56 protein-coding genes (1 of these 56 only partly in view) are annotated in these 56379 nt (G+C 64.4%); 46 read left to right on the top strand and 10 right to left on the bottom strand.

The genetic code is table 11. The features are described from left to right. From AC1DIX_RS18060 to AC1DIX_RS18070, 3 genes are all read left to right on the top strand, one after another. A partial coding sequence (locus AC1DIX_RS18060) for a glutamate synthase-related protein (RefSeq protein WP_477326231.1) occupies window positions 1–2000 on the top strand: 2000 nt, incomplete at its 5' end. 124 nt (window positions 2001–2124) lie between these two features. Then, a complete protein-coding gene (locus AC1DIX_RS18065) occupies window positions 2125–3588 on the top strand; it encodes a glutamate synthase subunit beta (RefSeq protein WP_477326233.1) in 1464 nt (487 codons plus the stop codon). Between the two features lie 130 nt (window positions 3589–3718). Continuing rightward, window positions 3719–4576, top strand: coding sequence for an endonuclease/exonuclease/phosphatase family protein (locus AC1DIX_RS18070; RefSeq protein ID WP_477326235.1), 858 nt, complete (start codon window positions 3719–3721; stop codon window positions 4574–4576). Here the strand turns inward: AC1DIX_RS18070 and AC1DIX_RS18075 are convergent. After that, complete coding sequence (locus tag AC1DIX_RS18075; RefSeq protein WP_477326237.1) at window positions 4528–5562, bottom strand: CapA family protein; 1035 nt, start codon at window positions 5560–5562, stop codon at window positions 4528–4530. The two genes, AC1DIX_RS18070 and AC1DIX_RS18075, sit on opposite strands and share 49 nt — an antisense overlap. After that, window positions 5559–6209 carry a dienelactone hydrolase family protein gene (locus AC1DIX_RS18080; protein WP_442121290.1) on the bottom strand — a complete coding sequence of 217 codons (651 nt, stop codon included), beginning with the start codon at window positions 6207–6209 and terminating at the stop codon, window positions 5559–5561. Before AC1DIX_RS18080 ends, AC1DIX_RS18075 begins: the two co-directional genes overlap by 4 nt. 371 nt (window positions 6210–6580) lie before the next feature. On the opposite strand from AC1DIX_RS18080, the gene AC1DIX_RS18085 reads away from it, so the two are divergent. From AC1DIX_RS18085 to AC1DIX_RS18205, 25 genes are all read left to right on the top strand, one after another. Further along, window positions 6581–7384: an ABC transporter ATP-binding protein gene (locus AC1DIX_RS18085; RefSeq protein WP_441935247.1), complete on the top strand. Its 804-nt coding sequence runs from the start codon at window positions 6581–6583 to the stop codon at window positions 7382–7384. Beyond that, entirely contained in the window at window positions 7381–8163 is a 783-nt protein-coding gene (gene mlaE / locus AC1DIX_RS18090) for a lipid asymmetry maintenance ABC transporter permease subunit MlaE (RefSeq protein ID WP_477326239.1), read from the top strand. Before AC1DIX_RS18085 ends, mlaE begins: the two co-directional genes overlap by 4 nt. A gap of 46 nt (window positions 8164–8209) precedes the next feature. Further along, complete coding sequence (gene mlaD, locus AC1DIX_RS18095; RefSeq protein ID WP_441935249.1) at window positions 8210–8686, top strand: outer membrane lipid asymmetry maintenance protein MlaD; 477 nt, start codon at window positions 8210–8212, stop codon at window positions 8684–8686. After that, a complete protein-coding gene (locus tag AC1DIX_RS18100; RefSeq protein ID WP_441935250.1) occupies window positions 8683–9573 on the top strand; it encodes an MlaA family lipoprotein in 891 nt (296 codons plus the stop codon). Before mlaD ends, AC1DIX_RS18100 begins: the two co-directional genes overlap by 4 nt. Before the next feature lie 30 nt (window positions 9574–9603). Beyond that, complete coding sequence (locus tag AC1DIX_RS18105; protein ID WP_441935251.1) at window positions 9604–10254, top strand: MlaC/ttg2D family ABC transporter substrate-binding protein; 651 nt, start codon at window positions 9604–9606, stop codon at window positions 10252–10254. A gap of 2 nt (window positions 10255–10256) precedes the next feature. After that, entirely contained in the window at window positions 10257–10532 is a 276-nt protein-coding gene (locus AC1DIX_RS18110; protein ID WP_441935252.1) for an STAS domain-containing protein, read from the top strand. A 105-nt stretch (window positions 10533–10637) separates the two neighbouring features. After that, window positions 10638–11582 carry an ABC transporter ATP-binding protein gene (locus AC1DIX_RS18115; protein WP_441935253.1) on the top strand — a complete coding sequence of 315 codons (945 nt, stop codon included), beginning with the start codon at window positions 10638–10640 and terminating at the stop codon, window positions 11580–11582. Next, window positions 11579–12346: an ABC transporter permease gene (locus tag AC1DIX_RS18120; RefSeq protein WP_441935254.1), complete on the top strand. Its 768-nt coding sequence runs from the start codon at window positions 11579–11581 to the stop codon at window positions 12344–12346. Before AC1DIX_RS18115 ends, AC1DIX_RS18120 begins: the two co-directional genes overlap by 4 nt. A 26-nt stretch (window positions 12347–12372) precedes the next feature. Continuing rightward, window positions 12373–12612, top strand: a complete 240-nt coding sequence (locus tag AC1DIX_RS18125) for a BolA family protein (protein ID WP_441935255.1) — start codon at window positions 12373–12375, stop codon at window positions 12610–12612. 13 nt (window positions 12613–12625) lie between these two features. Continuing rightward, a complete protein-coding gene (gene murA, locus AC1DIX_RS18130; RefSeq protein WP_477326242.1) occupies window positions 12626–13888 on the top strand; it encodes a UDP-N-acetylglucosamine 1-carboxyvinyltransferase in 1263 nt (420 codons plus the stop codon). A gap of 80 nt (window positions 13889–13968) precedes the next feature. Then, on the top strand, window positions 13969–14643 hold the full coding sequence (hisG, locus tag AC1DIX_RS18135; protein ID WP_441935257.1) for an ATP phosphoribosyltransferase: 675 nt from the start codon (window positions 13969–13971) through the stop codon (window positions 14641–14643). A 1-nt stretch (window position 14644) separates the two neighbouring features. After that, the gene (gene hisD, locus AC1DIX_RS18140) at window positions 14645–15988 is read left to right on the top strand and encodes a histidinol dehydrogenase (RefSeq protein ID WP_477326244.1); all 1344 of its coding nucleotides are present in this window, start codon (window positions 14645–14647) and stop codon (window positions 15986–15988) included. Next, window positions 15985–16962, top strand: a complete 978-nt coding sequence (locus tag AC1DIX_RS18145; RefSeq protein WP_477326246.1) for a DNA-methyltransferase — start codon at window positions 15985–15987, stop codon at window positions 16960–16962. Before hisD ends, AC1DIX_RS18145 begins: the two co-directional genes overlap by 4 nt. Next, window positions 16959–18050: a histidinol-phosphate transaminase gene (gene hisC / locus AC1DIX_RS18150; protein WP_477326248.1), complete on the top strand. Its 1092-nt coding sequence runs from the start codon at window positions 16959–16961 to the stop codon at window positions 18048–18050. The genes AC1DIX_RS18145 and hisC overlap by 4 nt, the downstream gene beginning before the upstream one ends. Next, entirely contained in the window at window positions 18047–18637 is a 591-nt protein-coding gene (gene hisB / locus AC1DIX_RS18155; RefSeq protein ID WP_477326250.1) for an imidazoleglycerol-phosphate dehydratase HisB, read from the top strand. The genes hisC and hisB overlap by 4 nt, the downstream gene beginning before the upstream one ends. A 10-nt stretch (window positions 18638–18647) precedes the next feature. Next, entirely contained in the window at window positions 18648–19289 is a 642-nt protein-coding gene (gene hisH, locus AC1DIX_RS18160; RefSeq protein ID WP_477326252.1) for an imidazole glycerol phosphate synthase subunit HisH, read from the top strand. A gap of 40 nt (window positions 19290–19329) precedes the next feature. Beyond that, complete coding sequence (gene hisA, locus AC1DIX_RS18165) at window positions 19330–20106, top strand: 1-(5-phosphoribosyl)-5-[(5-phosphoribosylamino)methylideneamino]imidazole-4-carboxamide isomerase (protein WP_441935262.1); 777 nt, start codon at window positions 19330–19332, stop codon at window positions 20104–20106. Between the two features lie 66 nt (window positions 20107–20172). Beyond that, window positions 20173–20934, top strand: a complete 762-nt coding sequence (gene hisF, locus AC1DIX_RS18170) for an imidazole glycerol phosphate synthase subunit HisF (protein WP_441935263.1) — start codon at window positions 20173–20175, stop codon at window positions 20932–20934. Between the two features lie 15 nt (window positions 20935–20949). Continuing rightward, the gene (gene hisI, locus AC1DIX_RS18175) at window positions 20950–21399 is read left to right on the top strand and encodes a phosphoribosyl-AMP cyclohydrolase (protein WP_441935264.1); all 450 of its coding nucleotides are present in this window, start codon (window positions 20950–20952) and stop codon (window positions 21397–21399) included. Continuing rightward, complete coding sequence (locus tag AC1DIX_RS18180; protein WP_441935265.1) at window positions 21396–21734, top strand: phosphoribosyl-ATP diphosphatase; 339 nt, start codon at window positions 21396–21398, stop codon at window positions 21732–21734. The genes hisI and AC1DIX_RS18180 overlap by 4 nt, the downstream gene beginning before the upstream one ends. Before the next feature lie 72 nt (window positions 21735–21806). Continuing rightward, window positions 21807–22181 carry a histidine triad nucleotide-binding protein gene (locus AC1DIX_RS18185; RefSeq protein WP_441935266.1) on the top strand — a complete coding sequence of 125 codons (375 nt, stop codon included), beginning with the start codon at window positions 21807–21809 and terminating at the stop codon, window positions 22179–22181. Between the two features lie 114 nt (window positions 22182–22295). Continuing rightward, a complete protein-coding gene (gene tatA / locus AC1DIX_RS18190) occupies window positions 22296–22538 on the top strand; it encodes a Sec-independent protein translocase subunit TatA (RefSeq protein WP_441935267.1) in 243 nt (80 codons plus the stop codon). A gap of 9 nt (window positions 22539–22547) precedes the next feature. Then, a complete protein-coding gene (gene tatB, locus AC1DIX_RS18195; RefSeq protein ID WP_441935268.1) occupies window positions 22548–23057 on the top strand; it encodes a Sec-independent protein translocase protein TatB in 510 nt (169 codons plus the stop codon). After that, window positions 23058–23810, top strand: a complete 753-nt coding sequence (tatC, locus tag AC1DIX_RS18200) for a twin-arginine translocase subunit TatC (protein WP_441935269.1) — start codon at window positions 23058–23060, stop codon at window positions 23808–23810. Window positions 23811–23967: 157 nt separating this feature from the next. After that, entirely contained in the window at window positions 23968–25044 is a 1077-nt protein-coding gene (locus AC1DIX_RS18205) for a fumarylacetoacetate hydrolase family protein (RefSeq protein WP_441935270.1), read from the top strand. Between the two features lie 9 nt (window positions 25045–25053). Here the strand turns inward: AC1DIX_RS18205 and AC1DIX_RS18210 are convergent, their stop codons facing one another. The 4 genes from AC1DIX_RS18210 to AC1DIX_RS18225 form a co-directional block, all read right to left on the bottom strand. Next, entirely contained in the window at window positions 25054–25251 is a 198-nt protein-coding gene (locus tag AC1DIX_RS18210; RefSeq protein ID WP_441935271.1) for a hypothetical protein, read from the bottom strand. A gap of 261 nt (window positions 25252–25512) precedes the next feature. Then, entirely contained in the window at window positions 25513–27444 is a 1932-nt protein-coding gene (locus AC1DIX_RS18215) for a DUF885 domain-containing protein (RefSeq protein WP_477326255.1), read from the bottom strand. A gap of 53 nt (window positions 27445–27497) precedes the next feature. Next, window positions 27498–31664 (bottom strand): DEAD/DEAH box helicase, encoded by a 4167-nt coding sequence (locus AC1DIX_RS18220; RefSeq protein WP_477326257.1) that lies wholly within the window; start codon window positions 31662–31664, stop codon window positions 27498–27500. Next, entirely contained in the window at window positions 31661–33601 is a 1941-nt protein-coding gene (locus AC1DIX_RS18225) for a dipeptidyl-peptidase 5 (RefSeq protein ID WP_477326259.1), read from the bottom strand. Before AC1DIX_RS18225 ends, AC1DIX_RS18220 begins: the two co-directional genes overlap by 4 nt. Window positions 33602–33737: 136 nt before the next feature. Between AC1DIX_RS18225 and hemE the strand changes: the two genes are divergently transcribed. Then, window positions 33738–34820 (top strand): uroporphyrinogen decarboxylase, encoded by a 1083-nt coding sequence (hemE, locus tag AC1DIX_RS18230; protein WP_477252211.1) that lies wholly within the window; start codon window positions 33738–33740, stop codon window positions 34818–34820. A 282-nt stretch (window positions 34821–35102) separates the two neighbouring features. Here the strand turns inward: hemE and AC1DIX_RS18235 are convergent, their stop codons facing one another. Then, complete coding sequence (locus AC1DIX_RS18235; protein ID WP_477326261.1) at window positions 35103–35330, bottom strand: hypothetical protein; 228 nt, start codon at window positions 35328–35330, stop codon at window positions 35103–35105. Between the two features lie 52 nt (window positions 35331–35382). On the opposite strand from AC1DIX_RS18235, the gene AC1DIX_RS18240 reads away from it, so the two are divergent. From AC1DIX_RS18240 to AC1DIX_RS18250, 3 genes are read left to right on the top strand one after another with little or no spacing between them, the layout of a single operon-like run. Further along, entirely contained in the window at window positions 35383–37389 is a 2007-nt protein-coding gene (locus AC1DIX_RS18240; RefSeq protein ID WP_477326263.1) for a primosomal protein N', read from the top strand. 21 nt (window positions 37390–37410) lie between these two features. Further along, on the top strand, window positions 37411–38247 hold the full coding sequence (locus AC1DIX_RS18245) for an SEL1-like repeat protein (RefSeq protein WP_477326265.1): 837 nt from the start codon (window positions 37411–37413) through the stop codon (window positions 38245–38247). 60 nt (window positions 38248–38307) lie between these two features. After that, the gene (locus AC1DIX_RS18250) at window positions 38308–39744 is read left to right on the top strand and encodes a dihydrolipoyl dehydrogenase (RefSeq protein ID WP_477326267.1); all 1437 of its coding nucleotides are present in this window, start codon (window positions 38308–38310) and stop codon (window positions 39742–39744) included. Between the two features lie 34 nt (window positions 39745–39778). Here AC1DIX_RS18250 and AC1DIX_RS18255 read toward each other — a convergent pair whose 3' ends face one another. Next, the gene (locus AC1DIX_RS18255) at window positions 39779–40264 is read right to left on the bottom strand and encodes an SRPBCC family protein (RefSeq protein WP_441935280.1); all 486 of its coding nucleotides are present in this window, start codon (window positions 40262–40264) and stop codon (window positions 39779–39781) included. A 165-nt stretch (window positions 40265–40429) separates the two neighbouring features. On the opposite strand from AC1DIX_RS18255, the gene AC1DIX_RS18260 reads away from it, so the two are divergent. The 8 genes from AC1DIX_RS18260 to AC1DIX_RS18295 all read left to right on the top strand — a co-directional run bounded on the left by AC1DIX_RS18260 (window position 40430) and on the right by AC1DIX_RS18295 (window position 48659). After that, window positions 40430–42493, top strand: a complete 2064-nt coding sequence (locus AC1DIX_RS18260; protein WP_441935281.1) for a UvrD-helicase domain-containing protein — start codon at window positions 40430–40432, stop codon at window positions 42491–42493. Between the two features lie 184 nt (window positions 42494–42677). Further along, window positions 42678–44915, top strand: a complete 2238-nt coding sequence (locus tag AC1DIX_RS18265) for a DUF4214 domain-containing protein (protein ID WP_477326269.1) — start codon at window positions 42678–42680, stop codon at window positions 44913–44915. A gap of 89 nt (window positions 44916–45004) precedes the next feature. Then, window positions 45005–45208 (top strand): SlyX family protein, encoded by a 204-nt coding sequence (locus tag AC1DIX_RS18270; RefSeq protein WP_441935283.1) that lies wholly within the window; start codon window positions 45005–45007, stop codon window positions 45206–45208. Between the two features lie 238 nt (window positions 45209–45446). Then, a complete protein-coding gene (locus AC1DIX_RS18275; RefSeq protein ID WP_477326271.1) occupies window positions 45447–46634 on the top strand; it encodes a GNAT family N-acetyltransferase in 1188 nt (395 codons plus the stop codon). Between the two features lie 62 nt (window positions 46635–46696). Then, window positions 46697–47146, top strand: coding sequence for a hypothetical protein (locus AC1DIX_RS18280; protein WP_477326273.1), 450 nt, complete (start codon window positions 46697–46699; stop codon window positions 47144–47146). Next, window positions 47143–47751, top strand: coding sequence for a hypothetical protein (locus tag AC1DIX_RS18285; RefSeq protein ID WP_477326275.1), 609 nt, complete (start codon window positions 47143–47145; stop codon window positions 47749–47751). The genes AC1DIX_RS18280 and AC1DIX_RS18285 overlap by 4 nt, the downstream gene beginning before the upstream one ends. Beyond that, window positions 47741–48277: a hypothetical protein gene (locus AC1DIX_RS18290; protein ID WP_477326277.1), complete on the top strand. Its 537-nt coding sequence runs from the start codon at window positions 47741–47743 to the stop codon at window positions 48275–48277. The genes AC1DIX_RS18285 and AC1DIX_RS18290 overlap by 11 nt, the downstream gene beginning before the upstream one ends. An 82-nt stretch (window positions 48278–48359) precedes the next feature. Continuing rightward, window positions 48360–48659 (top strand): DUF3144 domain-containing protein, encoded by a 300-nt coding sequence (locus tag AC1DIX_RS18295; protein WP_477326279.1) that lies wholly within the window; start codon window positions 48360–48362, stop codon window positions 48657–48659. 23 nt (window positions 48660–48682) lie between these two features. On the opposite strand, the gene AC1DIX_RS18300 is transcribed toward AC1DIX_RS18295, so the two are convergent. After that, the gene (locus tag AC1DIX_RS18300) at window positions 48683–48871 is read right to left on the bottom strand and encodes a hypothetical protein (RefSeq protein WP_441935289.1); all 189 of its coding nucleotides are present in this window, start codon (window positions 48869–48871) and stop codon (window positions 48683–48685) included. A 416-nt stretch (window positions 48872–49287) separates the two neighbouring features. Beyond that, window positions 49288–50034, bottom strand: a complete 747-nt coding sequence (locus tag AC1DIX_RS18305; RefSeq protein WP_477326281.1) for a hypothetical protein — start codon at window positions 50032–50034, stop codon at window positions 49288–49290. A gap of 217 nt (window positions 50035–50251) precedes the next feature. Here AC1DIX_RS18305 and AC1DIX_RS18310 point away from each other — a divergent pair, with 217 nt between their 5' ends. The 6 genes from AC1DIX_RS18310 to AC1DIX_RS18335 form a co-directional block, all read left to right on the top strand. Further along, complete coding sequence (locus tag AC1DIX_RS18310) at window positions 50252–50668, top strand: lysozyme inhibitor LprI family protein (protein WP_477326283.1); 417 nt, start codon at window positions 50252–50254, stop codon at window positions 50666–50668. 24 nt (window positions 50669–50692) lie between these two features. Then, the gene (locus AC1DIX_RS18315) at window positions 50693–51313 is read left to right on the top strand and encodes a TMEM175 family protein (protein WP_477326285.1); all 621 of its coding nucleotides are present in this window, start codon (window positions 50693–50695) and stop codon (window positions 51311–51313) included. Between the two features lie 129 nt (window positions 51314–51442). Then, window positions 51443–53614, top strand: coding sequence for a M3 family metallopeptidase (locus tag AC1DIX_RS18320; RefSeq protein ID WP_477326287.1), 2172 nt, complete (start codon window positions 51443–51445; stop codon window positions 53612–53614). 84 nt (window positions 53615–53698) lie between these two features. After that, a complete protein-coding gene (locus tag AC1DIX_RS18325) occupies window positions 53699–55822 on the top strand; it encodes a M3 family metallopeptidase (protein WP_477326289.1) in 2124 nt (707 codons plus the stop codon). Window positions 55823–55968: 146 nt separating this feature from the next. Then, a complete protein-coding gene (locus AC1DIX_RS18330) occupies window positions 55969–56181 on the top strand; it encodes a VF530 family protein (RefSeq protein ID WP_258847285.1) in 213 nt (70 codons plus the stop codon). Continuing rightward, window positions 56178–56379, top strand: partial view of a DUF4404 family protein gene (locus AC1DIX_RS18335; RefSeq protein WP_442121204.1) — the 5' portion only. 95 nt of this gene lie beyond the right edge of the window; the window shows 202 of its 297 coding nt (coding positions 1–202); it begins with the start codon at window positions 56178–56180; its stop codon lies off the right edge, out of view. Before AC1DIX_RS18330 ends, AC1DIX_RS18335 begins: the two co-directional genes overlap by 4 nt.

Raw genomic sequence — 56379 nt, forward strand, 5'->3', positions numbered from 1 at the left:
GAGCAATACCGGCGAAGGCGGCGAAGATCCGCGCCGCTACGAGCAATACCGGCGAAGGCGGCGAAGATCCGCGCCGCTACAAGGGCGAGTTCAAGGGCATCAAGATCGCCAAGGGCGAGACCCTGGCCTCGATCCTGGGCTCGGACCGCGTGGTTGCCGACATCCCGCTGCAGGAAGGCGATTCGCTGCGCTCGAAGATCAAGCAGGTGGCATCGGGCCGCTTCGGCGTCAGCGCCGAGTACCTGGCCTCGGCCGACCAGATCCAGATCAAGATGGCGCAAGGCGCCAAGCCGGGCGAGGGCGGCCAGCTGCCGGGCCACAAGGTGTCCGAGTACATCGCGTCGCTGCGCGTGTCGGTGCCGGGTGTCGGCCTGATCTCGCCGCCGCCGCACCACGACATCTACTCGATCGAAGACCTGGCCCAGTTGATCCACGACCTGAAGAACGCCAACCCGAACGCGTCGATCTCGGTGAAGCTGGTGTCGGAAGTCGGCATCGGCACCGTCGCCGCCGGCGTCTCGAAGGCCAAGGCCGACCACGTGGTGGTCGCCGGCCATGACGGCGGCACCGGCGCCTCGCCGCTGTCGTCGGTGAAGCATGCCGGCACGCCGTGGGAACTGGGCCTCGCCGAGACCCAGCAGACCCTGGTGCTGAACGGCCTGCGCAGCCGCATCCGCGTGCAGGCCGACGGCCAGATGCGCACCGGCCGCGACGTCGTCATCGCCGCCCTGCTGGGCGCCGACGAAATCGGCTTCGCCACCGCGCCGCTGGTGGTCGAAGGCTGCATCATGATGCGCAAGTGTCACCTGAATACCTGCCCGGTGGGCGTGGCAACCCAGGATCCGGAGCTGCGCGCCAAGTTCCAGGGCAAGCCGGAACACGTGGTCAACTACTTCTTCTTCGTCGCCGAGGAAGCGCGCCAGATCATGGCCCAGCTGGGCATCCGCACCTACGACGAGCTGATCGGCCGCGCCGACCTGCTCGACCAGAACCGCGCCATCACGCACTGGAAGGCGCAGGGCCTGGACTTCAGCAACATCTTCTACCAGCCGAAGGCCGCCAGCCCGCAGGCCCTGCTGCACAGCGAAGGCCAGGACCACGGCCTGGACAAGGCACTGGACCACAAGCTGATCGCCCAGGCCAAGCCGGCGCTGGAGCGTGGCGAGCGCGTGTCCTTCATCTCGCCGGTGCGCAACGTCAACCGCACGGTCGGCACCATGCTGTCGGGTGAAGTCGCCAAGCGCTACGGCCATGCCGGCCTGCCGGACGACACCATCCACATCCAGCTGCAGGGCACGGCGGGCCAGTCGGCCGCGGCCTTCCTGGCGGCCGGCATCACGATCGACCTGGTGGGCGAGGGCAACGACTACGTGGGTAAAGGCCTGTCGGGCGGCCGCATCATCGTGCGTCCGAATACCGAGTTCCGCGGCTGGGCGGTGGACAACATCATCGTCGGCAACACGGTGCTGTACGGCGCCATCGCCGGCGAAGCCTTCTTCAACGGCGTGGCCGGCGAACGCTTCGCGGTGCGTAACTCGGGCGCGACGGCCATCGTCGAAGGCCTGGGCGACCACGGCTGCGAATACATGACCGGCGGTACCGTGGTCGTGCTGGGCGACACCGGCCRCAACTTCGCAGCCGGCATGTCGGGCGGCGTGGCTTATGTGTACGACCCGAAGGGCGAGTTCGAGCAGAAGTGCAATACGACGATGGTGAACCTGGAGCGCGTGCTGTCCACCAAGGAGCAGGGCGACAAGTCGTCCTGGCACGCCCAGACCCGCAACGGCGAGCGCGAGTCGGACGAAGCGATCCTGAAGCGCCTGATCGAACGCCACTTCAAGCACACCGGCTCCACCCGCGCCCGCAACCTGCTGGACGACTGGGCCGCCAGCCGCGGCAAGTTCGTGAAGGTCTTCCCGACCGAATACAAGCGCGCGCTGGAGGAGATGCACAACTCCAGCATGGAAGAGGCGAACGACAAGATCGAGTTGGCTGCCTGAATACCGTCGTTCCCGCGAAGGCGGGAATCCAAGTTCTGCGAGCGCTGACGATACGCGTGCAAACTTGGACCCCCGCCTGCGCGGGGGCGACGGCTGAATCGACGGAATTGATAAGGAAAATATTGTGGGTAAAATCACCGGCTTCATGGAATTTCAGCGCCAGGAAGAAGACCACCTGGAACCCGCCGCGCGCCTGAAGAACTACAAGGAATTCACGCTGACGCTCAGCAACGAGCAGGCCAAGGTGCAGGGCGCGCGCTGCATGGATTGCGGCATCCCCTTCTGTAACACGGGCTGCCCGGTCAACAACCTGATCCCCGACTGGAACGACCTGGTCTATCACGGTAACTACCGCAACGCCGTCGAGAACCTCCATTCGACCAACAACTTCCCGGAATTCACGGGCCGGATCTGCCCCGCACCCTGCGAGGCCGCCTGCACGCTGGGCATCAACAACGAGCCGGTCGGCATCAAGTCGATCGAGCGCAAGATCGCCGACGCCGGCTGGGAAAACGGCTGGATCGTGCCGCAGCCGGCCGCCCTCAAGACGGGCAAGAAGGTCGCGATCGTCGGCTCGGGTCCCGCCGGCCTGGCCGCGGCCCAGCAGCTGGCGCGCGTCGGCCACGATGTGACCGTGTTCGAGAAGAGCGACCGCATCGGCGGCCTGCTGCGCTACGGCATCCCCGACTTCAAGATGGAGAAGGGCCTGATCGACCGCCGGGTTGAGCAAATGCAGGCGGAAGGCGTGACCTTCCGCACCAGCACCCTGATCGGCAAGGACTTCCCGACCACGGTCAGCAATATGGCGCGCGAGACCATCTTCCCGGAAGACCTGGTCAAGGACTTCGACGCCGTCATCATGGCCGGCGGCGCCGAGCAGCCGCGCGACCTGCCGGTGCCGGGCCGCGAGCTGAAGGGCGTGCACTTCGCGATGGATTTCCTGCCGCAGCAGAACCGCGTGAACGCCGGCGACAAGGTGAAGGACCAGATCAAGGCCACCGGCAAGCACGTGGTCGTGATCGGCGGCGGCGACACCGGTTCCGACTGCGTCGGCACCTCGAACCGCCACGGCGCCGCCAGCGTCACCCAGTTCGAACTGATGCCGATGCCGCCCGAGATTGAAAACAAGCCGCTGGTCTGGCCCTACTGGCCGACCAAGCTGCGCACCTCGTCCTCGCACGAGGAAGGCTGCGAGCGCGACTTCGCGGTGGCCACCAAGCGCTTCGAAGGCAAGGGCGGCAAGGTCGAAAAGGTCATCGCCTGCCGCGTCGAGTGGAAAGACGGCAAGATGATCGAAGTGCCGAACACCGAATTCGAGCTGAAGGCCGACCTGGTGCTGCTGGCCATGGGCTTCGTCGCACCGGTGCAGCAGGTGCTGGATGCCTTCAGCGTGCAGAAGGATGCGCGCGGCAATGCCCGTGCGACGGTCGACGGCGAGACCTCGTACCAGACCACGGTACCGAAGGTGTTCGCGGCCGGCGACATGCGCCGCGGCCAGTCGCTGGTGGTGTGGGCGATCCGCGAAGGCCGCCAGTGCGCGCGCGCCGTGGACGAGTTCCTGATGGGTTCTTCCGAACTGCCGCGCTGAGCGGCGGTATCAAGCTCACGTGAGAAGCGGCCCTGCGGGGCCGCTTTGTCGTTTAGTGGAGGGCGATAAACTGCGCCCCTGCCCGGCCATTCCCGCGCCATCGGCAGCAGGATGTGCTTAACTCTCCCGTATGAAGACCATCCTTTTGCTGCTCGCCATGCTCTGCGGGCCCGCCGCGTGGGCGGCGTCCCAGGCCTCGGCGCCGCTGAATGTCGCCACCTACAATGTCGCCACCTACAACCTCCGCTACGACAACCCCGGCGACGGCCCCAATGCCTGGCCCGCCCGCAGGGAGATGGTCAAGGCGCTGATCCGCTACCACGAGTTCGACATCCTCGGCACCCAGGAAGGCTTGTCCGGCCAGATCGCCGACCTCGCGCAGATGGACGAATTCGAGCATGTCGGCGTCGGCCGCGACGACGGCAAGGACGCCGGCGAGCATTCGGCGATCTTCTTCCGCAAGAGCCGTTTCGCCTTGCTGGACAAGGGGGATTTCTGGCTCAGCGAAACGCCCGGCCGACCTTCTTTCGGCTGGGACGCCAGGTGCTGCCATCGCCTCGCCTCATGGGCGCGCCTGCGCGACCGCGCCAGCTCGCGCGTGCTGTATGTCTTCTCGGTGCATTTCGACCATGAGGGCGAGCAGGCCCGCCGCGCCTCGGCCGATCTGATGCTGAAGAAGATCGCCGAGATCGCCCACGGCGAGCCGGCCATCTGCGTCGGCGATTTCAACTCGACGCCGGACACGGTGCAGATCCGCACCATGTCGACCGCGCTGCGCGACGCCTACCAGGCCAGCAAGGCGCCGCCCTATGGTCCGGCCGGCACCTTCAACGATTTTCACATCGACAGGCTTGCCACCGACAGGATCGACTACATCTTCGTCGACCGCCACTTCGACGTCCTCAAGTACGCGGTGCTGGGCGACTCCTTCAACAGGCGCTATCCCTCCGACCACTTTCCGGTCGTCTCGCGGGTGGTGCTCAAGTAGATCGCCAGGCGGTCGCCCTCGACCTGGACCGTGGTGCCGAGGGCCGCGCACAGCTCACGCATGCGCTCGGCGATCCAGGTCCGCTGCGCGCTGTTCGCCGGGAACGCCCGGCAATGCCGGATGAACAGCGGGTGCATGACGATCCGCTCCAGCGCGTCGTCTCCGAACTCCAGCGCGAACAGCAGCTGGTGATCGTTGCGAAAGCCCGGATCGACGGCGTAATCGTCGACCAGGTCGCCGGCCGCATACAGGATCGGGCAGCCTTCGTACAGCTCGACGCCCTGGAATACGTGGGCGCTGTGGCCGAACACGATCTTCCAGCCGACCTCGATCGCGGCCCGGGCCAGACGGCGCTGGCGCTGGTCGGGCGCGCTCGCCATGTTCGGCCCCCAGTGCAGCGACAGGATGGGCCAGCGCACGCTTTCCGCACGCAGCGGCGCCAGCGCGCGGGCGAAGGCGTCGACGGCAGCGGCCTCGTCGTGCAGGCCGAGCCAGGCCATGCCGGGGTGGTCTTGGGTGGCGGCGAAATCGTCCTGGTGATCGCAGAAGGCGGCCATGCCGATCCGCACGCCCTTGCGCTCGACGATCACCGGCGCCGATGCGGCCGCCAGGTCGGCGCCGGCGCCCGTGTGGAGGATGCCGTTGGCGTCGAGGATGCGGACGGTCTCCAGCAAACCCTGCACGTCGTAGTCGAGGATGTGGTTGTTCGCCAGGCTCACCAGCCTGACACCGGCCTCGCGCAGCGCCTCGCCGGCGAGCGGCGGCGCGCGAAAATAAAAGGCTTTCGGTGCGCCGTGCCAGCGCTCTCCCGGCTCGCAGATCGCGCACTCGAGGTTGGCGACGGCGAGGTCGGCCTCGCGCAGCAGCGGCGCGACCGCGCCCAGCGGATGCTGCGCACCCTCGCGCAGCATGGCCTCGCCGGCCAGGCGCCCGAGCATCAGGTCGCCGCCGAACAGCAGGCGCAGCGGTATCGCAGCAGGACTCATGCCGTCTTGCGGGCAAAGTGCCCGACGAACCAGTTGGCCGCCAGCCGCGCCACTTCCTCCAGGGTGCCAGGCTCCTCGAACAGGTGGGTGGCGCCGGCCACGATGGCCAGTTCGCGCGGGCAGCGCAGCTGGGCGAAGGCTTGCCGGTTCAGGTCGATCACGGCGTCGTCGTTGCCGCCCACGATGAGCAGGGTCGGCGCCGTCACGCCGTGCAGGGCCGCGATGCCGGCCAGGTCGGGCCGGCCGCCGCGCGAGACCACGGCGGCAATCGACAGGTAGGGCGGGCCGGGATGCGGCTGGCCCAGGTAGGGATCGCCGAGGTGGGGCTCGCCCGCCAGCCGCAGCGCGGCGGCGGCGCCGGTGCTGGCGCCGAACAGTCCCAGCGGCAGCTTCGCCGTTGCCGGCTCGCGCGCCAGCCAGCGCGCCGCGCTGCGCAGGCGCAGGGTGAGCAGGGCGATGTCGAAGCGGTGATAGGAATCGGCTTCCTCGTCCTCGCTGAGCAGGTCGAGCAGCAGGGTGCCGATGCCGGCCTCGCGCAGGATACGGGCCACGTAGTTGTTGCGCGGACTGAGGCGGCTGCTGCCGCTGCCATGGGCGAACAGGACGACACCCAGCGCTTCGTGGGGAAGTTCCAGCATGCCTTCCATATCGATGGCGTCGTGCTGGATGTGGATCAGGGCCTTGGCGTTCACGTTGGCCTCCCGGGTAAGTTCAAGCCCATGATGCGCCCGAAAATCCGGGTAGTCCATGCCCTCGCGCGAAGGGGAATCGTCAGGCTTGCTTCGCATACAAAGTATTCGTTTCCATGGGGAATTTGTTAATAATCTTTAGCAAAACGCAACAATCTCAGGTATGCATATCTCATTTAAAACAAATACTTACGTGAGGAAAATATCTGACTCACTGTTCAGTAGTGTTGTAATATCACGTCGATAAGTACGCTGGAATTGGGCCGTCTCCAGCAGGGATTGACGTTTCTGCACTACAATACGAGATTCACCAAATACCAAATTCCACTGTGTCCAACCTTGTCGAAATCCGCGATCTGCATTTTTCGTATGGAGATCGCCCCATCCTGTCGAATCTGAGCATGGATTTCCCGCGCGGCAAGCTGATCGCCGTGATGGGCGGTTCCGGCTCCGGCAAGACGACGGTGCTGCGCCTGATCGGCGGCCAGATCCGTCCCCAGCGCGGCACGGTCGCGGTGGACGGCGAAGTCGTTCATCAGCTCGACACGGAAAACCTCTACCGCCTGCGCCGCAAGATGGGCATGCTGTTCCAGTTCGGCGCCCTGTTCACCGACCTGACCGTGTTCGAGAACGTGGCCTTCCCGCTGCGCGAACACACGGAGCTGCCGGAAGAAGTGCTGCGCGACCTGGTGCTGATGCGCCTGAACGCGGTCGGCCTGCGCAATGCGGCCCAGCTCAAGCCGAACGAGATCTCGGGCGGCATGGCGCGCCGCGTGGCGCTGGCGCGCGCGATCGCGCTGGACCCGGAACTGATCATGTACGACGAGCCCTTCGCCGGCCTCGACCCGATCTCGATGGGCGTGACCGCCAACCTGATCCGCAACCTGAACGACACCCTCGGCTCGACCTCGATCCTGGTGTCGCACGACGTCAACGAAACCTTCAGCATCGCCGACTACGTCTATTTCCTGTCCGGCGGAAAAATCGTCGCCCAGGGTACGCCGGAAGAAATGCGTGCTTCGTCCGATCCCTACGTGAAACAGTTCGTCAACGCCCAGCCGGACGGTCCGGTACCCTTCCACTATCCGGGCAAATCGCTGGCCGAAGACCTGGGCCTGGAGGCCAAGCGATGATCGCGCGCTTCCTCGGCTTCATCGGCGCCTTCGTGCTGGACACGATCGCCCGCACCGGTTTCGTCACCCGTTCCTTCGTCAAGCTGCTGGGCAGGCTGCCCGGCGCGCTGAAGCGCCCGGCGCTGATCTCGGAGCAGGTCCACTTCATCGGCAACTATTCGATGCTGATCATCGGCGTGTCCGGCCTGTTCGTCGGCATGGTGCTGGGCCTGCAGGGCTATTACACGCTGAGCCAGTTCGGCGCCGACGAGAAACTCGGCCAGCTGGTGGCGCTGTCGCTGCTGCGCGAGCTCGGTCCGGTGGTCACCGCGCTGCTGTTCGCGGGCCGTGCCGGCACCTCGCTGACCGCCGAGATCGGCCTCATGAAGGCCGGCGAGCAGCTGTCGGCAATGGAAATGATGGCCGTGAACCCGCTCCAGCGCGTGCTGGCGCCGCGTTTCTGGGGCGGCGTGATCGCCATGCCGGTGCTGGCCACGATTTTTTCCGCCATCGGCATCATCGGCGGCTACCTGGTCGGCGTGCAGCTGATCGGCGTGGACGAAGGCGCGTTCTGGTCCCAGATGCAGTGCAATATCGACGTGCGCCGCGACATCATGAACGGCGTCCTGAAGAGCTTCGTGTTCGGCATTGCGGTCACCTTCACCGCCCTGTTCCAGGGTTATGAAGCGCAGCCGACGCCGGAAGGCGTGTCGCGCGCGACCACGCGCACCGTCGTGATCGCGTCGCTGATGGTGTTGGGCCTCGACTTCGTCATGACCGCGCTGATGTTCAACAAATAATTTAGAAGACTGGCTGATTTAACGCCTACATATATTAGGAAATCTTATGCATCGCAAATCTATTGACGTCTGGGTCGGACTTTTCGTGCTGTTGGGTGCGGTATCGCTCCTTTTCCTGGCCCTCAAGGCAGGTAACATGAGCACTATCTCGTTCAGCAAGACGTATGCGATCGTCGGCAAGTTCGACAACATCGGTGGCCTCAAGCCCCAATCGCCCGTCAAGAGCGCAGGCGTGGTCGTGGGCCGCGTCGGCGATATCAGCTTCGACGACAAGAGCTTCCAGGCCCTGGTTCGCCTCGACTTGAACCCGGCCTATAAGTTCCCGAAAGATAGTTCGTTGAAGATCCTGACCTCCGGTCTGCTGGGCGAACAGTACATCGGCATCGAAGCGGGCGGCGACACCAACAACCTGGTGGATGGCGACCGTATCACCCGCACGCAGTCCGCCGCGGTGCTGGAAGACCTGATCAACCAATTTATTTATAGCAAAGCAGCCGAAGGAAAGGATGGCAACAGCAAATGAGCATTCGTAACGCATTGGCACTGGCGGCAGGCGCTGCCGTGCTGCTGAGCGGCTGCGCGACCGCCACCAATCCGAAGGACCCCTTCGAGAAGTTCAACCGGGCAATGTTCAGCTTCAACGACGCGGTCGACCGTACCGCCCTGAAGCCGACCGCGACTTTCTACCGGAACTACACCCCGGACTTCGTGCAGACCGGTGTCGGCAACTTCTTCGGCAACCTGTCGGACCTGTGGAGCTCGGTCAACAATTTTGCCCAGCTCAAGGGCCAGGACGGCCTGAACGACTTCACCCGTTTTGCCGTGAACTCGACCCTGGGCCTGGTCGGCGTGCTGGACATCGCGACCCCGGCCGGCCTGCGCAAGCACAACGAAGACCTGGGCCAGACCCTGGGTTACTGGGGCGTCCCAAGCGGCCCCTACTTGATGTTGCCGATTCTGGGCGCATCTACGGTGCGCGACACCATTGCCCTGCCGGGCGACTTCTGGGGCGATCCCTGGGATCACGTGAACGATATCCCGTGGCGTAACGGCGGCATCCTGCTGCGCGCCGTCGACCAGCGCGCCAGTGTGCTGGACGCCTCGAACCTGCTGGAAGACGCTGCCCTCGACCGCTACGAATTCATCCGCGACGGTTACCTGCAGCGCCGTAACAGCAAGGTGCTGGATACCGACAAGGCCCAGGAGCGTGCCGACAAGGTGCATGAAAAGCTCGAGAAGGTGCAGGAAAAAGTGCAGGAAAAGCTGGGCGTGAAGAAGACGCCGCGTCCGGACGACGCGGGCGACGACGCCGCGCCGGCCAGCCAGGACCAAACCCCGGCAAAACAGGATTCGGCGCCGAATAATCCGCCGGTGCCGGCCCCTGTGTCATCCGAACCGGTCCAGAAGTAGTTAACGGGATAACCAAGACAAAGGAAGCGTATGAAGCCTATCGCACAATTGATCGTGACTGCCGCCGTGGCGGCCTTTTCCACCAGCGTGATCGCTGCCCCGGCCCAGGCCGCCAGCGAAGCGCCGGACCTGCTGGTCAAGCGCGTCAGCACCGACGTGATCGACGCCGTCAAGGCCGACAAGGACATCCAGGCCGGCAACAGCCGCAAGATCATCGACCTGGTCAACACCAAGATCCTGCCGTACGTCGATTCCGACAAGATGACGTCGCAGGCGGCCGGCCGCTTCTGGCGCCAGGCGAGCCCGGAACAGCAGAAGCAACTGTCGGAAGAATTCCGCCAGCTGCTGATCTACACCTATTCCGGCGCGCTCTCGCAGATCAAGAACGAAACCATCGAGTTCAAGCCCTTCCGCGCCGACCCGGCCGACACCGAAGTCGAGGTGAAGTCGCAGGTCAACCTGACCCGCGGCGAGCCGATCACCCTGAACTACCGCCTGAGCAAGACCCCGCAGGGCTGGAAGATCTTCGACCTGAACGTGATGGGCGCCTGGCTGGTCGAGACCTACAAGTCGACCTTCGCTTCCGAGATCGGCAAGGGCGGCATCGACGGCCTGATCAAGAAGCTGCACGACCGTAACCAGCAGCTGGCCAACAAGCCGCTGAAGGCGCCGCAGAAGTAAGCATGGCGGAGTCCAATCCCATGCTGTCGCTGGATGCCCTGACCTTCCAGAACGCCCAGGCGGCGCTGGAGCAGGGCTGCGCGGCGCTGTCCGCCGGCGCGACCGTGTTCGACCTCGGTGGCGTGCGCGCCGCCGATTCCTCGGCCCTGGCCCTGATGCTGGCCTGGCAGCGCCGCGCCCAGGCGCAGGGGCGCAAGCTCAGTTTCGTCAACGTGCCGGCCAACGTCGATGCGCTGGCGCGCCTGTATGGTGTCGATGGCCTGATCGGCCGGGCGTGACCGCCGCTTCATGACGGATGGGCTCACGCCGACCCGTCATGACGATTTCTTCTATAATGGCTCGTTTCCCCTGCATGGTCCGCCGTCCGGCGCGGCCACTTTCGCATGACAGCCATCCAGATTGACAGCGTCGAGAAAAGCTACAAGGGCTTCAAGGCCCTCAAGGGCGTTTCCCTGACCATCGAACAAGGCGAATTCTTCGGCCTGCTTGGCCCGAACGGCGCCGGCAAGACCACTCTCATCTCCTGCATCGCGGGCCTGATCCGGCCCGATGTCGGGAGTGTGCGCATCCACGGCCACGACGTCGTCAAGGACTTCCGTTCGGCCCGCATGGCGCTCGGCGTGGTGCCGCAGGAGCTGGTGTTCGATCCCTTCTTCACGGTGCGCGAGACCCTGCGCCTGCAGTCCGGCTACTTCGGCCTGAAGAACAACGACAAGTGGATCGACGAGGTCATGGAAAACCTCGACCTGACCGCCAAGGCCGACGTCAATATGCGCGCCCTGTCCGGCGGCATGAAGCGGCGCGTGCTGGTGGCCCAGGCCCTGGTCCACAAACCGCCCGTGATCGTGCTGGACGAACCGACCGCCGGCGTCGACGTCGAACTGCGCCAGACCCTGTGGAAGTTCATCTCGCGCCTGAACCGCGAGGGCCACACCGTGGTCCTGACCACCCACTACCTCGAAGAAGCGCAGGCCATGTGCCAGCGCGTGGCCATGCTCAAGACCGGCAACGTGGTGGCGCTGGACACCATGTCGCAGCTGCTGCGCCGCGTGTCGGGCTCCTCGCTGATCGTGCACCTGAAGCAGGGCGGGCTGCCGGAAGGCCTGCGCCATCTGGTCGCGCACGATGAAGCAGATGCGCACGACGACGCCTCGAAGCCGAATGGGCAGGGCAACAAGTACACCCTGCGCGTGAACGAGTACGCCGACGTCGAAGGCATCCTGGCGAGCCTGCGCGAATCGGGCGCCGTGATCGACGAAATGCAGCTGCAGCAGGCCGACCTGGAAGACATCTTTATCCAGATCATGGAAGGGGCACCCATCCGATGAATGTATTCTCCGTGGGTTTCCGCACCCTGTTCTACAAAGAGATCCTGCGCTTCTGGAAGGTCGCCACCCAGACCATCGCCGCGCCGGTCGTCACCTCGATGCTCTACCTGCTGATCTTCGGCCACGTGCTGGAAGGCCGCGTGCAGATGCTCGCCGGTGTCGACTACACCGCCTTCCTGATCCCGGGCCTGGTGATGATGAGCGTGCTGCAGAACGCCTTCGCCAACTCCTCGTCCTCGCTGATCCAGTCCAAGATCACCGGCAACCTGGTGTTCATCCTGCTGCCGCCGCTGTCGCACTGGGAGATCCTGTCCGCCTACGTGACGGCATCGATCGTGCGCGGCCTGTGCGTGGGCGCCGGCGTGTTCATCATCACCGCCTGGTTCGCCCACCTGTCCTTCGTGTTCCCGCTGTGGATCGTCGTGTTCGCCCTGCTGGGCGCGGCCATCCTCGGCACGATGGGCGTGATCGCCGGCATCTGGGCCGAGAAGTTCGACCAGCTGGCCGCGTTCCAGAATTTTTTGATCATGCCTGCAACATTTTTGGCCGGTGTGTTCTATTCGATCCAGAAACTGCCCCCGTTCTGGCTCGCAGTCTCGCATTTCAACCCGTTCTTTTATATGATTGACGGGTTCCGTTACGGTTTCTTCGGCAAGTCTGATGTCTCGCCCTGGACCAGCCTGGCCATCGTCGCCGTGTTCTTCATCGTGCTGGCCGGCGTCGCCATCAACCTGCTCCGCCGCGGCTACAAGCTGCGTCATTAAGATTTATCCAAAATTCACTGCGCATCATGGCTACCACACCTGAACTCATCCACGGCTACATCAAGGCCGGCCTGGACACCACCCACCTCGAAGTCGAGGGCGACGGCCAGCATTTCAGCGCCGTCATCGTGTCCCCCAGCTTTGCCGGCAAGAGCCGCATCCAGCGCCACCAGATCGTCTACGCCGCCCTCGGCGACCGCATGCGCGAGGAGATCCACGCGCTGTCGATGAAGACCCTGACCCCCGAAGAATTTGCTGCCAACTAAGCAAGGATAATCCATGGACAAGCTCCAGATCACCGGCGGCAAGCGCCTGAACGGCGACATCGTCATCTCGGGCGCCAAGAACGCCGCGCTGCCCATCCTGTGCGCCGGCCTGCTGACCTCGGGCGACCTCGAACTGTCGAACGTGCCGCGCCTGCACGACGTGCGCACCATGCTCAAGCTGCTGGCGCAGACCGGCCTGAAGGTGACCCAGGGCGAAGGGGACGACAGCGAGAACGTCACCCTGAACGGCGCCAGCATCGACAAGCTCGAAGCGCCGTACGAGCTGGTGAAGACCATGCGCGCCTCGATCCTGGTGCTGGGACCGATGCTGGCGCGCTTCGGTGAAGCCAAGGTCTCGCTGCCGGGCGGCTGCGCGATCGGTTCGCGTCCGGTCGACCAGCACATCAAGGGCCTGCGCGCGATGGGCGCCGAGATCACGATCGAAGGCGGCTACATCCACGCCAAATGCGCGAAGCTGAAGGGCGCGCGCATCCTGACCGACATGATCACCGTGACCGGCACCGAGAACCTGCTGATGGCCGCAGTGCTGGCCGAAGGCGAGACCGTGCTGGAAAACGCCGCGCGCGAGCCGGAAGTGACCGACCTCGCCAACATGCTGGTGGCGATGGGCGCGAAGATCGAGGGCATCGGCACCGACCGCCTGGTGATCCAGGGCGTCGACGCCCTGCACGGCACCAGGCACGCCGTGATCTCGGACCGCATCGAAGCCGCTACTTTTCTTTGCGCGGTGGCGGCGACCGGCGGCGACATCCGCATCGTCAATACCCGCACCGACATCTTCGACGTCGCCATCGACAAGCTGCGCGAGATGGGCGTGCAACTGACGGTGGAAGGCCAGGCCATCCGTGCGCGCATGGACGGCCGTCCGCGCCCGGTGTCCTTCCGCACCACGGAGTATCCCGGCTTCCCGACCGACATGCAGGCCCAGTTCATGGCGGTGAACACCATCGCCGACGGCCCGAGCCGCGTGACCGAGACCATCTTCGAGAACCGCTTCATGCACGTGCAGGAACTGAACCGCCTGGGCGCGCAGATCTCGATCGAGGGCAACACCGCCTTCATGCGTGGCGTCGGCCGCCTGGTCGGCGCACCGGTGATGGCCACCGACCTGCGCGCCTCGGCCTCGCTGGTGATCGCCGGCCTGGCCGCCCAGGGCACCACCATCGTCGACCGGATCTACCATCTGGACCGCGGTTACGACCGCATGGAAGCCAAGCTGTCGGCGGTTGGTGCCGACATCGTTCGTATCAAATAAAGCTGCTATTAGCGTAGTACCAGCATTACCAACGTCGTTCCCGCCTGCGCGGGGACGACGGGCATCGGCTGACACTCAATATGACCAAATCACCCCAGGACAGCAAGCAGCTGATCCTCGCCCTCTCCAAGGGCCGCATCTTCGAAGACACGCTGCCGCTGCTGGCCGCGGCCGGCATCGAGGTGCTGGAAAATCCGGAAACCTCGCGCAAGCTGATCCTGGCGACCAACGACCCTGGCGTGCGCGTGCTGATCGTGCGCGCCACCGACGTCCCGACCTATGTCCAGTACGGCGCCGCCGACTTCGGCGTGGCCGGCAAGGACGTGCTGCTCGAGCATGGCGGCGAAGGCCTGTACCAGCCGGTCGACCTGCGCATCGCCTGCTGCCGCATGTCGGTGGCGGTGAACGCCGGCTTCGACTACGAGACCGCGGTGCGCCAGGGCGCGCGCCTGCGCGTGGCCACCAAGTTCGTGGAAACCGCGCGCGAGCACTTCGCCAAGAAGGGCGTGCACGTCGACCTGATCAAGCTGTACGGCTCGATGGAACTGGCGCCGCTGGTCGGCCTGTCGGATGCCATCGTCGACGTGGTCTCGACCGGCGGCACCCTGCGCGCCAACAACCTGGTCGAAGTCGAGAAGATCATGGAGATCTCTTCGCGCCTGGTGGTCAACCAGGCCGCGCTCAAGCTCAAGCGCGAGCGACTGCAACCCATCATCGAGGCCTTCGAACGCGCCTCCAAGCAGCAAGGTCAATAACATGGATGTCCGCAAGCTCGATTCCACCGCCCCCGATTTCAAGCAGCAGCTGACCAAGCTGCTGGCCTTCGAAGCCGAGACCGACGACGCGATCGAATCCGCCGTCGCCAAGATCCTCGCCGACGTCAGGGCGCGCGGCGATGCGGCCGTGCTGGAGTACACCAACAAGTTTGACCGCATCCCCGGTGGGGGTGCTACAGGCATGGCCGCCTTCGACCTGACGCAGCAGGAACTGCAGGATGCGCTGGCCTCGCTGCCGGAGGCCCAGCGCGCCGCGCTGCAGACCGCCGCCGATCGCATCCGGGTCTTCCACGAGCGCCAGAAGCAGGAACTGAACGGTTTCACCTACACCGAACCTGACGGCACCGTGCTGGGCCAGCGCGTGACGCCGCTGGACCGCGTCGGCATCTACGTCCCGGGCGGCAAGGCGGCGTATCCCTCGTCGGTGCTGATGAATGCGATCCCGGCCCAGGTCGCGGGCGTGAAAGAGATCGTGATGGTGGTGCCGACGCCGGACGGCATCAAGAACCGCATGGTGCTGGCCGCCGCCGCGATCGCCGGGGTGACGCGCGTGATCACCATCGGCGGCGCCCAGGCCGTCGGCGCCCTGGCCTACGGCACCGAGACGATTCCTGCCGTCGACAAGATCGTCGGCCCGGGCAATGCCTACGTGGCCGCCGCCAAGCGCCGCGTGTTCGGCACGGTCGGCATCGACATGATCGCCGGCCCGTCCGAAATCCTGGTGCTGTGCGACGGCAGCACCGACCCGGACTGGGTCGCCATGGACCTGTTCTCCCAGGCCGAGCACGACGAGCTGGCCCAGGCCATCCTGCTGTGCCCGGACGCCGGCTACATCGCCCAGGTCGAAGCCAGCATCCACAAGCTGCTGCCGGCCATGCCGCGCAAGGAGACGATCACGACCTCGCTGACGGACCGCGGCGCGTTGATCCTCGTGCGCGACATGGAAGAAGCCTGCGCGATCGCCAACGACATCGCCGCCGAGCACCTGGAAATCTCGGCCGCCGAGCCGCAGCAATGGGCGGACCGGATCCGCCATGCGGGCGCGATGTTCCTGGGCCGCTTCTCGTCCGAGTCGCTGGGCGACTATTGCTGCGGCCCGAACCACGTGCTGCCGACCTCGCGCACGGCGCGCTTCTCGTCGCCGCTGGGCGTGTACGACTTCCAGAAGCGCTCGTCGCTGCTGTTCGTGTCCGAAGCCGGCGCCCAGACCCTGGGCAAGGTCGCGGCCGAGCTGGCGTACGGCGAAGGCCTGCAGGCGCACGCCCGCAGCGCAGAGCTAAGGATCAGGCAGGACGGCGAGCCGACCGGGTCTGGTTCCGCATGATGGACTGGGTCGACCGGGTCTTCTGCGAGGACGCGCTGGCCGGCATGGCGCGCATCCCCGACGGGTCCATCGACCTGATCCTGACCGATCCGCCGTACAACCTCGGCAAGGACTACGGCAACGCTTCCGACCAGCAGAGCGTCGACGACTACCTGGCCTGGACCGAGCGCTGGATCGACGTCGCGTTGCCCAAGCTGAAAGCCAACGGCAGCCTGTACATCTTCCTCACCTGGCGCTTTGCGCCGGAAATCTTCGTCATGCTGAAGAAGCGCCTGACGATGATGAACGAGATCATCTGGGACCGCCGCGTGCCCTCGATGGGCGGCAGCACCCGCAGCTTCAGCTCGGTGCACGACACCATCGGCTTCTTCGTGAAGCGCAAGGACTATTATTTCGACCTGGACGCCGTGCGCATCCCCTACGACGCCGAGACCAAGAAGGCGCGTTCGCGTTCGATCTTCGTGGGCGCCAAGTGGCTCGAGGTCGGCTACAACCCGAAGGACCTGTGGAGCGTCTCGCGCCTGCACCGCGAACATGCGGAGCGGGTCGATCATCCTACCCAGAAGCCGCTCGAGATCATCGAACGCATGCTCAAGGCCTCCTGCCCGCCGGGCGGCGTGGTGCTCGACCCCTTCATGGGCAGCGGCACCACGGCGCTGGCGGCGCGTCGGCTGGGGCGGCATTTCGTCGGGTTCGAGCTGAACCAGGCTTATTGCGAGATCATTCAGCAAAGGCTGGCGATGCCGGAGGCGCCGGCCAGGAAAAAGACGGCAGGAAGTCGCAAGAAGGACAAAACCGTTATGACCGAAAGCGCTTGCACCGTCGTCCCCGCGCAGGCGCCCCGCTGTGCGACGCCCCAAGTTGCACGAGCAGTCAAAACGCACGCAAACCTGGACCCCCGCCTGCGCGGGGGCGACGGGGCAGTAGCCAACGAGCAAAATTTAGACAACGCTATTCAAGGAAGCACACCATGACCGACATCGACACCCTCATCGCCAACACGATCCGCGAAGACGTCCGTGCCGGCCATAGCTATAACGTGCCGGACGCCAGCGGCTACATCAAGCTCGACGCCATGGAAAACCCCTACGAGCTGCCGGAAAACCTGCGCCAGGCACTGGCCACGCGCCTGGCCGACGCCGTGCTGAACCGCTATCCGGTGGCCTCGTACGGCACCCTCAAGCAGAAGATCCGCGACAAGCTCGGCGTCCCGGCCGGCTACGACGTCATCCTCGGCAACGGTTCCGACGAGATCATCAGCATCATCGCCATGGCCACCGCACGCCAGGACAAGAGGGCAGTGCTGATGGCCCCGGTCCCGGCCTTCGTGATGTTCCAGCGCTCGGCCCAGTTTGCCGGCATGGATTATGTCGGCGTGCCGCTGAAAGCCGATTTCTCGCTCGACCGCCCGGCGATGCTGGCCGCCATCGAAAAACACAAGCCGTCGGTCGTGTTCCTGGCCTACCCGAACAATCCGACCGGCAACCTCTACGATGAAGACGACATGGTCGCCATCATCGAGGCGCTGGGCGACACCGGCATCGCCGTGGTCGACGAGGCCTACCAACCCTTCGCCCGCACCAGTTTCATGGGCCGCCTGCCGCAATACCCGAACCTGATGGTGATGCGCACGCTGTCCAAGCTGGGCCTGGCCGGCATCCGCCTCGGCTACCTGGCGGCTGCGCCCGCGCTGCTGGACCAGTTCGACAAGGTGCGCCCGCCGTATAACATCAACGTGCTGACCCAGGCGGCGGCCGAGTTCGCGCTCGACCATATCGACGTGCTGAACGAGCAGGCGGCCCGCCTGAACGAAGCGCGCGGCGAGCTGGCGGCGGCGCTGGCTGCGCTGCCGGGCGTGACGGTATTCCCGTCGAGCGCGAATTTCATTACCTTGCGTGTACCGGACGCCGACCGTACCTGCGCTAAACTGTTCGATGAACGGGTATTGATCAAGAATTTGAGTAAAATGCACGAATTGCTGGCCAACTGCATCCGCGTGACGGTCAGCACCCCGGAAGAGAATTCCGTATTCCTGAATGCCCTGAAGGCTTCCCTGCAATGACCCGCACCGCAGAAATCACCCGCAACACCAGCGAGACGCAGATCCGCGTCGCGCTCAATCTCGACGGTACCGGCCGCCAGAAACTCAACACTGGCGTGCCTTTCCTCGACCATATGCTGGACCAGATCGCCCGCCATGGCCTGATCGACCTCGAGGTCGAGGCCGTCGGCGACCTGCACATCGACGACCACCATACCGTCGAGGACACCGGGATCACCCTGGGCATGGCGGTCGCCAAGGCGATCGGCGACAAGAAAGGCATCCGCCGCTACGGCCACGCCTACGTCCCGCTCGACGAAGCGCTGTCGCGCGTGGTGATCGACTTTTCCGGCCGTCCGGGCCWGGAATGGCATGTGCCCTTCACCCGCGCCACCATCGGCCGCTTCGACGTCGACCTGACGATCGAGTTCTTCCGCGGCTTCGTGAACCACGCCGGCGTGACCCTGCACGTGGACAACCTGCGGGGCGTGAACGCCCACCACCAGTGCGAGACCGTGTTCAAGGCCTTCGGCCGTGCCCTGCGCATGGCGTCCGAGCTGGACGAGCGCGCGCTGGGCACGATTCCATCGACCAAGGGCAGCCTGTAAGCGATCGATCATGGCAAACAAGATTGTTGTGGTTGATGGCCTGGGCAACCTGCGTTCGGTAGCGCAGGCGCTGCGCGCCGCCGCTCCCGAAGCGGACGTGATCGTTTCGAGCGATGCCGCCGTGATCGACGCCGCCGACCGCGTCGTGCTGCCGGGGCAGGGCGCCATGCGCGACTGCATGCGCAGCCTGCGCGAATCCGGCGCCGAGGAAGCGGTGCTGCGCGCCATGAAGACGCGTCCGGTGATGGGCGTGTGCGTGGGCGAGCAGATGCTGTTCGACGCCAGCGAAGAAAACGAAGGCACGCCCGGCCTGGGCCTGTTCCCCGGCAAGGTGGTGCGTTTCCAGCTCGACGGCAAGCTTGCCGCCGATGGCTCGCGCTTCAAGGTGCCGCAGATGGGCTGGAACCGCGTGCGACAGGCACGCGCGCATGCATTGTGGGAAGGCGTCGAGGACGGCGCCTGGTTCTACTTCGTGCACAGCTATTACGCCCGGCCGGCCAATCCGGACGACACCATCGGCGAAGCCGATTACGGCGGTCCCTACTGCTGCGCGGTCGCGCGCGACAACATCGTCGCCACCCAGTTCCACCCTGAAAAAAGCGCGGCCGCCGGCCTGCGCCTGTATCGCAATTTCATCCACTGGAAACCCTGAACGCTCAGGTTCTTCACCCGTCAACCAACCGATTACGACCATGCTGCTGATTCCCGCCATCGACCTGAAAGACGGTCACTGCGTTCGCCTGAAACAGGGCGATATGGACCTCGCCACCGTGTTCTCCGAAGATCCCGCCGAGATGGCGCTGCACTGGCTCAAGAAGGGTGCGCGCCGTCTGCACCTGGTCGACCTGAACGGCGCTTTCGCCGGCAAGCCGAAGAACGAGGACGCCATCAAATCGATCCTGCAGGTGGTGCAGGAATACGCTACCGAGAATGACCTGGACGAGATCCCGGTCCAGCTCGGCGGCGGCATCCGCGACCTCGACACCATCGAGCGCTACCTGGACGACGGCATCACCTACATCATCGTCGGCACCGCCGCGGTGAAGAACCCGGGCTTCCTACACGACGCCTGCGGCGCCTTCCCGGGCTCGATCATCGTCGGCCTGGACGCCAAGGACGGCAAGGTCGCGACCGACGGCTGGAGCAAGATGTCGGGCCATGAAGTCATCGACCTGGCCAAGAAGTTCGAGGGTTATGGCGTCGAATCGATCGTCTACACCGACATCGGCCGCGACGGCATGATGGGCGGCGTGAACATCGAAGCCACCGTGCGCCTGGCCCAGGCCGTCAAGATCCCGATCATCGCCTCCGGCGGCCTGCACAACCTGGCCGACGTCGAAGCGCTGTGCGCGGTACAGGACGAAGGCATCGAAGGCGTGATCTGCGGCCGTTCGATCTATGAAGGCACGCTCGACCTGGCCAGCGCGCAGGAGCGTGCGGATGAGCTGACTGAAGGGGCGCAGGCTTAACTAGCCCGGAACCGAGAAACCGTCGTTCCCGCGAAAGCGGGATTGACGGGTTAACTAAAGATTTATATGCTCGCAAAACGCATCATCCCCTGCCTTGACGTCACCGGCGGCCGCGTGGTCAAGGGCGTCAATTTCACCGAGCTGCGCGATGCCGGCGACCCGGTCGAGATCGCACGCCGCTACGATGGCCAGGGCGCCGACGAGATCACCTTCCTCGACATCACCGCCTCGAGCGACGGCCGCGACCTGATCCTGCCGATCATCGAAGCCGTGGCCTCGACCGTCTTCATCCCGCTGACGGTGGGCGGCGGCGTGCGCAAGGTCGAGGACGTGCGCCGCCTGCTGAACGCCGGCGCCGACAAGGTGTCGATGAACACCTCGGCCGTGACCAACCCGCAACTGGTGTTCGAGGCTTCGCAGAAGCACGGCTCGCAGTGCATCGTGGTGGCGATCGACGCCAAGCAGGTCGCGCCCGGCAAGTGGGAAGTGTTCACCCACGGCGGCCGCAATCCGACCGGCCTCGACGCGGTGGAGTGGGCGCGCAAGATGGAAAGCCTGGGTGCCGGCGAACTGCTGCTGACCAGCATGGACCGCGACGGCACCAAGTCCGGCTTCGACCTCGGCCTGACGCGCGCCGTCTCGGACGCGGTCGGCATTTCCGTGATCGCCTCCGGCGGCGTGGGCGGCCTGCAGGACCTGGCGGACGGCATCCTGGAAGGCCACGCCGACGCGGTGCTGGCCGCCAGCATTTTCCACTACGGGCAGCACACGGTCGGCGAAGCCAAGCGCTTCATGCATGACCGCGGCATCCCGATGCGACTGGACTGAACTGGACAAACACAGATGGTAACCCCGACGACGACCCCATCGATTCCGGCCCAGCCCTGGCTGAAGAAGGTGCAATGGGACGAGCACGGCCTGGTGCCGGTGATCGCCCAGGAAGCCGCCACCGGCGACATCCTGATGTTCGCCTGGATGAACCGCGAAGCCCTGGCCAAGACCGTGGAGCTGGGCGAAGCGGTGTACTGGAGCCGCTCGCGCAAGAAGCTGTGGCACAAGGGCGAAGAGTCCGGCCACGTCCAGAAAGTGCTGGAGATCCGCCTCGACTGCGACGAGGACGTGGTGCTGCTGAAGGTCGAACAGGCCGGCGGCATCGCCTGCCATACCGGCCGCCATTCCTGCTTCTTCCAGAAGTTCGGGAACGGCGACTGGCATGACGCCGACCCGGTGCTGAAAGACCCGAATACCATCTATACCAAACCGAAGAAGACGGTTCAAAAGAAAGACCTATGAGCACCATCCTCGACCGCTTGGCGGAAACGATCGAGACGCGCAAGCCGGAAAACGGCGGCGATCCCGACAAATCCTATGTGGCCCGCCTGTTCGCCAAGGGCGACGATGCGATCCTCAAGAAGATCGGCGAAGAAGCGACCGAGACCGTCATGGCGGCCAAGGACGTGCGCGCCGGTGCCGATGCCTCCAAGCTGCTGTACGAAGTGGCCGACCTGTGGTTCCATTCGGCTGTGCTGCTGGCGCGCTTCGGCCTGAGCCCGCAGCAGGTGCTGGACGAGCTGGCGCGCCGCGAAGGCCTGTCCGGCATCGAGGAAAAGGCCTCGCGCAAGGAGTGAGAGCGCAAGGGCTGAGAGCGTCACGGCGCTGTCATTCGACCCGAATAGAATATCGTGCTGACTGGAGAGAACATGGATAACTGCATCTTCTGCAAGATTGCCGCAAAGCAGATCCCGGCTGGCGTGGTGTACGAGGACGACGAGCTGCTCGCGTTCAAGGACATCAACCCGGCGGCACCGGTCCACCTGCTGGTCATTCCGAAGCGGCACGTGGACACCTTGTCCGACTGCACGGATGCGCACGCGGCGATCCTCGGCAAGATGCTGGCCCTGGCGCCGAAACTGGCCGCCGAGCATGGAATCGCCGTCAAGCAGGGCCCGGACGGCCAGCGCAGCGGCGGCTTCAAGACCCTGATCAACACCGGTCCGGATGGCGGCCAGGAGGTGTATCACCTGCACCTGCACGTGTATGGCGGTCCTCGTCCGTGGCGCGGGCTCGGGACTTGATGCGGGGAACTTGACTAAAACTTCCGGCTGGAAAGAAACCATGCCGGGTAATCATCGCTTATACTGCGCGTACGCTACATGCGAATTCGGGCGTGCGCCCGCAAGGAGAAAACAATGGGTTCGTTTAGTATTTGGCACTGGCTGATCGTGCTGGTGGTGGTGGTCCTGGTGTTTGGTACCGGCAAGCTGAAGAACGCGGGTTCCGATCTCGGCAAGGCCGTGAAAGGCTTCAAGGACGGCGTGAAGGGCAGCGAAGAAGAGCGCCAGGCGAATGTCCCGCCGGCCTCGACCCAGCAGGTGGCCGACAAGTCCACGAACACGATCGACGTCGAAACGCGCGAAAAGAACCGCTCGTAATCCATTTCCATGATCGATCTCGGGCTTTCCAAACTCGCCGTCATCGGCGTGGTCGCGCTGATCGTGATCGGCCCCGAGCGCCTGCCCAAGGTGGCGCGCATGGCCGGCACGCTGTACGGCCGCGCCCAGCGCTACCTGCACGAGGTGAAGTCGGAAGTCTCGCGCGAGATCGAAATGGAAGAGCTGCGCAACCTGCACAAGGAAGTGCAGGAAACCGCGCACAGCTTCAAGACCGAGGTCGAAAGTTTCGGCGCCGAGGTCGAGAACACGGTCTCGTCCCACCTCGGCGAGGTCGAATCCGCCTGGCGCGGCGATACCGCATCGTCATCGAGCTCCCATGTCACGCCGGACGACATCGAGCGCAAGGCGCGCGAATTCCGCCGCAAGAAGCTGGTCAAGACCTCCAGCGTTCCCGCCTGGTACAAGAACCGCCACGGCGGCCGCCAGCACGTGCTGTCGGGTGCGGCGCGCGTGCGCAAGTTCCGCCCCGGAACCAAGTCCAACACTTCCTTTTTCTAGATGACTGACGAAGCTGCAGGCGAAACCTTTATTTCGCACCTGGTCGAACTGCGTGACCGCCTGGTCCGGGCCGTCATCGGGGTCGCGATCGTCTGCATCGCCCTGCTCCTGTGGCCGGGGCCGGACCGCATCTACGATTTCCTGGCCGCGCCCATGCTGGCCTCGCTGCCGCCCGGCGCCAAGATGATCGCCACCGGCGTCAGCTCACCCTTCCTGGTGCCGATGAAGGTGACCCTGGTGCTGGCGCTGATCATTTCGCTGCCCTGGGTGTTCTACCAGGCCTGGGCTTTCATCGCGCCCGGCCTCTACGCCCACGAAAAGCGGCTGGTGCTGCCGCTGGTGATCTCGTCCTCGCTGCTGTTCATCGCCGGCGTCGCCTTCTGCTATTTCCTGGTGTTCGGACGGGTCTTCCATTTCATCGCCAACTTCGCCCCGAGCTCGATCGCGGTCATGCCGGACATCGAGAACTACCTCGATTTCGTGATCTCGATGTGCCTGGCCTTCGGCGCCACCTTCGAGGTCCCGGTGGTGGTCGTGATCCTGGTGCGGATGGGCATCATCAGCGTCGAGAAGCTGAAGTCGATACGCCCTTACGTGATCGTCGGCGCCTTCGTGATCGCCGCCGTGGTCACGCCGCCGGACGCGGTCAGCCAGCTGGCCCTCGCCGTTCCGATGTGCCTGCTGTTCGAACTCGGCCTGCTGCTGGCGCCGGTGTTCGTGCGCGTCACGCGCGCGCCGGAAGAGCACGCCTGAGTCCCTGCCACCTTGCTGGTGAACGCGCGGCGCCCGAGGGCGCCGCTTTGCATTTCAGGACGAAAGTTTTGTAACACCCGCTCAGCGGCGGAAAAATGCCCGCTAGAATGCTTTCAGATGAGTTTTGCCATAACGACAACCACAAGGAGACGTCTCAATGGATTCGAACCGTCGCAAGCTGCTGACAGCCAGCGCATCCGCCGCCATGGGGGGCCTGCTGGCCGGCACCCAGCATCCCGCCCTCGCACAGAACCCTCCCGCTCCCGCAGTCGCCGTGCCGCCGCTGGCCGGCAAGATCGGCATGCGCCTCGCCACCTGCAGCCTCACGCCGAACGGACAGCCGACCGTGGTCGCGGTCCTCGACAACGACAGGCTGGTCGACCTGCAGGCCGAAGCCCGGCGGCAAAAGCGAGCGCTCGCTTTCGATGCCGGCTCGATGCTGGCGCTGATCAAGAGCGGCAATGCCGGCCTCGAACAGGTGCGCGCGGTGGTCGACAATGCGCTCGGCCGGCCGGCTTCGCTGCTGCCGGTCGAGAAGGCGCGCTTCATGTCGCCGATTCCTCGGCCCGAGCGCAACATCTACTGCGTCGGCTGGAATTACCTCGACCACTTCGAGGAAGGCAAGCAGGCCCGCTTCGACAAGTCGACCGAGAAGCTGCCTGAGCATCCAGTGTTCTTCACCAAGGGCACGCACACGATGAACGGGCCTTTCGATGCTATCCCGCACGACCCGGCGTATTCGAACACCACCGACTGGGAAGCGGAGCTGGCCGTCGTCATCGGCCAGACCGGCCGCAACATCCCCGAAGAGCGGGCCATGGATTACGTGTTCGGCTACGCGCCCTACAACGACACCACGGTGCGCGAGGCGCAGCAGAAGCTGCACGGCGGCCAGTGGTTCAAGGGCAAGAGCCTGGACGGTCATGGGCCGATGGGACCCTGGATCGTCACCGCGGCCGGCGTCAGGCTCGACGACCTGCGCGTGATCTGCCGCGTGAACGGCGTCGAGAAGCAGAACGCCAGCTACAAGCAGATGTACTTCAAGATCCCGCGCATCATCGCCGAGCTGTCGCGCGGCCTGACGCTGGAGGCGGGCGACATCATCGCCACCGGCACGCCCTCGGGCGTCGGCTTTGCGCGCAAACCGCCCGAGTTCCTGAAGCATGGGGATGTGATCGAGACCGAGATCACCGGCCTCGGCGTCATGCGCAACATGATCCGCGCCGAGACCTGAACTTCGGTATCAGGCCCGGCGCGCCGGCCGCGCTGCGCACATGACGGCGAGCGCATCGGCGGACGCCGATGACGATGCCGCCTCGCGCACCATCGGCGCCCGCGTGCCGGCTTCGGCCTCCGCCATGCTGTCGATCGTAAAGGTACCGAAGCCGACGGCGGCGAGTGCGACGACGAAGATGGCTTCCATGTGCTTGTGGATGTTCATGATGTTCCCCTTCAATGGCTGGTTTTGGAAAGTGCGGAGCGATTGTTCGTCCCACGATCTCCATTCAGCACAAGGCGTGCCAGCCCCCTGAAACGGGCATGAAGGCCTCCGCGGGCCCGGATCAAGCCTTGTAGAGTCGGGCCGGGAACAACAGCCTGGGCAGACGGTGTCGGCTCCCGGCCAACACCGTCCGGCAAGGGCCGGAAACAGGCGAAAAAAAGCCCCGCCGGGGAGGGCGGGGCCTTGTACATGCGTCGTGGCTTACTGCATCAGCTGGCCGATGATCTTCACCGGCGCATTGCCGTAGCCGAGGAACTGGTCGTGGAAGGCCTTCAGGTTGAAGCGCTCGCCCAGCTGCTGCTTGCGGCGTTCGCGCAGTTCCATGATGTCGCTGTAGCCGCTGAAGTAGCTGGTCAGCTGTACCGAGGACAGCTGCACGCGGCGCCACTTCTCGGCCGCTTCCTGCGGGGTCTGGAAGGCCTGGCGCACCAGCAGGTCCATGGCCTGCTCGCGCGTCATGCCGAGCACGTGCACGCTGTAGTCGAGGATGGTGTTCGACACGCTGCGCAGGTTCCACTTGCACCACATCAGCCACAGTTCCGGCGCATTGTTGCCGTAGCCGGATTCGAGCATCATGCGCTCGCCGTACACGGCCCAGCCTTCGACCATCGCGCCGTTGCCGAACAGGGCTTTCACCAGCGAGGGCGAGCGGTTGGCGTTCATCAGCTGGGTGTAGTGGCCGGGGATCGCCTCGTGGATGTTCAGGATCTGCAGCATCCAGTTGTTGTACTCGCGCAGGCTGCTTTCGGCCTGTTCCGGCGTGAGGCCGTCAAGCGGCGTGACGTTGTAATAGGTCTTGTCCTTCGGCCGGTACGGTCCCGGCGCGTCGATGCTGGCGCCGGCCACGCCGCGCTGGTACAGCGGGGTCTCGCGCACCACCAGCGGCTTGCTCGGGTCGATCGAGACCAGGTTGTTCTTGATGACGTAGTCCTGCAGCTGCGGGATCTGGCGCCGGATCTCGGGCAGGAAGTCGGCGGCGGCGACGTGCTGCAGCGAGAGCTTGTCGATCACCATGCCGATCTTCTTGAAGCGGTCGTCCGGTTTGGCGGCGCTGCCCATGGTCTTGTCCCACAGCTGGTCGGCCAGGCCGTCCATGCGGGTCAGCAGTTCTTCGCGCGCGGCCAGGGCCTTGCGGTAGGTCTGCTCGGCCGTGCTGGCGGACTCGATCTCGAAGGCGAACTTCTGCTCGTACAGCTCCTTGCCGAGCCGGAACGAGCGGGCGTGCCGCATCTGTTCCTGCGACTTATCGAGGTCGCTCAGGAAGTCGACCCAGGCCAGCAGCGCGCTGCCAGCGTTCGCTACGCGCTGCGCGAAGATCGCCTTTTCCTGCGGCGTCAGCTGGACCGAATCCTGGGCTGCCTTGCCGAGGTCGGCCAGCACCACCAGCGTGCCCGGCGCCTGCGAGATCGCCAGCTGGGTATGTTCGCGGGTCGGGTTCACGATCGATGCCTGCGCCGCCTGGTAGTAGGCCGGCACGTCGGCCAGGCGCTTGAGGATGGTGCGCAGGCGCTGCGGCCTGGCGGCGTACTCGGTGTTCATGATCAGGTCGAGCGGCTGGGCCACGTTGTACTGGGCCGGGTTCCACTCGAAGTCGCGCAGTACGGTCAGCTTCCAGCGGTCGTACTGCAGCTTGTTGATCAGGACTGCAAGATCGGTGCGCTGGTTGGGCGAGAGCTTGTCGGCGTTCAGCTTGCGGAACTTCTCGAGCCACTCGTCGATGAAGGCCAGCTGCTTGGCGCGGGTCGGTGCGTCGGGGATGGTCAGCCTGGCGGCGGCGTCGAACTTGCCGACGTAGATAGCGCCTTCCGGATCGATGCGCCACAGCGCGGTCAGGAACTGCATCGACTGCGAGTCCATGAAGCGGTCGTTGCGGTTCTGCGAGGTTGGCGCGGCAACCGGTGCGGCCGCCGCCGCGGCAACCGGAGCGGCTGCGGCCGCGCCCTTGCCTTTACCCTTGGCGGATTTACTGTCGGCCTTCGCCGAGGACTTGCCGGAGGCTTTGGCTTTCGACGACGGCTTGGCCTTGGCGCTGCTGGTGTGCTTCGGCTTGGCCGCCTTGCTGGTGCGCGCGCCGGCCGGCGCCAGCACGAAGCTGGTGAGCAGGACCGCAAGCGCGAGTTTCGTTTTCATCATGGGCGCCAAGATTAGCACCATTCCCGGCCTTTGCGGAAGCCTGAAACAATCCGTCACGTAAGCGGCGGCGCCGCACGCCCGCCCGCCAGGCCGGCCTGCAGCATGGCCAGCATGTCGTCCGGGGACATGCGCGCCGAGACGTCGCTGCCTTCCAGCAGGCTGTCGGCCAGGTCGCGCTTGTGGCGGTGCAGGTCGACGATGCCTTCCTCGATCGTATGCCGCGCCACCAGGCGGTAGATCGTCACCGGCCGCTGCTGGCCCATGCGGTGGGCGCGGTCCGAGGCCTGGTCTTCGACCGCCGGGTTCCACCACGGGTCCATGTGGATCACGTAGTCGGCGGCGGTGAGGTTGATCCCGACCCCGCCGGCTTTCAGGCTGATCAAGAACAGGTCGCCGTCGCCGGCCTGGAAGGCGTCCACGCGGCGTTTGCGCTCCTGCATGGGCGTGGCGCCGTCCAGGTACTGGTAGCGGATGCCGCGCTCGTCCAGGTGGCGGCGCAGCAGGGTCAGGTGATCCACGAACTGGCTGAACACCAGGGCCTTGTGGCGGTTCTCCAGCAGCTCCTCCACCAGGCGCGCGAACGTGTCCAGCTTGCTGCTGCGGATGCCGCTGTCGGGCGCCACCAGGACCGGATTGCAGACGGCGCGCCGCAGCTTCATCATCTCGGCCAGGATCTGGATCTGCTTTTGTGCTTGCGGGGCCTGCAGGGTCGCGATGCGTTCCAGCGCGTCGCGGCGCAGCGATTCATAGAGCGCCATCTCTTCCTGGCTCAGCTCCACCGGCAGCACGATCTCGGTGCGCGGCGGCAGTTCGGACAGCACCTGGGCTTTGGTCCTGCGCAGGATGAAGGGTTGCGTGAGGCGGCGCAGGCGGGTGCGCGCGGCCAGCTCGGCGCGCCTGTCTTTGGTTTTCTCCTGGGTGGCTTTTTCGATCGGGCCGGCAAAGCGCAGGTTGAACTGGTCGCTGGTGCCGAGCAGGCCGGGGTTGATGAACCTGAACAGGTTCCACAACTCGCCCAGGTGGTTTTCCAGCGGGGTGCCGGTGGCGGCCATGCGGAAATCGCCGCGCAGCGACATCACCGCCTGCGAGCGGCGCGTGTGCGCGTTCTTGATCGCCTGCGCCTCGTCCAGCACGATGGTGTGCCAGCGCATGTCCTTGAACAGCTCCGCTTCCAGTTGCAGCAGGCCGTAGCTGACGACGATCACGTCGAAGGGCCCGGCTTCCTTCAGCATCGCCTCGCGCTTGCCGGCACCGAACAGCTTCATCTGGAGTGTAGGCGCGAAGCGCTCCGCCTCGGCCATCCAGTTGGTGGCCACCGAGGTCGGCGCCACCACCAGGGTCGGGCCGCCGGGCGCGCGCGACAGGATCAGGGCCAGCGCCTGCAGGGTTTTACCAAGGCCCATGTCGTCGGCCAGGCAGGCGCCCACGCCCCAGTGGGCCAGGCGGGACAGCCATTCGAAGCCCTCGACCTGGTAGTCGCGCAGCTCGGCCTGCAGGGTGGTCGGCAGCTGCGGCCGGTAGTCGGCATTCGCCGCCATGTGCTGCAGGTGCTTGCGCCAGGCGGCATCGGCATCGACTTCGCCGGCCTCCAGCGCCATCTCTTCCAGCGCGAAGCTGGCCAGCGGGTGGAAGCGCAGTGCCTCTTCGTCCGCGTCGGTATACGCCGACAAATCGGTCAGCCTGCGGTGCAGCTCGTCGGTGAGGGCCAGGAACTGGTTGTCGCCCAGGGCCACGAAGCGGTCTTCGCGCAGGCGGCCGAGCAGCTCGCGCAAATCCATCACCTTGTTCTCGTCGATCCTGACTTCGCCGTTGGCGGCGAACCAGTCCTTGTCGCGCCGGATGTTCAGGCGCACCGACTTCGACGATACCTTCTTCGTGATGCGGAAGGATTCTCCCTCCGGCCAGGCAACCACCACCCGCGACGCATCCAGTTCCTGCAGTTCGGTGATCAGTTCCAGGCAGTGGAAGGGTTGGCCGAGCAGCCATTCGCCATGTTCGTGCTCGGCGTTTTCCAGCGACTTGCAATCGGCCAGCAGCTGGCGCTCGGCTTCGCGCTCGGCGTTCAGGTCGCGCCGCGCCTCGACGCGCACGCCGGCCACGTCCGCGATGATGCGATCAAAGCCGTCGCCGGGCTGCAGGAACGGACCGGCGTCCGGCAGCGGGCGCACCAGCACGCGCACGCGCAAGCCCTGCTGGTAGGGCAACAGGTGAATATGCAGGCGCATGTCGGCATCCACCTGTTCGATGTCGGCCGGGCTGCCGCCGATGTCGGACTGCACCGTCACGATCGAGGAGATCGCGCTGATCGCCTGCAGTACGCGCTTTTCCGCTTCCAGCGGCACTTCCAGGCCCTCGCCGACGATGGCGCCGATGCGCTTGTGCTCTTCCTTGATGCGGACGATGCGCAGGCGGGTCGGCGTCTCCTTGGTCACCACGACCTCGCCCTGCTGCTCGCGCATCGGCGGGTTCAGCGAGATCGTGACCTTGCCGCCGCCGGCGCGCACCATCAGCTGGGGCTCGCCCGGCAGCAGTTCGATGCGGGTGCCGGGCGAATCCATCCAGAACAGCAGCGGGTGGCCGGCCAGCAGCGCCACCGCCTTGTCGAGGTCGAACTCGTAGCGCATCCCGGTGCCGCTGTAGTAGCGGTAGGCGCCGATGGTACCGGCAACCTGCACGTCCTGGGCCGTCAAGAAGTCGAGCTCCGCCGCGTCCTCGGCCAGGCGCTTCAGGGCCAGCGGCCGCCCGCGGGTCCAGCCGCCCTGCACGTCGCGCTTCTGCTCGCGCGGTTCCAGCGCACGCACGCCCAGGTGCTCGTCCCAGCCCACCAGCCAGGCCAGGCGCGATTCCTTCACCACCTCGACGTTGACGGCAGGCTGCAGGTTGATCAGGGCATTGAGCTGGCGCTCCCAGGGCTGCTCGCGCTCGAACCACAGCGCCATGTCGGTGAAGCGGTGGCGCTGGCGCAGGGCGATCGCGCGCTTGTCGATGCCGACCATGCCCAGCTGGCCCAGCACGGCGCCGATCTGCGCGGCGATGAAATCGAAGCCGGCCGCTTCCGCCATCTCCATCTGCTGTTCCAGGAAAGCCTTGCGCTCGGCCAGCTGCGGCATGCCGAGCCACCAGTGCAGCAGGGCGCGGAACATGACCGGCTGCAGCGAGGTCTCCCAGTTGCGCGAGGGGAGGACTTCGGCGTCGACGGTGCCGCCGCGGATCTGGCGCAGCATCGACAGCTGCTGGTAGACAGCGGTGTCGTGGCTCTGCACGGCGCGGGTGGCCGATTCCAGGTAGGTATCGAGCGCCTTGGCGTGCTTCGGGTCGCTGCTCTTCAAGAGGGCGGTGATGTAGAGGTGGCCGCCGATGCCTTCGAAGATGGCTTTTCTCTTGCCGGTTTCCTTGCGCAGGGCTTTCAAGGCCTTGTCGAAGCCGGCCAGGGCTTCATCGGGATCGCCGCGCAGCAGCTGGATGACGCTGCGGTAGTACAGGGTCGCGGATTCGTCCAGGTCGTGCAGCAAGTCGCCGGCGGCGTCCAGGCGGCCGCACAGGATCAGGTGCTCGGCCAGGGCGGTGCGCAGGGCCATCGAGGCGCCGCCCGGGGCCACGTGTTCCTCGGCGTAGGCGCGTATCGGCGGGGCGCTGCCCGGCTCGCGCTGGACATGGCTGACCAGCACCGCCAGCACCTCGTCGCGCACCGCGCCGTTGATGCGTTCGATGAGTTCCGGCTCGAAGGGGCGGGCGCAGATGTCGACCAGCGGATGCAGGTAAGCCGCCTCGTGGCAGCGCAGGCAGGCCGCCAGCAGGGGGGCGATGGTCTTCGGTCCTTCTCCGGCCAGCAAGGCCATGCGCAGCAGGGCCACGCCCTGGCGGTAGCTGCGCAGCATGGGCGTGCCCTGCCAGTCCAGCCGCAGCGGCGTGACCAGCTGGTAGACCTCGCGCAGCTCGTTCAGGCGGCGTCCGCGCAGGGCCCAGGCCATCGCCGGCCAGGCCAGGTCCGGCGTGATCACGTAGCCGCGCGAGGGCAGCTCGCCGATCAGGCCGTCCGCGCGCAGCGCTTCGAGATCATCGGCGAGGTCGTCCTCGACCGCGCTTACGCCCAGCGGCAGCAAATGCTCGTGGATGCGCCGCCGGCCCATCGGCTCGCCGGCCAGGGCCAGCAGGGCCAGGATCAGCTTGCGCTTTTCATTGCACGCTTCGAAGATCGCGCCGAGAACCTCCACACTCATGCAGCCAGGTTCTCAATATCGACGCCAGGCAGGTCGGCAGGGACGGGAATGCCGAAGACGCGCAGATAGAAGACCAGCTCGGCCTCCAGCGTGCGCACGATGCTGTCCGCCTTGCGGAAGCCGTGGCCTTCGCCTTCCAGGGTCAGGTAGGCGACCGGCACGCCGCGCGCGCGCAGGGCCTCGACCATCACCTCGGATTGCGGCGGCGGCACCACCTTGTCGTCCAGGCCCTGGAAGAAGATCATCGGCCGGCGCAGCTTGTCCGTGTGGTTGATCGGCGAGCGTTCCGCATACACGGCGTCGGCTCTAGCCTTCGGCGCGATCAGGTATTCGTTGTAGTGCGACTCGAACTTGTGCGAGTCGGCGTCCAGGCCCTTCAGGTCGGACACGCCGTAGTAGCTGGCGCCGGCCTTGAACACGTCGTGGAAGGCGAGGGCGCACAGGGTGGTCAGGCCGCCGGCGCTGCCGCCGCGGATCAGCAGGCGTTCGCGGTCGACCAGGCCCTGGTCGGCCAGATACTGGGCGCCGGCCACGCAATCCTCGACGTCGACCACGCCCCACTGTTCCTTCAGCAGGTCGCGGTAGGCGCGGCCAAAGCCAGTGCTGCCGCCGTAGTTCACATCCAGCACGGCGATGCCGCGGCTGGTCCAGAACTGGGTCGCCAGTTTCAGCGTGCTGCTGGCCATGCCGGTCGGGCCGCCGTGGCCGATCACCATCAGCGGCGGCAGCTCGCCGGGCAGCGCTTCGAAGGCCGCATTCGTCGGCGGGTAGTAGAAGGCGTGCGAAGTACGGCCTTTGGCGCTGGGATAGCTGATCGTCTGCGGCACGGACAGATAGCCGGCCTCGGGCAGCTGCTCGATCGAGCGCGCCAGCACCTCACGATGGCCGGCAGCCAGGTCGATGCGCGCCACCTCGGCCGCGACGGTCGGGGCGCCGCCCAGCAGGGCGACGCTGTCGCCGTTCACGCGCAGCTCGCGGATCTCCTGGTAGGGCGTGTCGATCGGCGTCAGCCGTCCGCTGCGGGTGTCCAGGCGCGCCAGCTTGCTGACGCCGCCCTCGATATAGGCGCAGACGATCTCGTCGTCCGAACGGAAGCCGTACATCGACTGGCCGAAGACCCAGTGCGGCAGGCCGAACTCGGCCTCGCGCGGGCAGATCGGGTGCACCACGCCGTGGTCGTAGCGGTGCAGGTTCCACCAGCCGCCGCGGTCGGAAACGAAATGGAGGATGCCGCCCGGCGACCATTCCGGCTGCACGATGGCTTCATCGATGCCGCCGGCGATCAGGCGGCCGTTGGCCAGGGTGCCGTCCGCGACGATGTCGGCCAGCCAGAGCTCCGTACCCTCCCAGGGCATGCGCGGGTGGTTCCAGCACAGCCAGGCGATCTGCCTGCCGTCCGGCGAGATGCGCGGGGACGAGTAAAAATCGTAGCCGTCGTCGAGCACCAGCTGGGTGCCGTCGGCGCCCAGGGCGCACAGGGTATTGACCGGATAAGTCTCGCCGGCCGAGTGGTCTTCGCGCACGCCGACCAGGCGTTGGTGAATGCGGTCCAGCACGAAGTCGGCCCAGCGCAGTGCGCCGCCCTCGCTGACCGGCACCGGCTCGTTCCCCTCCGGATCGACTCTGTAAACACGGTTGTCGGCGAAATTCGAGAACCACACGCGCCGGTCCGCCACCAGCACCGCGCCGCCGCCGTATTCGTGCACGCGGGTACGCACGTTGAAGGGCGCAGGCGTGAGTTCGTCGACGCGGCCGTCGCGCTGGCGCAGCAGGGTGGTACGGCCGCCTTCGCTGGCACGGCCGGCCAGCCAGTAGAGGTCGGCGCCGTCGAGCAGCACGCCGGACAGCGGGGTCGAACCGGCGGCCACGACGGCGGCGGTAATGGGAGAGGCCCAGGCGCCGCAGGGGGCAGCCTGTTTGCGGGAGGATTCGGGCATGGATCGGTCCTGGCAAAGGTAGGCGTCCATTATAAGTGCGCACCGGCCTGTCACGAAGGATGGGTACGGATGGGTCAGGGAATGCGATAATAGAAGTTTGCCCGCGCGCCGGGCGCCTTACTTCAGGTTGCCAGCCATGCCACAATTCGCCCCGCTTCAGAACGACACCTTCCTGCGTGCGCTGCTGCGCCAGCCGACCGACTACACCCCGGTATGGCTGATGCGCCAGGCGGGGCGCTACCTGCCGGAATACCGCGCCACCCGCGCGCGCGCCGGCTCCTTCCTGGGCCTGGCCAAGAATCCGGATTTCGCCACCGAAGTGACCCTGCAGCCGATCGACCGCTATCCGCTGGATGCCTCGATCCTGTTCTCGGACATCCTGACGGTGCCGGACGCGATGGGCCTGGGCCTGTACTTCGAGGACGGCGAAGGCCCGAAATTCGAACGCACCGTGCGCACCGAGGAAGACGTCGCCCGATTGCAGGTGCCAGATATGGCATCGCTGCAATACGTGTTCGATGCCGTGACCCAGATCCGCACCGCCCTGAACGGCCGCGTGCCGCTGATCGGCTTTTCCGGCAGCCCCTGGACCCTGGCCTGCTACATGGTCGAAGGCGGCGGCTCGCGCGAATTCCATACGATCAAGAAGATGCTGTACGCGCGTCCGGACCTGATGCACCGCATCCTGGACGTGACCGCGCAAGCCGTCACGCAGTACCTGAACGCCCAGATCGACGCCGGCGCCCAGGCCGTGATGATCTTCGACTCCTGGGGCGGCGCGCTGGCCGACGGCGCCTACCAGGCCTTCTCGCTGGACTACATGCGCCGCATCGTGGCAGGCCTGCAGCGCGAGAAGGATGGCGTCCGGATTCCGGCGATCGTCTTCACCAAGGGCGGTGGCCTGTGGCTGGACGAGATGGCGGACATCGGCGCCGATGCGCTCGGCCTGGACTGGACCGTGAACCTGGGCCGCGCGCGCGCCCTGGTCGGCGACCGCGTGGCCCTGCAGGGCAACCTGGACCCGGCCGTGCTGATGGCCGGCCCGGAGCAGGTGCGGGCGGAAGTCGAGAAGGCGCTGGGCAGCTACGGCACGCCGTCGAACGGCCATGGCCACGTGTTCAACCTCGGCCACGGCATTTCGCAGTTCACGCCGCCGGAGTCGGTGACGGCGATGGTCGAGGCAGTTCACAGCTTCAGCCGCCGCCAGCGCCAGGCCTGAGCGCTGACAAAGCCCTATGGCTGCGCCGCTGCCTGCGGCGCATCATAATCACACTTATTCACAAATTCTTGAACTCTCGCGTCCTTGGCTGTGGAAATGTACAGTACTGGATGTATCCTGATAAGTCATTGATTCCATTGTGATTTATGCCGGGGCTGGCGAGTGCGCCAGCGTGGCGTATCGGCGGTCCGGAAGGCAGTTGCCCAAGTTGACAGCGCATTGTTCACAAAGTTATGCACAGCTTCTGTGAATAATGTTGAAAAGTCCTTGGTTTACCGGGGTTTACGCGATTTCTTCAAGTGTTGTATCAAGTTTTTGCTGCACTGCGCTTGAGTTCTTCACCGGAAATGCCCAGTTATGCACAGAAGCGCCCGAGCGATGCCGGATTTCGGCGCCAAGAAGGTTGCACAGGCAAGTGACTGAATTTAAAAGAGAAATTTTTTTGTGAACTTGAGGAATTGCTAAGTGCTTTGAGCTAACGTAAACCTTTGTCCCGGTCAAGTTTTCCATTTTCCACAAAGTTTTCCACAGTTCCCCCACAGTATTAAGGATAAGGTCCGGCTTGGCCTACTGCATCTTACAAATCGCGCTCGACACCCCGCTCGACAGCGTGTTCGACTATCGCTGGGAATGTGATCCCGGCAGCGAGCCGCAGGTCGGGCAGCTGGCGCTGGTGAACTTTGGCCGGCGCGAAGCGGTGGGCGTGATCGTCGCCGTCAAGCACGAGACCGACGTCCCGCCGGACAAGCTCAAGGACGCGCTGGCGGTGCGCAGCCAGCTGCCGCCGCTGTCGCCGCAATGGCTGGCGCTGGCGCGTTTCGCCGCCGACTATTACCACCGCCCGCTCGGCGAGGTGGCGATGCCCGGCCTGCCGAAGAATTTGCGCCTGGGCAGCACGGTGGCACTGGACCGCGCGCTCAAGAAGCTCGCCAAGGCCGAGGATGCCCACGACCCGGCGCCGGCCGCGATGCCGGTGTTGAATCCGGCCCAGCAGCAGGCCGCCGACGCCATCGGCCAGGCCCGGGGCTTCAATCCGCTGCTGCTGTACGGCGTGACCGGCAGCGGCAAGACCGAGGTCTACCTGCGGGCCTGCGCCCAGGTGCTCGCCAGGGAAAGCGAGGCCCAGATCCTGGTCCTGGTCCCCGAGATCAACCTGACGCCGCAGCTGGAGGCGAACATCCGCGCGCGCTTCCCGGGCGTAATGCTGGCCACCCTGCACAGCAGCCTGTCCGAGGGCGAACGCATGCTGCACTGGCTGGCCGCCCACCAGGGCCGCGCGCGCATCGTGCTGGGCACGCGGCTGGCGATCCTGGCTTCGCTGCCGCACCTGAAGCTGATCGTCATCGACGAGGAGCACGACCCCTCGTACAAGCAGCAGGAAGGCCTGCGCTATTCGGCGCGCGACCTGGCCGTGTGGCGCGCCCACCAGCTCCAGATTCCCATCGTGCTCGGATCGGCCACGCCCTCGCTGGAGAGCTGGCACCACGCGCAGACGGGCCGCTACCGCAAGCTGGAGCTGCGCGAGCGCGCCGTGAAGGACGCCGTGCTGCCGCGCGTGAAACTGGTCGACATGGAGAAGGACAAGCCGAAGGAAGGCCTGACCTCGCACCTGATCGCGGCCCTGCGCGACCGCATGGCGCGCGGCGAACAGTCGCTGCTGTTCCTGAACCGGCGCGGCTATGCGCCGGTGTTGAGCTGCGACGCCTGCGGCTGGATCAGCAACTGCACCCGCTGCACCGCCTTCATGGTCCTGCACCGGCCCGAGCACCGGCTGCGCTGCCACCACTGCTCGCTGGAGCTGCGCATCCCGCATTCCTGCCCGACCTGCGGCAACATCGACCTGCAGCCGCTGGGGCGCGGCACCCAGCGCATCGAGGAAGGCCTGCAGTCGCTGTTCCCGGAGGCGCGCGTGCTGCGCATCGACGCCGACTCCACGCGCCGCAAGGGCAGCGCCCAGGCCGCGTTCGATACCGTGCACCGCGGCGAGGTCGATATCCTGATCGGCACCCAGATGGTCGCCAAGGGCCACGACTTCAAGAACCTGACCCTGGTGGGCGTGCTCAATCCCGATACGGCCCTGTTCTCGCAGGACTACCGCGCCAGCGAGCGCCTGTTCGCCCAGCTGATGCAGGTGGCGGGACGAGCCGGCCGCGCCGGTCTCGAATCCGAGGTACTGATCCAGTCGCGCTACTGCCAGCACCCGCTGTACGGCGCGGTGATGCGGCACGACTACGACCGCTTCGCCGGCTCCCTGCTGGAAGAGCGCCACCAGGCCGCGCTGCCGCCCTTCATGTACCAGGCCCTGCTGCGCGCGGAGGCGCCGGAACTGGCCACCGCGATCGCCTTCCTGGAGCAGGCGCGCGACGCGCTGCCCAGCGACGCCGTGGTGCTCAACGATCCGATTCCGATGACCATGACCCGGGTGCATAATGTGGACCGTGCCCAGCTGCTGGTCGAATCGAATTCGCGTCCGGCGCTGCAGGCCTTCCTCAAAGTCTGGGTCGATGCCCTGCGCGCGATGAAGTCGCGGGTGCGCTGGTCGCTGGAGGTCGACCCGCTGGATATCTGACGCTTGCCGGAGAACCTGGACATGCCGTGCCGCCTCGCCTTGCTCCTACGCCTGTTCGCAGGCGTTCTCGCACTGCCGCTCTGCACCTGCGCGGGCGCCGCCACGCCTGGCCAGGAATCGGCGGCCGCCGTCACCAGCCGGATCGAAGCCAGGGATTGTGCCGGCGCGGTCGATGAACTGAAGGCCGGGCTGAAGCGGGGTCATGCCGAAGTCTCCCTGCTGGCGGGTACCATGTACGAACATGCCGTGTGCGTGAAACGCGACTGGAACCGCGCGGTGCTGTTCTACTCCCAGGCTTACCAGAGCGGCATGAAGGAAGCGGCCGACCGCATGGCGGCCGGCTATGCCGCGCCGGAGAACGGCGCCGACGTCGCGGCCGCGATCTGGTGGTCCGGCAAGGGGCGCATCCAGGCATCGCCGGGCCAGCAGGTCCTGGCGCCATGCGCGGTCAGCCCGGCGGCCAGCGACAACATGGACCGCTTCGTCGCCGAGCTGCAGACCTGGCCGCAATGGCAGCTCGCCATGTGCAATTACGTGGTCGGGGTGATGTCGATGCTGTCGGCCGAGATCAGGTACCCGGCGCCGGCGCAGGCCTACGGCGTTGGCGGGCAGGTGACGCTGCGCTTCCTGCCCTCGGTGCCGAAGATCGAGCTGAAGAAAGGCGACACCCAGGAGTACCGGCTGCTCGGGATTTTCAATGGCGACATGCTGCGCGACCGCGAGACTTCGATAGTGACCGGCGGCTTCGAGAAAGCGCTCGGCGCCGTCGCCGACCGGGCCCTGCGCCGCTATCCCAGGCCCGGCGGCATTCCGGCGGAAGCGGTGTTCTATGTCCGCTACATCTTCCAACTCGAGTGATGCCCTGAGCGTTTCGCGAAAATAGCGTATCGTCATGTCCGCGAACTACCGGAGATGACTATGCAGAAAATGAAGGTCGATGTCGCCATCGTCGGCGCCGGCACCGCGGGCCTGGTGGCCTACCGTTCCGCGAAAGCCCAGGGCGCGCGCGCCGTCATGATCGAGGGCGGGCCCTACGGCACCACCTGCGCGCGCGTGGGCTGCATGCCCAGCAAGCTCCTGATCGCCGCCGCCGAGGCCGCGCACTTCATCGATGCCGCGCCCGGCTTCGGCGTGCACGCCGGCGAAAAGCGTGTCGACGGCGTGGCGGTGATGGAGCGCGTGCGGCGCGAGCGCGACCGCTTCGTCGGCTTCGTGCTGGAAGGCGTGGACAATATCCCGGACCAGGACAAGCTGCGCGGCTATGCGCGCTTCACCGGTCCACATACCCTGGTGGTGGACGACCATACGGAAGTCGAGGCCGCGCGCATCGTGATCGCCACCGGCTCGACCCCGACCAGGCTGCCGAAGCTGGAAAACGTCGGCCCCGGCCTGATTACCAGCGATGACGTGTTTTACTGGCAGGACCTGCCGCGTTCGGTGGCCGTGATCGGCACCGGTGTGATCGGGCTGGAGCTGGGCCAGGCGCTCAGCCGCTTGGGCGTGCGCGTGAGCGTGTTCGCGCGCGGCGGCAGCGTGGCCCAGCTGACCGACCCGGTGGTGCTGCGCAATGCCGGGCGCGCGCTGGCCGAAGAGATCGACCTGCACTTCCAGTCCGAGATCGTCAGCGCCGTGCAGGACCACGATGAGGTCGCCTTGACCATCCGCCAGAACGGCGAGGAACGCCCGATGCGCTTCCAGTACGTGCTGCAGGCGGCCGGGCGCACGCCCAACGTGGCCGGGATCGGCATCGAGCACCTGGGCCTGGAACTGGGCGCCAACGGCGTGCCGCTGTTCGACAGCCGCACCATGCAGTGCGGGAACAGCCATGTCTTCATTGCCGGCGACGCCAACAACGAGCGTCCGGTGCTGCCGGAAGCGGCCGACCACGGCAAGATCGCCGGCGACAATGCCGGCCGCTACCCGGACATCCGTCCAGGCCTGCGCCGCGCGCCGCTGACGATCGCTTTCACGGAACCGAACATCGTCAGCCTGGGCGCCAGCTACAAGCAGTTGTGCGCGCCGGGCAAGCCGAAGTTCGCGATCGGCCAGGTGTCCTTCGAGAACCAGGGCCGCAGCCGCGTCATTCTGCAGAATAAGGGGATGCTGCGGGTGTACGGAGAATACGGCACCGGGCGCTTCCTGGGCGCCGAGATGATCGCCCCGCGCGGCGAGCACATCGGCCACCTGCTGGCCTGGGCCGTGCAGTCGCGCCTGACGGTCGAGCAGATGCTGGAGATGCCCTTCTATCACCCGGTGGTGGAAGAAGGCGTGCGCACCGCGCTGCGCGACCTGGCGGCGAATATCGTGAAGGGGGGCAGCGACATCGATCCGGACGAGGTCGAGCCGGGCACGTAACACGTGGGCACGGCGTGCCCACGCGTGAAGTTGATTAATTGAGGTAGCTGGTATCCAGCTTACCCTCGGAAGCCAGCTGCCGCACGATCTTGATGGTATCGATATCGGCCTCCTGGTAGGCCGATTTCTTGAAGTCCTCGTACATCTTGCCCATCTCGTCGGTCGCCGACACATTGCCGTCGTCGTACAGGAAGCGCACCCACATCACGCCTTCGCTCGGCGCTTCGATCGTCATGGTCATGCGCGAGGCGGGGATTTCTCCCTGGGCCGGGACTTCGTAGCGCACTTCCTGCAGCGGGCTCAGGTGCACGACGTCGTCGATCACCAGCTGGCCGTAGCGCAGGCGGCGCGCGAAGCTGCCGCTCTGGCGCTCGCCGATCGTGCACTCGTCCAGGTGGGGCATGAACATCTTCGGGTCTTCGGCGCGCAGCACCAGGCCGCGCCACAGTTGTTCGCGGGTCATGGTGTCCGCGAGGGGGTTGAGCGGGTCGTTAATCTCGATCAGGTGTTCAAATTTCATGTTCTTGTCTCTCGCATGGACAGCGGTAAAAGCGCTATATGGTGGCGGATAGCGTGCTGACAAGCCACAACCTCATGCACTTTTCCTGAAATGTTTTCGGCGTGCATGGCCGAGCTTCGTTAAAATGATGAGCTCACCCACTGGCAGTCCTGCAAGAATTATCCCATGTCGACACCGAATTTCGGCCTCAACGGTCCGCAGAGCGAAGCCGTGCTCTATCTCGACGGCCCTTGCCTGGTGCTGGCTGGCGCCGGCTCCGGCAAGACGCGCGTGATCACCCAGAAGATCGCCTACATGATCGAGCATCGCGGCTACGATCCGCGCACGATTGCCGCGCTCACCTTCACCAACAAGGCGGCGCTCGAGATGCAGGAGCGGATCGGCAAGCTGCTCAAGCAGCCCAAGCAGGCCAAGCAGCTGACCGTCTCGACCTTCCACTCGCTGGGCGTCAAGATCCTGCGCCAGGAGGCGGCCGGCGTCGGCCTGAAGGACAAGTTTTCCATCATGGACAGCGACGACTGCTATACCGTCGTCTCCGACCTGGCCGTCACCACCGACAAGCAGGAGATCCGCCGCATCCAGAACGCGATCTCGCTGTGGAAGAACGGCCTGGTCGACCCCGAGGACGCGATCCGCGACGCGCGCGACGAAGACGAAGCCCAGGCCGGGCGCATCTACCGCAGTTATGTGGCGACCCTGCAGGCCTACCAAGCGGTCGACTTCGACGACCTGATCCGCCTGCCGGTGGAACTGTTCCGGAATAACGAGCCGATCCGCGACCGCTGGCAGCGCCGCCTGCGCTACCTGCTGATGGACGAGTACCAGGACACCAACACCTGCCAGTACGAGCTGGTGAAACTGCTGGTGACGGGCCTCGGCAAGAAGCCGATGTTCACGGCGGTGGGCGACGACGACCAGGCGATCTACGCCTGGCGCGGCGCCTCGGTCGAAAACCTGAAAACCCTGCAGACCGACTTCCCGGACCTGCGGGTCATCAAGCTCGAGCAGAACTACCGATCGACCACCCGCATCCTGCAGGCCGCCAACGCGGTCATCGGCAACAATCCGAAGCTGTTCGAGAAGGCGCTGTGGTCGGAACACGGCCTGGGCGAGCCGATCAAGGTGCTGGGCATGCCGAACGAGGAGACCGAGGCCGACCAGGTGGCGATCATGATCTCGTCCGAGCGCTTCCAGCGCAAGAACAAATGGACGGACTACGCGATCCTGTACCGCGGCAACCACCAGGCCCGCATCATCGAGCAGTCGCTGCGCAAGGAACGCATCCCGTACACGATCTCGGGCGGCCAGAGCTTCTTCGACAAGGCCGAGATCAAGGACGTGATCGCCTACCTGCGCCTGATCGCCAACCAGAACGACGACCCGGCCTTCATCCGCGCCATCACGACCCCGAAACGCGGGGTCGGCATGACCACCATCGAGGTGCTGGGCGAAGTCTCGAAGCAGTGGAACTGCTCGCTGTTCGAGGCCGCCTTCAAGGGCGGCCTCGAAGCCCGGCTGCAGGACCGCCAGCTGATCCCGCTGCGCGAGTTCTGCCACTGGATCAACGAGCTGGAAGACCGCGCCACCCGTCCCGGCCCGTCCGGCAGCGGCGATCACGCCGCCGAGCTGCTCGATGACATGATGAAAGAGATCAACTACGAGCACTACCTGTACGAGAACTTCGACGACAAGGCGGCCCAGGCCAGATGGCAGAACGTGCTCGAGTTCACCAACTGGCTGAAGGAGCGCGGACGCGGCGGGCGCGAGCGCGACGGCGAAGAGAAGAACCTGCTCGAGCTGACCCAGATGGTGGCCCTGATGTCCATGCTCGAAGGCCAGGACGAGGAGCAGGACGCGGTGCGCATGTCGACCCTGCACGCTTCCAAGGGCCTGGAGTATCCGCACGTCTACCTGGTCGGCGTCGAGGAGGGTATCCTGCCGCACAAGGGCGATCCGGACGACCCCGTCGAGCGCATCGCCGCGCGCATCCAGGAAGAGCGGCGCCTGATGTACGTCGGCATCACGCGCGCCCAGCGCACCCTGCACGTTACCTGGTGCAAGAAGCGCAAGCGCGCGGGCGAGCTGATGCATTGCGACCCGTCCCGCTTCATCAAGGAGATGGCGCTCGAAGTCGGCGATGCGCCGCCCAAAGAAGATGAAGTACTGAGCCCCAAGGCGCGCCTGGCCAACCTCAAGGCCTTGCTGGCGACGCCAAAGACTGCCAGCTAGAAACATTTGCCGGACGTTGACGTCAGTTTAACGACGGCAAATGTTCAAAATCATTCGTTGCGAATAAGCCTTGTTGAGATGGTAAGGGGTGCGCACGATTGAAATTCTCATTTGACTTCAACAGTTGAGCAGGAAATACTTTCCTGCAGAGTGACTTTGTCACAATCAACATTGACGTTAAACAATGGCAACCGTATCTGACATCACCGTTATTCCCACTTCTGGACTGAACCATATCGACGCCTTGCTCGATACGGGGCCTGACTGGAATTATTTCACGACTGCTTCCGGGCAAAGCAATGTTCTCTATTTCACATTCTCCGTGAACTCAGGGAATGAGAGCGCTTCCAGTACGCAGAGTATTTTTTACGGAAACCAGCAGGCGTTTTCAGCCGCCCAGCAAGCCGCGGTACGGGAGTTGTTGAAGGATGGCGGCTATCTGAATTCGCTGACCGGCATTCATTTCGTTGAAACCGGCAATGGCGACGCTGCGCAGATCCACCTCTGCAATGCGGACATCATCACCAGCAATGTCACCGGCCTGTGCAGCTGGCAAAGCACGTACCAGTACGAACCCGGCACCAACAGGCTGGTCAGCTACGACGCGGATGCCTATGTCTATCTCGACAATGTCCAGTTCGGCGCGGCCAACAGCAACCTGACGCCTGGCGGAAGAGGGTATCAGACCCTGTTGCATGAGATGGGACATGCGCTCGGCCTGAAGCATTCGTTCTGGGATCCGAACAGCGATAACCCCAATCCGATCGTCCTGCCGGCGGCGCAGGACAACACCAGCAATACCCTGATGTCGTACACCAACGTTGGTGGACCCTATACGGCATACCAGCAATACGACGTCGCAGCCCTGAAATGGCTTTACGGCATGGATGGTCTCGGCGGCGCACTAGGCATCAATTCGACAACCGGAGCCCGGTATATCACGGGTACGAATGGCCCGGATACCCTGACAGGTACCGACGCCAATGACACGCTTGAAGGCGATGGAGGCAATGACATGATTGATGGAGGAAATGGAATCGACACCGCCGTGTTCCGCGGCGTTCGCAGCAACTACGCTTTCGCAGAACTGCCGAATGGCGACCTGACGGTGACGAGCAAGGACGGCATCGACGGCAGCGATACTTTGCATTCGATCGAGATCCTGAAGTTTGCGGACATGAGCGTCAGGAGTGCGGATGTGGCGTCGCAGGCTGGGCTGACCCTGACAGTATTTACGAATCAATATGGCTATTATCCGAAAACCAAACCGTTGGAGGTCAGCGGCAAGGCGGATCTGGGTACGATCGTAAAGATTTATTCTGCGGCCGACGATCACTTGCTGGGCACCGCCACGCTCAACAAATACGGGATGTATTCGGTGACGCTCGATTGGCTGCCGGACGGTATCCAAAAGATTTATGCGACCGAAACCGATGCGGCAGGCAATGTCCTGATGAGATCCGGCACGGTCAGCTTCGGGCTGGACAGTGTTCAGCCAACCACCCCAACGTATAACGCCAATTACAGCCCTGCACCCGACAGTAATCAGGTCACCCTGAATGGTACCGGGGAAGCAGGCACGACGATCGCACTGGTGCGCAGCAATGGCCTGCAGCAGATCGCCCATACTACGGTTGGCGCCGATGGTACCTGGCATCTCGAGACGTCGCCGCTGCCGAACGGCAGCTACACGATCCGTGTTACCTCGATCGATTATGGCGAGAACGGCACGAATGCGCCGACCAGCGCGAACTGGACGATTAACAGCTCGGCGAATATCACGGGTACTGCCGGCAACGACGTGCTCAAGCCTGGCGTGGGCAATAATGCTGTCGATGGCGGTGCGGGTATCGATACTGCGGTTTATGGCGGTTCGCGTGCCGGTTTTACCATCCAGCAGGCGGACTGGGGCTTCGATATCTTCGACAAGGTCGGCAGCAGCGGCCACGATTCCCTGATCAACGTCGAGCGTGTCCAGTTCGACGACGTTTCTGTCGCGATCGATGAAAGCGCCGCACAGCTCTTTCGTTTGTATTCGGCGACCTTCGGGCGCCCGTCGGACAATATCGGCATGGGCTACTGGCTCGATCGCATGGACCACGGCGCCGACATCTGGACGGTGTCGCGCGAATTCATGGTAGGCGGCGACGGCACCGGCCAGGCGGAATTCTACAAAATGTACGGCGCCAATCCGACCGATACCGAGTTCGTCACCCAGCTCTACCATAACGTGCTCGGCCGTGACCCGGATGCCCAAGGTTTCGACTTCTGGATGGAGGCGCTGATCAATGCGGCCCCCGAGAACAAGCTGGGGATGCGGGCCCGGCTGCTGGTCGACTTCAGCCAAAGTCAGGAAAATATCGCGAAGGTGGTGGGCCAGCTGGAGCATGGCGTGGATTACGTGCCAGCCGTTCACACCTGAACGCTGCATCAGAGAAGCCGGCGCGGAATGCGCCGGCCCCATTCAAGAGCCGCTGGCATAATGCGGCTCTTTTCATTTAAGGAAGCGCCGTGAGCGACGAAGACCGTTTCATCGATATCGAGATCAAGCTGGCCCACCAGGAAAACCTGGTCGAGTCGCTGAACCAGACCATCTACGAGCAGGGACGCCGTATCGACCAGCTGGAGGCCATGGTGGCCAAGCTGGCCGAGCATGTCCGCGTTCTGCGCGACGCCGGGCAAGGGCCGGTGAACGAAAAGCCGCCGCATTACTAAGCGGCAATTTCATCATATCGTGATGAAAAGCACATGGCTCATCCAGATTGAATGCCGTATTTTATGAGCCACAAGTTAACGAAATTTAATGTTTAGTTAGTCGAAAATTACTGTACTGTTGAGTTCCCTCAAGGTATGATCATCGCACAATGTAAATACAATCAATTCCATCATTTCTGTTGGTTGAGTTGTTTCGTGCGAGGTCCATGTGAAATTATTCGTTCCGCATACCAAAGAAATGCCAGAGACCGCCGCATGGACCGCCCCGGAATTGCCGGTCTTCTTGCGCCGCACCGAGACGGCACAACGGTTCGAGTTCATTCCTTCCACAACCGACCTTGAGCGTTCCGACGTGCAGGCCGCATGGCATCGCCTGCTGCAGGTGCGCCGTAGTCCGGAAAAGCTGTACCAGCTGCCGGCGTTTTTCAAATACCTGCAGGAAACCAAGGAAGACGGCGCGGGCCCCTGCGAACTTCATGTCATCCGCCGCTGCAGCGATACACGCATCGTCGGGATCATCCCGGGACGCCGGATGACGCAGAAGGTGAGCGTCCGCCTCGGTCCGCTGACCGTATTCAAGCGTACCGTGCCCGTCTACCAGCTGCTCGGCAGCGTGCCCTTGATCGATGCGGGCGAGGAAGGCCTGTCCAGTTTCGTCCTGAACAGTCTGCTGCAGCGTCATCCCGACTGCCAGGCCTTGCTGATGCAGGCGATGCCCGAGGAACTGGCCCATACGGTTGGCGGCAAGGGGCTGTCCCCTCACGTCCTCAACGGCTGGCAAAACTGTCATACCGTGCCCCTGCCGGAAGACGTCGAGACCTATCTGCAAAAGTTCAGCTCAAAGAAGCGCTACAACCTCTCGCGCCAGGTGCGGCTGCTGGCCAAGGAAGCTGGCGAGGTCAGCCTGGTGCGGATCGAGCACGCGGACCAGGTCCCAGCCCTGGTGGACGCCATGCGGACCTTGATGAACGCCGAGGACTTCTCCGTCCAGAGTTCGCAGGTCAAGCTCGAGAACCTGGCGCGCAATGGCCTGCTGCATTCCTACCTGCTCCAGTGCGGCGGCAAGACGGTCGCGCTGGTGCTGGGCACGCACTCGGATGAGGTGTGGCACGTACACAATATCTGCTGCGCCCAGGAGTACATGAACCTGTCGATCGGCACCAGCATCATCCACCTGGCCCTGCAGGATGCGATCGTGCATTTCAATTTCACCCACGCCGATTTCGGCTACGGGACGCCGAACCAGGAATTCCGCTCCACGCACGTGCTGCAGCGGCGCGGCAAACTGCTGCTGTGCCGCCGCCATGGCATGGCCGACCTGCTGTTCAAGCTCTATAGCGTCCAGAACCGGATGAACGAAGCGTTGATCGCGCGTGTCAAGACAGCCCGCAAGCGGCTGAAGGAGCGCAGGCAGGCGAGCAAATAGTTGCATTCTGCTAATAAATCCAATAAGGTGGGTCATGTTTATTGGATAACAGGATGTACTGCATGAGTATCGCCGACCTCGAACGACGAATTCTCGCCTGCGAGCAGGAAAACGCACGCCTGCATAAACGGCTCGCACGGCAAAACCGGGCCTGGGCACTCGGACTGCTCCTGATTGCCGGTGGCGGCGCGATCGCAGGCGGCAGCATCAAGGACGCCATCTTCGACAGCGTGCGGGCCAGGGAAGTCGTGGTCGTCGACGGCAAGGGCGTGGTGCGCGCCCGCCTGAGCGGCGATCTGCCGGATGCGGTCATGGCTGGCGGCCGTGTTTCGAAGCGCGGCTCGAAAGCGGCCGGCGTGATGCTGTACGACGAGGAGGGCATCGAACGCGGCGGCTATGTCACCCAGGATGTCGGCAGCAACGTCATGCTGACCCTGGATTCCAAATACCGCCAATCCGCGCTGTTCGTGGCTGGTCCCGACGAGAGCCAGGCCTGCTTCGACAGCCAATGAAGCGGCGCCTGCTGACACTCTGCGCGCTGGCCGGGTTGGCAGTCGGGCTGCAGGCGCAGGCCGCCGGCTTCACGCTGCGCCTGGCGCACGGCAATGCCCGCGAGCAGGCGGCGCGCGCCCAGTTCGAGCGCGTGCTGGCCGCGCATGCGCTGGACCCTTGGATCCAGACCCGCGAGATCGTGTTCGAGCAGGGCGCCATCCCGCACAGCCACCCGGTGCTGACCTTGAACACGCGCCACACCGACGACGACGGCCTGTTCCTCTCCACCCTCATCCACGAGCAGACCCACTGGTGGCTCGAGCGCCATCCGCGCCGGACGGAAGCGGCGCTGGCCGAGCTGAAGGCGATGTATCCGAACCTGCCGGTCGGCTACCCGGAAGGCGCCGACAGCGCCGACAGTTCGTATTCCCACCTGCTGGTGATCTGCATCGAGCTGGACGGCGTGCGCAAGGTGCTGGGAGCAAGCGAGGAAAAGCGGATCCTGGCCTTCTGGCAGGACGACCACTACCGCACCCTGTACCGCATCGTGGCGGCGGACCGGGCGCGCATCCGCGACATCCTCGACAGGCACGGCCTTCAACTACCGGATTCCCATGCAGGCTGAGCCCGACTTCTACGTGGTGTCGAAGCGCAAGCTGGCGATCCTGTTCCTGGCGACGTCCTCGCTCTACGTCCTGTACTGGTATTACAAGAACTGGGATCGCTACAAGAGCAGGCATCCGGAAGCCTCGCAGTTCGGCAGCATGGTCTCGCCCGTGCCGCGCGCCGTGTTCTGGATGTTTTTCACGCATGCRCTGTTTCGCAAGGTCAAAGCCTACGGTCATGCGCTGCCGCAAGTCGCCGGCTGGCGCAGCGGCTGGCATGCGACCATCCTGGTCGCGCTGATGCTGCTGGCGAACGCCATCGACGTCCTCATCGGCGGCACGGCCGGCGATCTCGTCTCGATCGCCAGCGTGTTCGTGCTGCTGCCGCCCTTCCTGGTGGCGCAGGACAAGATCAACCTCAACTGCGGCGACCCGGAAGGGAAGGGCAACGACCGGCTGTCGAAGGCGAACTGGGCCTGGGTGATTGCGGGCGCGGTGCTGTGGCTGATCTTGATCGCCGCTGCGCTCCTGCCTGGCGGGTCTTGACCGGCCTTGGGTAGCGTATTGCTTATGCTACAGTCTATTTCTTGCTCTGACGTTCAGGGCTTTCATCCACGGTATATACATCATGAGTAATCAAGTTCCTGGTCCGGAGTTCTGGACCCGCGTCAACGCCCTGATCGACCAGGCCAACACCCAGTGCGATTCCGCCGACCCCAGCGAAGTCTGCGCCTCCACCATGTACGCCTCGGCACGCTTCAATGCCTTCATCGTCGCGCGCACCACGAGCGGTCCGGAACACATGCAGCAGGAAAAGGAGCGGGCACTCGAGTATTTCACCGACCAGTTCCGCAAGATGATGGCGGAGAATCTGGACGATTTCATTGCGAATCTCGGGAAATACGATATCGGAACGCCGTCGCAGTAATTGACTCCCCGCCGCATGGGGGCTCAGATCGTCGGCACATGGAGCCGGTTATCGTCCCCCAAAACCAGTCCTTGCCAGGTTGCGGGCTTGCCCGTCATTTCCCACGCCAGGATTTGCTGGGGCGTGCGTCCCATGCCACCTGAAAAGGCAGTCATCTGATGCTTGTCGAGTTCCCTTGCTATGTCCAGGTCCTTGATTGTCAGCTTGTTCATGTCTATCTCCTAGAATAATTGGCGATGCCAGGCACGGTGCCGGCCACAATTACCGTCGAGTGCAGGAAGCGTGCCAATCGCGGAATCGCGCTTATTCGCCGAGATGGACAGCTTTGGAATGCCATCTGTTGGTTTCTCTGCCATTCTTGTGATGGTTGAGTAGGCTGCTGCCCAACACTTTCCGATTTTCTGCCGGGGTCACCATGTAGAGTGGCGTATTAGCGGCCGATGGGAAAACCGTGGGCAAAACATGGTGCCGGAACTCAAAGTCCCGCACAGCGGAGGCTTCCATGCGCTGCCGCCGACATGGCCCGTGTTCATGAGCTATGTGCTCAGCTTCATCTACGCCAGCATCTAGTGGAGCAAGCTCCAGTATGAGAATCACCTGTTAGCGCTACGCTCCAGCCGTGCAAACTTCAGTGAGTCGTGAACGACTCGAGCTCTTCCGTGGTGCGGTGCTGGACCGTGCCGCCCGCATCATAGTCTTCGACGATCATCTTCACGTCGCGTTTGATCTCGGGCGCGTACCAGTAGAGTTTGTACATCCGGCCGCCGATCGGCTCGGGGGTATGGGCGGCCTGCGAATTGACGATGATCGCCTGGCCGTTCCCCCCAGTGTGTACCGAGCCACTGGTGCTCGCAGCCTGCGGCTCGAACTCCTTGAACCAATTGCCCTCCATCTCGATTTTCAGCGCTTTGAAGGTTCCGGCGGAGACTTTGATTTCATCCCATCCGAGCACGGTGTAATGCAACTTGTTCCTTAGTGTCTTGATGGCAGGTGTCGGGTGCGGCTGTGTTTGGTCCGTATCCCAAATCTTGCCTGGTTCCAAGGGAAAAGCGTAGGGGCGGGAAGTGACCTGTTCCTCGCCATTGATGACAAGCGACGTGCTCCAATCCAGGTTCAGGCTCGCCTCATGCGGTGGCAGGTTGCTGTCGGCCGGTTTATTCGCCATGACGAATGAATGAGATCCGACACGTGATACCCAGGCCTCGTATCGACGTGTCGACGAGACCAGCGTGCCGCCCTTGTTCTCCTCGGTTCGCACGCTGTACAGCCATTTGTCGCCCTCCTTGAGCGCGGGGCGGTCAAGTGGTTGCGCATGCAGCGTTGCACTTGCTGCGCATGCCAGTAGGGCGCACACGGCGTTGCGAAATGCCTTCATAGTTGCCTTATCATTGTTTTCGAGGAAATTATACGTTCAAGGATCGATGCCGCATGTAGCATTTTGTTTCTGATTTCGATACTGAAGTTCGAGAATCTGGCGGTCTCGAACGACGTCATCACCACGTCTTCATGAGCTAGGTGCTCAGCTTCATCTATGATGGGATTAATTGGAATAAGCTCGAGTACGCGGGTCACCCACAATACGGAAGGGTAATATGAAGAGGTATCTGAGTTATGCCGCAATGATTTTCAGCGTTATGACCACCGCTGCGGCTGCAAAATTGCTTTGCCACGATTCCAAGAATACAGTCGAAGACACAAAATGCATGTCTGCCGAGATCGATAAGGCAGACAAGACGCTTCGAGAATATCTGGATGCAGCAAAGGAGCGCATTTCCAGAGACAAGATAACCGGACTAAATCTCGATGCTACACAGGCTGAATGGTCACGCTACCGTACATTGCATTGCGGCGATGTGTACCAGTTCTGGGCTGATGGAACTTATCGTTATCGTGCTTCGGCACAGTGCCAAATCGATCTGGCACGCACACGCACGCACGACATCTGGGCTGCATACCTGACATTTGTCGATTCAACTCCCGCGCTGCTTCCCGAACCGGGGCTTCCTTGACATTCATGAACTTATAACGATCCGATGGGCAAAAACCGACTGGAAGCCTTCAGCGACGGCGTCATCGCCATCCTCATCACCATCATGGTGCTGGAACTGAAAGTCCCGCATAGCGCGGACTTCCGGGCCCTGCTGCCGTTATGGCCGGTGTTCATGAGCTACGTGCTCAGCTTCATCTACATCGGGATCTACTGGAACAACCACCATCACATGCTGCACGCGGTGAAGGAAGTCAGTGGCGGCATCCTGTGGGCCAATCTGCACCTGCTGTTCTGGCTGTCCCTGATTCCCTTCGTGACGGCGTGGACGGGCGAGAACCATTTCGAGACCGGGCCGACCGCCACCTATGGCTTCGTGCTGTTCATGTGCGCGGTGTCGTATTCGCTGCTGGTGCGCGGCCTGGTGCGCAACCACGACAAGAACACGACCCTGGCCGAAGCCATCGGCGACGACCGCAAGGGCAAGATCTCGATCGTCCTCTACCTGGTCGGGGTGGCGCTGTCCTGGATTGCCGCCTGGCTGGGTTTCCTGGTGTATGCGGCCGTGGCCGTGATGTGGCTGATTCCGGACCGGCGCATCGAGAAGAAAGTGGTCCAGGAGATCCAGGAGGAGGAGGCTGAAGAAGCCAGGAAAGACGCGTCCTGACGGATGCCGTCAATACGGCGGATTGCAACACCTCAATATGACGACGCGGCAATAAGCCTGCTATGATCTTCGGCGCACCTGCTGCCGGGCACGCTTCGGCAGCGTCCGATTAGTGTCCTGAAAGATCGCATGAAACGTCAACACAGCTTCATCGTCGCGGCAAGCATCGCGCTTGCCTACGCAAGCACCGCCATCCCCGCCGCCGCCGCTCCCACTGCTTCCGCCGCACCCGCTGCCGTCTTCGACGCTTCGAACCCGTTCGCCAAGGCCAGCACGCTGCCCTTCCACTACCCGGCGTTCGACAAGATCAAGGACGAGCACTTCAAGCCGGCCTTCGAAGCGGGCATGCGCGTGCACCTGCTGGAGATCGAGGCGATCGCGAACAACCACGCGGCGCCGACGTTCGACAACACCATCGTCGCGATGGAGCGCGCGGGCCAGCTGCTGGCGCGGGTGTCGACCACCTTCTCGAACCTGCAGAGCGCCAACACCAACGACAACCTGGACGCGATCGACCGCGAGATGTCGCCGAAGCTGGCGGCCCACGCGGACGCGATCTACCTGAACGCCACACTGTGGAAGCGCGTGAAGAGCCTGTACGACAAGCGCGATGGCCTCAAGCTGGACGCCGAAGCCAAGCATCTGCTGGAACGCTACCACCGCGACTTCGTGCGCGCCGGCGCCAATCTCTCCAACGCCAACAAGGAGAAACTGAAGGCCTATAACGGCGAGATCGCCAGCCTGCAGTCGACCTTCGCCCAGAACGTGCTGAAGGAAGCGAATGCCTCGGCGCTGGTGGTCGACACCCGCGCCGAACTGGCCGGCATGTCGGACGCAGAGATCGACGCCGCCAGCGCGGAAGCCAGGAAGCGCGGCCTGGACGGCAAGTTCGTGATCGCGCTGGCCAACACCACCGGCCAGCCGCTGCTGTCGTCGCTGACCAACCGCGGTACGCGCGAGCGCCTGATGGCGGCATCGATGACGCGCGGCAGCCGCGGCGGCGAATTCGACGGCCGCGAGCTGGTGCAGCGCCTGGCGAAGCTGCGCGCCGAGAAGGCGACCCTGCTGGGCTACCCGACCTATGCCGCCTATTCGCTGGAAGTGGAAACCGCGAAGACGCCGGAAGCCGTCAACAAGCTGCTGGGCGAGCTGGCGCCGCCGGCCGTGAACAATGCGCGCAAGGAGGCCGCCGAAATCCAGCGTGTGATCGATGCCGAAGCTGGTAAACCCGGGGGCGGCTTCCAGGTCGCCGCCCATGACTGGGCCTTCTACACCGACAAGGTGCGCCAGGCGAAGTACGCCTTCGACGAGAACCAGTTGAAGCCTTACTTCGAACTGAACAACGTGGTGCAGAACGGCGTGTTCTTCGCCGCGAACAAGGAGTTCGGCATCAGCTTCAAGGAGCGCAAGGACCTGCCGGTGTATGACCCGGACGTGCGCGTGTTCGACGTCTTCGACGCCAACGGCCAGCAGCTGGCGATCTTCATCATGGATTACTACGCGCGCCCGAACAAGCAGGGCGGCGCCTGGATGAACGAGTACGTCACGCAGTCCACGCTGCTGGGCAACCACCCGGTGGTGGCGAACCACCTGAACATCCCGAAGCCGCCCGCCGGCCAGCCGACCCTGCTGACCTATGACGAGGTGCGCACCGCCTTCCACGAATTCGGCCATGCGCTGCACGGCATGTTCTCGAACGTGAAGTACCCTACTTTTGGGGGCGCCAACACGCCGCGCGACTTCGTCGAGTACCCGTCGCAGGTCAACGAGATGTGGGCCACCTGGCCGGAGGTGCTGGCCAACTACGCGAAGCACTACCAGACCGGCGAGCCGATGCCGCAAGAGCTGCTGCAGAAGGTGCAGGCGTCCGCGAAGTTCAACATGGGCTACATCACCACCGAGTACCTGGCCGCTTCGCTGCTCGACCAGCGCTGGCACCAGCTGGCCCCGAGCCAGATCCCGACCGACGTGCTGGGCTTCGAAGCCGCCGCGCTGAAGGATGCGGGCGTCGACTTCGCGCCGGTGCCGCCGCGCTACCGCACGACCTATTTCTCGCACAGTTTCTCGCTCGGCTATTCGGCCGGCTACTACGCCTACCTGTGGAGCGAAAAGCTGGACGCCGATACGGTCGAGTGGTTCAAGGAGAACGGCGGCCTGCTGCGCAAGAACGGCGATCACTTCCGCGAGACCCTGCTGTCGCGCGGCGGTTCGGCCGACGCCATGGACCTGTTCCGCAATTTCCGTGGCCGTGATGCGCGGATCGAGCCGCTGCTGGAGCGCCGTGGCTTGACCGGCAATTGAGCGGCTTCCACTGTCAAGCGTGGGCTCCCCGAGCCCACGCGAAGCACCACAACAAACAACAAGACGATTTTCACTGGAGAGAGAATGAACCGTTCCCACATCCTGGCCTTCGCCGTCACCGCGGCCGTCGCCACCTTCGCCCAGGCGGCGCCATCCCAGCTGCCGGCCTCGAACCCCTTCGCCAAGCCGAGCACCCTGCCGTTCCAGTACCCGGCCTTCGACAAGATCAGGAATGAAGACTTCGCCCCGGCCTTCGAGGAAGGCATGCGCCAGCAGTCGGCCGAGATCGACGTCATCGCCAATAGCAAGGCGGCGCCGAGCTTCCAGAACACCATCGTCGCGATGGAGCGTTCGGGCCAGCTGCTGAACCGCGTCTCGACCGTCTTCTACAACCTGGTCGGCGCCAACACCAACGACACCCTGAACGCGCTGGACAAGGAACTGGCGCCCAAGCTGGCCGCGCACAGCGACAAGATCCGCCTGAACGAGAAGCTCTACAAGCGCATCAAGACCCTGTACGACAAGCGCGAGCAGCTGCACCTCGATGCCGAATCGGCCTACCTGCTGGAGCGCTACCACACCGACTTCGTGCGCGCCGGCGCCCAGCTGTCCGCCAGCGACAAGATCAAGCTGAAGGCCTATAACGCGAAGATTGCAGCCCTGCAGACCCAGTTCAGCCAGAACGTGCTGAAGGAAGCGAACGCCTCGGCGCTGGTGGTCGACAGCCGCGAAGAGCTGGCCGGCATGTCAGACAAGTCGATCGACGTCGCCAGTGCGGAAGCGAAGAAGCGCGGCCTGGACGGCAAGTTCGTGATCCCGGTCGTGAACACCACCCAGCAGGCGCCGCTGTCCGTGCTGACCAACCGCGCGACCCGTGAAAAGCTGCTGGCAACCTCGCTGGCGCGCGGCGGCCATGGCGGCGAATTCGACAACCGCGCCCTGGTGCTGGAGCTGACCAAGGCGCGCGCCGAGCGCGCCGCGCTGCTGGGCTATCCGAGCCACGCGGCCTATATGCTGGAAGACCAGACAGCGAAGACCACCGGCGCGGTCAACAAGCTGCTGGCCGAATTCGCCAAGCCGGCCGTGAACAACGCGAAGAAGGAAGCGGCCGACCTGCAGAAGGTGATCGACGCCGAAGGCGGACAATTCCAGGCCGCCGCCTACGACTGGAACTACTACAGCGACAAGGTGCGCGCCCAGCGTTACGCCTTCGACCAGAACCAGCTGCGTCCCTACTTCGAGTACAACCGCGTCCTGATCGACGGTGTGTTCTTCGCCGCCACCAAGGAATACGGCATCACCTTCAAGGAGCGCAAGGACCTGCCGGTGTACGACCCGGACGTGCGCGTGTTCGACGTCTTCGACGCCGACGGCAAGCAGCTGGCGATCTTCCTGCACGATCCCTACGCGCGCGCCAACAAGCGCGGCGGCGCCTGGATGAATGCCTACGTCGGCCAGAACACCCTGCTGGGCACCCACCCGGTGATCGCGAATCACCTGAACATCCCGAAGCCGGCCGCCGGCGAGCCGACCCTGCTGACCTACGACGAAGTGCGCACCATGTTCCACGAGTTCGGCCACGCGCTGCACGGCATGTTCTCGAACGTGAAGTACCCGCGCTTCTCGGGCACCCGCGTGCCGCGCGACTACGTCGAGTTCCCCTCGCAGGTCAACGAGATGTGGATGGCCTGGCCGGAAGTGCTGGCCAACTATGCGAAGCACTACCAGACCGGCGAGCCGATGCCTCAGGCGCTGCTGGACAAGGTGCAGGCATCAAGCAAGTTCAACGAGGGCTATCGCACCACCGAGTACCTGGCGGCCTCGATCCTGGACCAGAGCTGGCACCAGCTGGCCCCGAACCAGATCCCGACCGACGTGCTGGGCTTCGAAGCCAAGGCCCTGCATGACGCTGGCGTCGACTTCCCGCTGGTCCCGCCGCGCTACCGCACGACCTATTTCTCGCACGTGTTCTCGGGCGGTTACTCGGCCGGCTACTACGGCTACCTGTGGGCCGAGAAGCTGGACGCCGACACCGTCGAGTGGTTCAAGGAGAACGGCGGCCTGCTGCGCAAGAACGGCGACCACTTCCGCCAGACCCTGCTGTCGCGCGGCGGCACCATGGATGCGATGGAGATGTACCGCAAGTTCCGCGGCCGCGATGCGAAGATCGAGCCGCTGCTGGAGCGCCGTGGACTGACGGGGGAGTAATAAGTTTTACGAATACCCGAGGGACTTGGATTCCCGCCTGCGCGGGAACGACGAAACAGGGCGCGGCAACGGCGAGCGGCGCGCCCATCCTTCCCCGTCAGATATAAAATTTCCCACAACGCCCTCACGAGGACATCGTCTCTGCAATGAGTGTTCAGGCATTACACGGTATTACCTTAGAATCCTTATTAACCCGCCTGGTCGAGCACTACGGCTGGGATGGGCTCGGCCGCCGTATCGCGATCAACTGCTTCATCAAGGACCCCAGCATCAAGTCGAGCCTGAAGTTCCTGCGCAAGACGCCCTGGGCCCGCGAACAGGTCGAGAAGCTGTACCTGGAGACCAGGTTCACCACATGAGGGACGACGACATGCTGCCTGATAACGAAGACACCCTGAAAGCGCACCTGAAGACCTTGCACCGCCACCTCGAGGAGACGGGTGAGGTCGACGACGAACTGGAGATGCTGCTGCGCCAGCTCGACGGCGACATCAAGCACGTGCTCGAGCGCCGCGCCGACGACCCGGACGCCAACACCTATGGCCTGGCTTCGCGCA

It is taken from the genome of Massilia sp. 05N420 (genome assembly GCF_056397205.1).

Excerpts from the sequence above, each read along its gene's own strand:
- tatA (WP_441935267.1), top strand. The coding sequence starts at position 22,296 with ATGGGTTCGTTTAGTATTTGGCACTGGCTGATCGTGCTGGTGGTGGTG.
- AC1DIX_RS18320 (WP_477326287.1), top strand. The coding sequence starts at position 51,443 with ATGAAACGTCAACACAGCTTCATCGTCGCGGCAAGCATCGCGCTTGCC.
- AC1DIX_RS18105 (WP_441935251.1), top strand. The coding sequence starts at position 9,604 with ATGAAGCCTATCGCACAATTGATCGTGACTGCCGCCGTGGCGGCCTTT.
- tatB (WP_441935268.1), top strand. The coding sequence starts at position 22,548 with ATGATCGATCTCGGGCTTTCCAAACTCGCCGTCATCGGCGTGGTCGCG.
- AC1DIX_RS18210 (WP_441935271.1), bottom strand. The coding sequence starts at position 25,251 with ATGAACATCCACAAGCACATGGAAGCCATCTTCGTCGTCGCACTCGCC.
- AC1DIX_RS18205 (WP_441935270.1), top strand. The coding sequence starts at position 23,968 with ATGGATTCGAACCGTCGCAAGCTGCTGACAGCCAGCGCATCCGCCGCC.
- AC1DIX_RS18260 (WP_441935281.1), top strand. The coding sequence starts at position 40,430 with ATGTCGACACCGAATTTCGGCCTCAACGGTCCGCAGAGCGAAGCCGTG.
- hisG (WP_441935257.1), top strand. The coding sequence starts at position 13,969 with ATGACCAAATCACCCCAGGACAGCAAGCAGCTGATCCTCGCCCTCTCC.
- AC1DIX_RS18115 (WP_441935253.1), top strand. The coding sequence starts at position 10,638 with ATGACAGCCATCCAGATTGACAGCGTCGAGAAAAGCTACAAGGGCTTC.
- AC1DIX_RS18180 (WP_441935265.1), top strand. The coding sequence starts at position 21,396 with ATGAGCACCATCCTCGACCGCTTGGCGGAAACGATCGAGACGCGCAAG.
- mlaD (WP_441935249.1), top strand. The coding sequence starts at position 8,210 with ATGCATCGCAAATCTATTGACGTCTGGGTCGGACTTTTCGTGCTGTTG.
- hisI (WP_441935264.1), top strand. The coding sequence starts at position 20,950 with ATGGTAACCCCGACGACGACCCCATCGATTCCGGCCCAGCCCTGGCTG.
- AC1DIX_RS18255 (WP_441935280.1), bottom strand. The coding sequence starts at position 40,264 with ATGAAATTTGAACACCTGATCGAGATTAACGACCCGCTCAACCCCCTC.
- AC1DIX_RS18275 (WP_477326271.1), top strand. The coding sequence starts at position 45,447 with ATGCCAGAGACCGCCGCATGGACCGCCCCGGAATTGCCGGTCTTCTTG.
- AC1DIX_RS18300 (WP_441935289.1), bottom strand. The coding sequence starts at position 48,871 with ATGAACAAGCTGACAATCAAGGACCTGGACATAGCAAGGGAACTCGAC.
- AC1DIX_RS18080 (WP_442121290.1), bottom strand. The coding sequence starts at position 6,209 with ATGGAAGGCATGCTGGAACTTCCCCACGAAGCGCTGGGTGTCGTCCTG.
- AC1DIX_RS18310 (WP_477326283.1), top strand. The coding sequence starts at position 50,252 with ATGAAGAGGTATCTGAGTTATGCCGCAATGATTTTCAGCGTTATGACC.
- mlaE (WP_477326239.1), top strand. The coding sequence starts at position 7,381 with ATGATCGCGCGCTTCCTCGGCTTCATCGGCGCCTTCGTGCTGGACACG.
- AC1DIX_RS18225 (WP_477326259.1), bottom strand. The coding sequence starts at position 33,601 with ATGCCCGAATCCTCCCGCAAACAGGCTGCCCCCTGCGGCGCCTGGGCC.
- AC1DIX_RS18185 (WP_441935266.1), top strand. The coding sequence starts at position 21,807 with ATGGATAACTGCATCTTCTGCAAGATTGCCGCAAAGCAGATCCCGGCT.
- AC1DIX_RS18250 (WP_477326267.1), top strand. The coding sequence starts at position 38,308 with ATGCAGAAAATGAAGGTCGATGTCGCCATCGTCGGCGCCGGCACCGCG.
- hisC (WP_477326248.1), top strand. The coding sequence starts at position 16,959 with ATGACCGACATCGACACCCTCATCGCCAACACGATCCGCGAAGACGTC.
- AC1DIX_RS18295 (WP_477326279.1), top strand. The coding sequence starts at position 48,360 with ATGAGTAATCAAGTTCCTGGTCCGGAGTTCTGGACCCGCGTCAACGCC.
- hisH (WP_477326252.1), top strand. The coding sequence starts at position 18,648 with ATGGCAAACAAGATTGTTGTGGTTGATGGCCTGGGCAACCTGCGTTCG.
- AC1DIX_RS18070 (WP_477326235.1), top strand. The coding sequence starts at position 3,719 with ATGAAGACCATCCTTTTGCTGCTCGCCATGCTCTGCGGGCCCGCCGCG.
- AC1DIX_RS18125 (WP_441935255.1), top strand. The coding sequence starts at position 12,373 with ATGGCTACCACACCTGAACTCATCCACGGCTACATCAAGGCCGGCCTG.
- AC1DIX_RS18265 (WP_477326269.1), top strand. The coding sequence starts at position 42,678 with ATGGCAACCGTATCTGACATCACCGTTATTCCCACTTCTGGACTGAAC.
- hemE (WP_477252211.1), top strand. The coding sequence starts at position 33,738 with ATGCCACAATTCGCCCCGCTTCAGAACGACACCTTCCTGCGTGCGCTG.
- AC1DIX_RS18075 (WP_477326237.1), bottom strand. The coding sequence starts at position 5,562 with ATGAGTCCTGCTGCGATACCGCTGCGCCTGCTGTTCGGCGGCGACCTG.
- AC1DIX_RS18215 (WP_477326255.1), bottom strand. The coding sequence starts at position 27,444 with ATGATGAAAACGAAACTCGCGCTTGCGGTCCTGCTCACCAGCTTCGTG.
- AC1DIX_RS18110 (WP_441935252.1), top strand. The coding sequence starts at position 10,257 with ATGGCGGAGTCCAATCCCATGCTGTCGCTGGATGCCCTGACCTTCCAG.
- AC1DIX_RS18330 (WP_258847285.1), top strand. The coding sequence starts at position 55,969 with ATGAGTGTTCAGGCATTACACGGTATTACCTTAGAATCCTTATTAACC.
- AC1DIX_RS18315 (WP_477326285.1), top strand. The coding sequence starts at position 50,693 with ATGGGCAAAAACCGACTGGAAGCCTTCAGCGACGGCGTCATCGCCATC.
- AC1DIX_RS18245 (WP_477326265.1), top strand. The coding sequence starts at position 37,411 with ATGCCGTGCCGCCTCGCCTTGCTCCTACGCCTGTTCGCAGGCGTTCTC.
- AC1DIX_RS18220 (WP_477326257.1), bottom strand. The coding sequence starts at position 31,664 with ATGAGTGTGGAGGTTCTCGGCGCGATCTTCGAAGCGTGCAATGAAAAG.
- AC1DIX_RS18285 (WP_477326275.1), top strand. The coding sequence starts at position 47,143 with ATGAAGCGGCGCCTGCTGACACTCTGCGCGCTGGCCGGGTTGGCAGTC.
- murA (WP_477326242.1), top strand. The coding sequence starts at position 12,626 with ATGGACAAGCTCCAGATCACCGGCGGCAAGCGCCTGAACGGCGACATC.
- hisA (WP_441935262.1), top strand. The coding sequence starts at position 19,330 with ATGCTGCTGATTCCCGCCATCGACCTGAAAGACGGTCACTGCGTTCGC.
- tatC (WP_441935269.1), top strand. The coding sequence starts at position 23,058 with ATGACTGACGAAGCTGCAGGCGAAACCTTTATTTCGCACCTGGTCGAA.
- AC1DIX_RS18305 (WP_477326281.1), bottom strand. The coding sequence starts at position 50,034 with ATGAAGGCATTTCGCAACGCCGTGTGCGCCCTACTGGCATGCGCAGCA.
- AC1DIX_RS18120 (WP_441935254.1), top strand. The coding sequence starts at position 11,579 with ATGAATGTATTCTCCGTGGGTTTCCGCACCCTGTTCTACAAAGAGATC.
- AC1DIX_RS18280 (WP_477326273.1), top strand. The coding sequence starts at position 46,697 with ATGAGTATCGCCGACCTCGAACGACGAATTCTCGCCTGCGAGCAGGAA.
- AC1DIX_RS18325 (WP_477326289.1), top strand. The coding sequence starts at position 53,699 with ATGAACCGTTCCCACATCCTGGCCTTCGCCGTCACCGCGGCCGTCGCC.
- hisF (WP_441935263.1), top strand. The coding sequence starts at position 20,173 with ATGCTCGCAAAACGCATCATCCCCTGCCTTGACGTCACCGGCGGCCGC.
- hisD (WP_477326244.1), top strand. The coding sequence starts at position 14,645 with ATGGATGTCCGCAAGCTCGATTCCACCGCCCCCGATTTCAAGCAGCAG.
- AC1DIX_RS18235 (WP_477326261.1), bottom strand. The coding sequence starts at position 35,330 with ATGGAAAACTTGACCGGGACAAAGGTTTACGTTAGCTCAAAGCACTTA.
- AC1DIX_RS18100 (WP_441935250.1), top strand. The coding sequence starts at position 8,683 with ATGAGCATTCGTAACGCATTGGCACTGGCGGCAGGCGCTGCCGTGCTG.
- AC1DIX_RS18145 (WP_477326246.1), top strand. The coding sequence starts at position 15,985 with ATGATGGACTGGGTCGACCGGGTCTTCTGCGAGGACGCGCTGGCCGGC.